Genomic DNA, 57,671 nt, shown 5'->3' with positions numbered 1-57,671 from the left:
GTGTTGTAGGACCAGATAAAGGTGAGGGTGGCAAATACCTTATTTTGCCTCCGAACTATGAAGGTCCAGTGCCAGAGGGTTATCACGTTTCTCAATCAACAAGTTATGTGAACTGGTTTATTGCTCGTGGCTTTTTGAAAGACGGTAAAACAGACGCGGCGGTGAATTCATACCATAGTGGTTTAAAGATTTATCCATTATCTAAGAAAGGCGAGCCGCCGAAGATGGAATTCATCTCTGGTAGTGGTAAATCGTTTAATACCATTCATGCAAATGATGACCATTTTTACGATGAAATCAAAACGGTGATCGACAAAGAACCGATTGAGTTTATCGACCCAGAAATGCGTGGACTGATAGCGACCATCGGCATACAAAAAGGTAAGCCGTTTGCCCCAGATGCACGAATGCAGAGCATATTGGAAGATGGTGCAGCAATAGGTAATGCAACCGCACGAGCGTTGATGTTTAATCCTCGTACCCAGAACGCTTACATTTGGGATGATCGTAATTGGAAGACAGCGTTCATTGGTAATGATTACCAATGGCTGATTGAAGAAGGCAACGGTGGTCGCAACCTAGATGCGCGCACTTATTTCTTCTATATGGCGACGGTTAATACGCCGGCAATGGCGCTCAAAATGGTTGGTAAAGGTTCTAAGTACGCAATCGTTGATAAATCTGCTCAGGGAGAGTTCTTTGATGGCAGCAAAAACTACAAGCTGACCATTCCTGCGAATGTTCCGGCGAAGAACTTCTGGTCAGTTGTGGCTTACGATACACAAACGCGTTCAGAATTACAGACCAGTCAACCTTTCCCGAGTAAGAATGACAAACGCGATGACATGATGACAAATGCAGATGGCTCGATTGATTTGTATTTTGGTCCGAAAGCACCAAAAGGCAAAGAAGCAAACTGGATTGAGACTGTGCCGAACAAAGGTTGGTTCACTATCTTGCGTGTCTACGGTCCATTAGAACCTTGGTATGACGGCTCGTGGAAGCCTAGTGATATCACGGAAGTGAAGTAAGATAATTGAAGAGGCAACCGGTCAATTGATAGACCGGTTGCTTGTTTTTGGCTTGTTCTTATGGCTCTGTTGCGGCTTTGTCTGGTCTTGTTTGAGGGATTGTCTATTTGCGACGACAAGTGATAGTCGTTCTAATTTGTTTCTTGCAGTGCTTGTTTAATAAAGGCTTCTACCTGAGCAATGATCGGGTGCTGGTAGAATGCTCGGTGATATTGAACGCCTACATCAAACATCATTGGTTTAGCATTCAGCCTTAACGGCAATCGGAGAACGTCCTCTGGTAGGGCATCATCGTTAATGTGCATCCCGACAAATACATACGGGCTGACTTTTACGCAATCAAGCGCTGCCGCCATAGAAGAGACCGTTAGTTTCTGTTCCAAATTTACCCCAGTGAGTTTTCGCATTCGTTCATAGTACGCACTGACATCAAGAGAGCCCATAGACACGCGCACCGTCTCGAGGTTTTCAATGTCACTTAGCTCTAGCTCGTTATGTTGGCTAAGTGGGTGTTGATCATTCACGTACGCAAAGATGGGAACAGAAGCAACTTTGCGCTCAACCATTCTCTCATTGAGCTCATTTGGAAAACCGCCAATTCCAATGACGACGGCACCTCGTTTTGGGTTTTCGATACTTTCTATCGACCAATCAATAAATGAAATCTTCGGCTTTTGATCTTCCGTTGTAAGGGCGGAGACTAAGGGGGTCGTCAACATGCCAGATAACGGATTAATGATGCTGAATATGTACTCATTGGCTTGCTGATTAGCATTGAAGCTTTGTGCCAGCTGGGGGATTTGTTCTAGGCGTTCTAATGGTTCGCAGATGACTTCACACAGCTGCTGGCAAAGCAGGGTTGGGGTATAAATGCCTTTTTCTGCATTGAAGAGTTCGTTATCAAATCTTTGACGACATTCAGCCAATTGTCGTGTGAATGTCGCTTTGCTAATGTCGAGGGTATGACACACTTTCGCCTGCGATTTTTGCTGGCTGAGTAGATAAAGAAAGCGATACAAATTCAAATCAATAGTATTTTTCACGAGCTCAGTACCTGAGGTTATTGAGCTTTAAGTATCGGTGTCTCTCATCCTCTGTTCCAATAAAATTTAAAACAATTTTTCCTTTTGTGACATGGGGTTAGCTTGTAAGAGTATGATGTGCTCAATCGGAAGGCGAAACTAAGATTGCGTAAAAGGTGAAAAACAGTGCTAGGTAAGCCCTTGAACTCATCCTATAATTAGGTTGCATATGGAGGATGTTTGATGGTCAAACATCCTCTATTTTTTGAAACCTACAACAAGGATCCGGCATAAGTTGTTTTTGCTGGTGTTGTTTACATTTACCAAGAAGGTGATTTAACACTAATAATTGAGGTTCTTACGATGACTCTTAACAAGTACTTTGTTTTCATTCCGACTGATATGGATCAGGAAACGCACAAGGAACAGAAAGTGATATCTGAAACGGAAACTCAACGTCAGGCTTTAGTAAAACAGGCGCAGCAAGAAGGCGGACTGTAAGGCTAGGTTTCAAAATAAGAAGAGCACCCGAAGCGGTGCTCTTTTTTTATCTCTGAACATCTATCACTTTAGCATCCCAAGGCTTTTAAGCTTGCGATAAATGGTATTGCGGCTTAATCCCAACATGCGTGAGGTTTTGCTGATATTACCTTGGTTCGCTTGATAAGTTTTTACCAGCTTATCTTCGACAGTCGAACGCATATCTTTGGTTTTCGGCACGCTAACGTCTTCAATCATACTGGTATGACTAAGCTTATTAGCAAGATGATTTGGCACATGGCTAAGTTCTAGTTGCGGCTCTCCTTGCGCCATCAATGAAGAGACTTTGATTAAGCTATCGAGTTCTCGCAGATTGCCAGGCCACACGTAAGTCATCATCAATGAAAGAAGGTGGGGACAAATGGTCTGTTCCGAGTCAGAGTGGCGTCGATGAATGTTCTCAATCAGTGCTTGCTTATCATTGCGCTCTTCAAAGCGAGGTAGTTCGACGATAAGTCCGTTGAGGCGGTAGTAAAGATCCTGACGAAATGCGCCTTGTTCAATCAACAACTCTAAGTCTTTGTGTGTTGCGGCGATGATTTGCGTATCAACTTGGATGCTTTGGTTTGAACCAACAGGAAGTACGGTTTTGTCTTGTAGTACGTGGAGTAGGCGGCTTTGCGCTTCTAGAGGCAAATCTGCAATCTCATCTAAGAACAAGATGCCGTTGTGCGCTTGGCGGATTTTACCTTGGTATCCTTTGCTGTTTGCACCAGTAAATGCGCCTGCAACATAACCAAACAGTTCAGATTCAACTAAGTCTTTAGGTAATGCCCCACAGTTAACTGATACCAAAGGACCACTCTTACGTTGGCTGTTTTTGTGTAACGCTTTGACGAATTCGTTTTTCCCTACACCGGTTTCTCCAAGAATAAGTAAGCTAATGTCTTTGTCGATAACGCGATTTGCTTGTTGCCAACAATGCTCGACCGTGGTGTCGCCATAATGAAGATCGTTGGATGCAGAAAGAGAGCGGGAAGACGTTTTACTCTCTGACAGAGGTTGAGTTTTAAACACCAGTGATTGACGGCTTAGCGAATTATCGAGTATCGAATCCAGAGATTGTCCAATCACATTCGGTTGATCAAGCAATTGCGAGGCAACTTGGTTATGCGCAAGGATTTGCCCTTCCTCATTGGCGATGATAATGCCTTGCCACCCACTGCTGAGTAACCCTTTTTCGCATGCTAAATCGACTCGAATATGTCCTTGAGGGATTTGATTGAGGAGTTGGTTTTCGACTTGCTGAACCATATTCTGGACCAGTACTTGCGTTGAGAAATCGTGCTTTTTCTCTTCGCTGGTAATGTCCAACACGCCCATTAAGTTACCCAAATGATCAAAGATTGGACTTGCTGAGCAACTGATAAAGCGATGATGTTGAATAAAGTGCTGATCACCAATAACAGACACCGGTTTGGCTTCTACTAACGCAGTGCCAATGGCGTTGGTGCCTTTCAGTTTTTCTTGCCAGCACGCGCCAGAACTGAGCGCAATTTCGGTCAGTTTTTCTCGGAATTTAGGTTGCCCCCAGCTACCGATGATCACGCCATCCGCATCGGTCAGTATTAACCGACTGTCGCTGTGCGCAAACAACTGATTAAACAAAGGCAGGGCAAACCGCTTCACGGCATCGATTAAGAAGTTAAGCTGGTGGCGCCTGTCCTGCAGAAACGCAGAAGTGACGCGAATATCGTCAGGTCGACGTCGCTGTTTTAAACCCGCTTGTTCACTTCTGTCCCATGAAGTAGAAAGCCAGTTGTTGTTGGTAATGTGTTGAAGTTCCATGACTGTACCATTTTGTCACAGTGAGGGTGTGCCATTTTGGAACACTTGAACACTGGTGTTCACACCATACATCCGCTCAAACGTCACTCACTTAGTTTGTTATCGCTTGGCAATCATAGTTTTACATTTAATTAACAACAAGACGTGTGTTGTTGGCATGTGACTTGAGTAATGAAGTGACAACATCGCTGAGTTGAACACTCGGTTGTTTAAAACAAAAAACTGAACGAGAACAAAAGGAAGAGTTATGATCTATGCACAGCCAGGTAGTGAAAATACCGTCGTGAATTTTAAATCACATTACGACAACTACATCGGTGGCGAATGGGTGAAACCGAGGGGTGGGGAGTACTTCGATAATACGTCACCAATCAATGGTCAAGCGTATTGTAAGGTTGCTCGTTCTAGCGAGGCAGACATCAACCTTGCATTGGATGCAGCGCACAATGTAAGAGCAAAATGGGCCAAAACCAGCGTTACTGAGCGTGCCAACATTCTACTGAAAATAGCAGACCGCATTGAACAAAACCTTGAAGAACTTGCGGTAGCAGAGACATGGGAAAATGGTAAACCTGTGCGCGAAACACTGGCGGCGGATCTTCCTTTAGTGGTCGACCATTTCCGTTACTTCGCAGGCTGTATCCGTGCTCAAGAAGGCAGTGCGGCTGAGCTTGATGAACACACTGCAAGCTACCATTTCCCTGAACCAATTGGCGTTGTAGGACAGATCATTCCTTGGAATTTTCCAATGTTGATGGCGGCGTGGAAGCTTGCTCCTGCGTTGGCTGCTGGCTGTTGTGTGGTGCTCAAACCTGCCGAACAAACGCCAACTTCGATTCTCGTTCTGATGGAAAAGATTGGTGATCTCTTGCCAGCAGGCGTGGTGAACGTGGTCAACGGTTTTGGCTCAGAAGCAGGGCAAGCACTAGCAACCAGTAACCGAATTGCAAAGCTGGCATTCACGGGCTCAACCGAAGTAGGTAACCATATCTTAAAATGCGCAGCAGAGAATCTCATTCCATCAACCGTTGAGCTTGGTGGTAAGTCTCCAAATATCTACTTCCCAGATGTGTTTGATCATGAAGATGAATACCTAGATAAGTGTATTGAAGGCACGCTGCTTGCGTTCTTTAACCAAGGAGAGGTGTGTACCTGTCCATCACGTGTCTTGGTACATGAATCTGTGTACGACAAGTTTATTGCGAAGGTTGCGGAGCGCGCGAAGACCATTAAACAAGGTAACCCATTAGATACTGACACTCAGGTGGGGGCACAGGCATCGCAAGAACAATTCGATAAGATCCTGAGCTACCTAGAAATCGGACGCCAAGAAGGGGCCAAAGTCGTGTTTGGTGGTGATGTGGCGAAACAGGAAAACGACTTGGAGCAAGGCTACTACATTCAACCGACTTTGTTACAAGGTCACAATAAGATGCGCGTATTCCAAGAAGAGATCTTTGGTCCGGTCATTGCTGTGACTACTTTTAAAGACGAAGCAGAGGCGCTAGCGATTGCCAATGACACGGAATATGGTTTGGGTGCTGGTGTGTGGACGCGCGACCAAAACCTTGCTTACCGCATGGGGCGTAATATCGAAGCAGGGCGCATTTGGATTAACTGCTATCACGCGTATCCTGCACATGCTGCGTTCGGAGGCTACAAAAAATCAGGCATTGGTCGAGAAACCCATAAGATGATGCTCGATCACTACCAGAACACGAAGAACCTATTAATCAGCTACGACGTCAATCCGCTAGGCTTTTTCTAAAGCGAAGGTATCGCAGTAAAATGTAATATACCCAAGTAACCTCGAGATGCTAGGTTCAGCGAGAATGACTTGGTTTGTAGACGTGGCGGCGATTTAAAGATCTAGTTATTACACTGCGTCGTTTTCCTTACTCTCGAATCAATGACAACGCTCTGAATCCTGCATCTTGAAGTCACTTGGGTATACCTATATAAGAAGAGCCCCCTAAGTCATTCAACTTAGGGGGCTCTTAATTAAAGTGAACTTCACGTTTCTAACTTGGATTAGGCTTTTACTGCATCAAAATCATCTGATTGAGAAGACGGTTTGAAGAACAGTTTTGTCTCTTCCAACACCACGTGGCGCAGAGCAATTAAACCAATTAGGTTAGGGATTGCCATTAGACCGTTTACGATATCAGCCAGTAGCCAAATCATATCTAGGTGAAGGAAAGCACCTGAAGCCACCAAACCAACAAAAATCAGTTTGTACGGAAGTACTGCTTTTGTACCGAATAGGAATACAACACAGCGCTCACCGTAGTAGTTCCAGCCAAGAATGGTGGTAAATGCGAAGAACATAAGACCGATAGATACCAGCATTGGACCTAATGTCTCTGCGTTAAGACCAACCGCAAATGCGTGTGTTGTCATCGCTGCACCTGCAAGGTCACTTTGCCATGCACCCGTAAGGATCAAAGCAAGACCAGTCATCGTACAAATGATGATGGTATCGAAGAAGGTACCCGTCATAGAAATCAGACCTTGTTTAACACAAGAATCCGTTTTCGCAGCCGCCGCAGCCATAGGCGCACTACCCAAACCAGATTCGTTTGAGAATACGCCACGAGCGATACCAGATTGGATTGCCAGCATAATACTTGCACCCAAGAAACCACCAGTTGCCGCTGTCGAAGTAAATGCAGACACCAATACAAGCTCAACTGCATTTAGCAATTGGTCTGCATTCATGATGATCACACTCAAACACGCTAGCACATAAAACAGCGCCATTGCTGGCACGACTTTACCTGCAACGCTAGCGATCGACTTAATACCACCCAAGGTTACGAATGCCACTAATAGCGTCAGGATGAAGGCAGACAGCTCGCGGTTTACACCAAGAGAAATCTCACTTGCATCAAGAATTGCATTCACTTGAGGGAAGGTACCGATACCAAAACAGGCTACGCCCAGTGCAAATACCGCGAACATGATAGCTAGCGCTTTCGAGCCAACACCATATTGCAGGTAGTACATAGGACCACCAATCATTTGGCCTTTGTCGTCAACACGACGGTATTTCACAGCAAGAAGACACTCAGCGTATTTGGTTGCCATTCCAAATAGGGCAGCTAGCCACATCCAGAATAGGGCACCAGGACCACCAAGTTTGATTGCTGTTGCAACACCAACAATGTTACCTGTACCAATAGTTGCAGACAGCGCAGTACATAGCGCTGCAAAGCTAGAAACGTCACCCTGTTTATCAGATGACTTATCTTTACTGAATACCATCGCTAACGCAGTTGGTAGGTGTTTAAATTGGATCAAGCCTAGGCTAAAAGTGAAGTAAACACCGGTTCCCACAAGCAAAAGCAGCAGTGGCGGACCCCAGACAAAGTTATCAATGGTTTGAAGTAAAGATTGTAGGTCGTTCATGATTTCCCCTTAATAAAACAACTAATAAGGAGAAGAGGGAAAGGACGAGATCAAGGATCTCTAATAGCTATGCTATTCAAAACAAAATAAGGCGGGAACGCCAAATAGTTAGGTTGTTACTTTCCACTCCTCTGTCCTTTTGCCTGAGAGTTTCACCCCGCACACATGTGCGGGACTTGCTCCTTCGGCGACCGATTTAACGGTTCTCTCCAGAGGTTCCTCCAACTACAGTCCCCGCTACCAAGGTAGCACCTGAAATAGTTAATTCTTCGGCGAGTTACCCTAACTAAATGTTAAAATTTAGTTAATAACCACTCTCCTGCAGTCTTCATCGGAACATTTACTCAATTAAATGAGTAAAGGTTAGTTAATGATGCTGGTCACCATTAACGTGTGAACTCTATCATGTTTTGTTACCATTTCAACACCAAATGACGATTTATTTTCAACACATTATGCGGACTTTGTGGGCTTAATTTCATAGGTTTGTCGATTAATTGAACAAATGAGTCAATCTTTTGTTCATTGTTTACTTGTATGGATGGTCGAAATCTAATTCGATTGAACGATGGGCGAGTAGAGCTGTGTCGATAAGTTATTCAGTTTAGAATAGAAAATTGATCAAAACGGGAGCAATCGCTTCAAAATCTACGCTAAGTTGACCGTAAGCGACGTAGAAATAGGTTACAATGTTTCTTTGCGAAACTGTCTATGGAATCAGATAAGTTCACATTATTGGACAAGGAGGCGGTATGACTAGATTGTTAGCCATTGCGGTATTGATTGGATTAGCGTTTGTGCTATTTCGTTATCGTACCAATGAAAAAGTCCAAAAAGCGACGGTCATTACGCTGATCAGCGCATTTTTAATTTATACCGCGTCAATCATGATTGCGGAACTCACTCGCTAGCAAACCGGTAGAGTCCTTGGAGTAAGATACGGTGACTTCTCAGAATAATATTGAAGATCAAGACGAAGTAGTTGTCATTGAGGAGCGCGATAAGCGTACCCACATTTATATTGCCATTGCGGCAGTACTGGGTTTGGCATTTGGTGGTTTGGCTGGGTCGGCAATGACAGCAAGTAAGTGGGAGTCCACTTACCAAGTGTTGGAAGAAAAGTACCAAGCACTAGCACAAGACAAGACGGATTTGGTTTCTCAAGTGAAAACACGCGAAGCGAGCTTGGATAAAGAAATCGATGCAAAAGTCGCTACGTTATTGGCAGAAAAAGAAGAAGCTCATAAAGCGGAACTAAAAGCGCTTCAAGCGCAGTTAACTGAAGTAGAAAAAGTGAATATTTCACTTGAGTCACAAGTGAAAGAACAGAAAGCGACGCTAAGTACCACTAAGAGTGAAAACGATAAGCTTAATCGCCAAGCCGATATGCAAGCGACCATCTTTGAGCGTTCACGTGAAGTGTTCCGTAAGGAGCTGCAAATCTCGCAAGAGTTGGAGTCTCTAGAGAAGGAGCGTGAATCGCTATTGCCTAAGATCGAAACGTTGAAAAAAGAGTGTGACGTTTTCCTAGAGGGCAAGTCTTGGGACGTGAAATCAGACGCGTGTGACCGACACGATGAAGCAAATTCTCGTTTAAGCCAAGTTGACCAACTTATTGAAGTTCACAAGATGGACCTAAAACAGATCAAAGACATTACGGCAGAGATGGGACTGTAGAGCAAGCGCTTTTCACTCCCCAGCTTGGTCGATTCAGAAATACAAAAGGAGCTCTCAATGAGCTCCTTTTTTGTGTCTATCCGTCAGAACGGATTAACTCTAATTCGATGTCGATTAGATGCGAGAAGCGTCATAACCTGAAGCTAATAGCAATTCACGTTCATGTTTAATCAATTGTGCTCGGTCTTCAATCAGTTCATTCAACGCTTGAGACGGTTTACCAGCCAGTGATTTAAAGGCATCGAAAGACTCTGCGCTGTCGATTTGGTCAATCATACCACTGATAACATTACGTGCTTCGCAAGGGTTATCGTCAGTGGTGAAGTATTCAACTTGCTTTGCTGCAGACTTCATTTCGGTGAGCAGTTCTAGTGGACTACTTTCTTTTGCTACTGCCATGTAATTATCAAGTACACGTTTCGCATACAACAATTCTTTTAGTGGGATATCTCGGCCACTTACAATCAGCGATTCATTAAGGATCATACTTGAGCTCATGGGCATTCCTTTTTATCAATAATTCAAACTTCTTGGGCATTGATTTGAGTCTAATTTATTGCTGACTGAATGGGAATGCCTAAAATGCACATTTTTAACCGATCTTTCTGATTACTTACGTCTTTTTAGTGAGTAAATACGCAAACGGCGTATCTGGTAGAATCTTCAGATGATAAGGATGTCAAGTACTCGGAGTATCGACCGTTCGAACTCTGCATCAAATACGGGCTTTATTCGTCCTCAATATCAATTGATGAAGAAGCGGCCCGGTGTCACCCCAAAGCTTTGTTTGAATAGATGATTAAAAGCACTTACGCTCGTAAAGCCGCACTCAAATGCAACGGTAGTGACAGGGTGAGATTGCGCCAACAAAGTCAGAGAGTGGAATAATCTTGCTTGTTGACGATACTCGATGAAAGACATGCCAACTTCATTACGAAACAAGCGGCTCAAAGTACGGCTGCTGACGTTAATTTCTTCTGCCCATTGCTTTAGTGAACGATTGTCCGCAGGGGTCTCCAACAGTGAGTTACAAACTTGTTCGAGTTTAGCGTTGTTGGGAAGAGGGATTTGAATGGACGCTTGTGGCGCGACTTTCAACTGATCCAACAAAACCTGAACAATACGCCAATACGGTTCCGTGGTTGCTTGATCGGCAGGTTGCTCAGAAAGATGAATGATCATCTCACGCAGCATTGGTGACACATTGAGAACATCACTCTGATTTGGCAGCTCAATATCGATGCTTGGCAACAAGTAAACGTTTTTCATCGCCGCATCCCCATATATGTACACCTTGTGTTTCTCATACGCTGGGATCCACACAGCCCTTTGAGGCGGAACGACCCATAACTTCAATTCTGTCTCGACCGCCATCACTCCACTGCTGGCGTACACCAATTGGTTATGTTGGTGGCAATGCCAGTCAATGATGTGCCCGTTAGGGTAGTGTTTGGGAATGACCACCGCCTCTAAGCGATTGATACTGGCGTCCAAACTGATGGCTTTGACGTTTTGGCTCATTTGAGCAATAACCTGTCTCGATGGAATCTATACGCCAAATGCTAGCCAGATAAACTGAGCTTGTCATTAATTAGCTTTCCGTTATTTTGTTTGGAGTCGAGATGAACCGCTCAATTCACGCGGGTGTCCTTAATGTGGGGCACTCACTTAATCATTATTTCTTGCTCATTTTTCCTTCTGTCGTACTAACGCTGCATAAAGAATGGAACATGAGTTACGCCACACTACTTCAAGTAGGAAGTGCAGCCATGCTGGTTTATGGCGTGATGTCGCTACCGGCTGGTTGGCTAGCGGATCGTTGGAGCCGAAAAGGCATGATGATCGTTTTCTACTTTGGGATGGGCATCTCTGCGTTACTTACCACTCTCGCGCAAACGCCATGGCAAATGGGATTGGGGCTTTGTGCCATTGCCTTGTTTGCCGCGATTTATCATCCTGTTGGTATTGCACTTATCTTCAGCTCTGCAAACAAAACAGGCAGGGCTATCGCGGTAAATGGGCTGGCAGGCAACTTAGGTTTGGCATTTGCGGCAATGGGGACCGCTTTGTTATGCCAATGGTTCTCTTGGCAAGCCGCATTTTATATTCCAGGTATCGTATGTTTGTTAACTGGCGTCATGTACTGGTTTGCATCGAAAGACGTTACCGGTATCGAACATGTGAAAAATATACGTGACGGCGTAACGATACCTTTGCGACAACTCAAAGTGCTGTTCGCTTGTGTGGCGGTGATTGTCTTCTTCGGTGGTTTGGTCTTTCAATCTACTACGACCTCGTTACCAAAAATCATGGACGTACAGTTTAGCCAATCATTGAGCCTTTCAAGCACGTTGACCACCTCTATTTTTGTCTGTGCTGCGTTTATTCAGCTTGTTGTGGGTGAGTTGATAGATCGTGTTGATATCAAGAAGCTGCTCGCCTGCATTACTGGTGGGCAGCTGTTATTCCTGCTATTGGCGACGATTACTCATGAATGGTCTTTGGTTCTGGTGTTTGTTGGTTTGATGTTGTGTACGTACGCGCAAATACCGGTGAACGATTGGCTTATTGGCCGTTATTCCGATGCGAAATGGCGCTCTAGGACCTACGCCGTTAAGTACACATTAAGCTTTAGTACCGGACCTATCGCGTATTGGCTTATTGCTTCTACTTATGCTCATACACAAGAGTTTGTGTTGATGTATTTCATCCTTGCCGGTGGGATGGGGATCGCACTGTTGAGTGCTACGTTAATGCCTTCGTCAAGCAAAAGAAAACCGGCTAGCACCACACTAGTGAAACAGTGAAACAAAAAGGAGCGCGTCGGGCGCTCCTTATCACGCTCCGTGCTTACACAAAGAGTAAGATCGAAAACACAGTTTGAAAGAATGAACTCACTCTAGATTGGTTGGTTCTTACTGGTTCTGGTTTTGGTGTATTTCGATGGCGCTCGGCACTTAATGTATAGTAAGAGTAGTAAATGGTATTCATATTGACCTCCTGTATGACTTTAGAGATAGTATGAAAGTCTAATTGGGAACAAATAACGAACACATGAATATGGATAGTTCATCTTTTAAATCTACCTCGCATTTGAGCCGCTTACGTCAATTGAGTCGGCACTATCAAACTCAGGAGAGAAAGCCGGTCACCATCGCATCACTAGCAGAACAACTGCAATGTAGCGATCGAAATGTCAGTAAATTAATGGTGGCAATGGAATCATATGGTTGGGTGACTTGGGCTCCGGGTAAGGGGCGGGGAAACGTGTCCACGCTCACACTACTTGTGACGTTTGAAGAGGCGTTAAAGCAGGCATTAGAAGAGTGGGTTAAAGCGGGAAAAATCAACCAAGCACATCAACTTGCAGAGCAGTTTGATGGCGAATTGGTGTTTCAAGAGAACTTGCCTCTGTGGTTGGGTGATGCGCAAACCGAACTGAACAAGCAAAATACCCTTGTTTATATCGCACCTTATCAATTACCAGAGTGGCGACCACATCAAGCTCACTCTGTGCGTTCGGTGATGCTAATAGATAGCATTTACAATACATTGCTGCGTTTTGACCCTCACTCTCAAAGCATCTTGCCCGAACTTGCGCACGCATTTGAAAATAAGGGTGATCACGTTCGAATTCGCTTGCGTAGTGATGTGACTTTCCACAATGGCAAGCGATTGAGCGGCACTGATATTAAAGCGAACTTTGAGCGAAGATTAAACGAGGCTCATCCGTTTTCGGTCTTGTTTCGCCACCTTGATTCTATCAATGTCGAAGGGCAATGGGTGACGTTTTATCTACGTCAAAATGACCCTGTATTCCTCAATTTATTGTGTGACAAACACACGGCAATTATGGATTGTGAACAGCCACATAAGCCTATTGGAACAGGTCCCTATTATGCGGAACGATTGGAGAGTCACCATTGGACACTCAAAAGAAATCCTCGGTATTTTGGCATTGGAGGGTTGATTGATATGGCTGAATTTTGGTCATTGTCACCCTGTAGTAAAGTGGGTCATGCGCACATTCAGCAAATGCAGCGCGCGATTCATCTTGATAATGTCGGAGATGATCACAGTAAGCAAAATGGTTGTTCTGTCCTTCATTTTTTCTACCACAAAAACCAATTGAGCAAGCAAGAGCGTGCTTGGATTGTTCATCACTTTAGAAAGCATGCTGATCATCGCGTAGAGTTAGCAAATAGTCTGATGAACGAGCACCAAGACAAAGGTTTTCACTTGTTTGAAAGCCAAATGACAAAGCCAAAGCGTCCAGTGGTGATCGAAATTCGTGAGAACTTAAAAGCAGAGCTTGCTCCACTCATTGAGATACTTTCCGAGCTTGGTGTTGAGTGGACGATTCAAAGTCCAGACGACGAGAAACGTGCGATCGCTGATGTCGGTTATGGTTGTTACGTATTTGGCGATGACCGAGCTTATCAGTATTACGAGTGGATGCTTGCCAGTGACGCGTTTACTCGATGTTTGAGCGAGAAAGAGAAAAACAGTTTAGTGCAGTTCGTTGATGGATTGATGCGTGAAAGTGAAGACAGTCATGGATTGCTAGAGAAGCTATTCCGAGCGGAGGATTGGTTGATACAGAACTACCATTATGCGCCGCTTTGGAGAGAGCACATTGTCTACTCTCAATCTGAAGAACTGCATGGAGCAGAAACTGACCGAATGGGTGTGATGTCTTTGAAAAACATGTGGCTTGAATAGGGACTGCAGACACTAAGAATACAACAATGTGAGAAAACAAAAAGGAGCGCATTGGGCGCTCCTTTTATTCATTTATAGCTCAATGAATGTTTGGTATGACTACTGAACCGCTTTGGATGCATACCAGTTGTTTTGGTACGCCTTAGAGGCAAATAGTGCATTGGCTTTCGCGCGTTCAATAACGGCTGGATCAACGTTCATCGGCTCCATGGTTTGTTTATCAAAATCGTATTGCATTGTTGATACTTTCTCACCCGGAGAGAATACAACGAGGTTATCTCGGGTTAGGTAACCAAAGTTCTTGTCATATTGCATCATTGCACGTTCATCTTCACGAGCCAAAGGCTTAGTCAGGTCACGACCGATCATCGGTGTTTTTGCATCGATACCAATCAAAGACAGCAGTGTTGGTGGCATGTCGATGTTGTTTGCAATGCGGTCATCTTTGCGCGGTTTGATGTCTTTACCAATGATTAAAGCAGGAATGTGGAAGTGCTTCACTGGCACCAAGTTCGCACCGAATACACGAGCATCATGGTCAGCAATGACGATGAAGATAGTATCGTCCCAGTAAGAAGATTTTTTCGCTTTATCAAAGAACGTACCAATCGCATAGTCTGAGTATTTAACGGCATTGTTGCGCGTCATATGCTCAGCATCGTAAGGTTCAATCTTACCTTCTGGGTATTCGTATGGGCTGTGGTTACTCGAACTGAATACTAAGCTAAAGAAAGGCTTGTCAGTTTTTGATAAGCGCTCAAACTCTTGGTCCGCTTTAGTGTAAAGATCTTCATCACTTACACCCCAAGAGCCAACAAACTCAGGGTTCTCATAGTCTTTTTCTTCCACAATCTGGTCGAAGCCGTTACCGAAGAAGAAGGTTTTCATGTTATCGAAGTTTGCTTCACCACCATAAATAAACTCAGTGTGGTAACCGCGGTTTTTCAGTAAGTCAGCAATAGTAAAGAAACCTGTTTGGCTTTTGCTTAGTTTTACCACTGCGCGCGATGGTGACGGTGGGAAACCTGTTGTCACCGCTTCGATACCACGAACAGAACGCGTACCCGTTGCGTACATCTGAGTGAACTGCCAACCTTCATTCATCAACTTGTCGAAGTTAGGTGTAAGAGGAAGACCACCCAAGGAACCAACGAATTGAGCGCCCAAACTTTCTTGAAGCAAGATAACCAAGTTCTTTGGCTTTCCTTGATATGTTGCTTGGTTGCTGTTCATAGTTGGAAGTAAAGATGGATCAAAATCAGACTTAGCAGAAGAGGCGCGAACGATGTCGAGCATCTTCTGATCATCCATTTTTCCGTAAAACTGCTCTGCGCTCTTTTCTGACTTCATGTTGTTGACAGCAAACAACAGTGAATAGGAAGAGTTGAGTGCCAGATCGTTCATTAGAGGATCATTCGAAAATGCCACCATTGCAGGGTTAAGAGGGCGGTGACCCAAAGATGAACGAGCGCCAGCGACACCAATCAGAACCACTAAAATTGCAAGAACAGGACGCCATTTCCAGTTTACTTGCTGAGCGTTATCCGTCAGTTTCTTACTCCATTTCCAACCTAAGAAAAGCGTAATAACCGTACCAAGCGTGCCGATGAACAGTTCTAACTTGTAGCCAGTCCAAAGCATGCTGAATACTTCTTTCGGATAAATGAGGTATTCCACGAACAAACGGTTCGGACGAAGATCGTATTCTTGTATAAATGGAGCGGTAGCAAGCTCCATGTATACCAAGATCCATAGACCAGCGACCATCCAACAACGGAGTAACCATTTCCAGCACTCACCAATCTTACCGGTCACCGGTAACAGCGCAGATAGTAAGCCTGGCAGGATAAACAACCAACAAATCGTTGCAAAATCGACGCGTAAACCCTGACCAAGAATGTAAATAAGGTCGTTAAAAGATTCGATCCGGTCAGAGAGCCAAAAGGCTAATAAAATCCGCGAAGTGGACAAAAAGACAAGCGAAAATAGCGCAAATACAGCAACAGGCTGTAAAGGCCCAAAGGTGGGCTTTTTCATAAATATTCCCTAATTTACTGATGTGTTTGGTTTTTATGATGCGTCTTGTATCAAAGAAAACGTGAAACAAACGTGAAATATAAGGCTTATCTATAAATTTAATTGTAATGATTGGTACAGCTTTGTAAGGAGGCGTAATGCGATACTCAACTATACGAGTAGTGATTTTTTGAAACTCAACATTTGGAAGTAAAAATCAGCAGAGAAGAGAATAATTTGCGTTAGTTATTATTTAACGTTAATCACAAAAGGAGATGCATTAAGCTTCTTTCATTCGTGTTTTAATGCATCTTTGTTAATATCACCGATTTATAAAATATAAATATAACGAGTGAGTTAGAAATATCTTTCGAGCTTATGACTGAAATGCAATGTGACGCAGTCGGATCAACGTACGTTTTGGCTTTGAATTAAAATATGGATTTAAAAATGCAAGAAACCAGCAGTATGCCTTGCGAAGAAGTGTTAGATAAATCGTCTTCTGATGACGCGCCTATTCAAAAAATGAAAGTGGCGTATCCAAGAAAACCAATTTTTGATTGGTTTTTAGCTTTCAGTACTCTCGGCTTTTACACAAACTTTTGGCTCTATCGCCGTATTAAAGAAATAGACCAACTATCCGCTAGAAACTTCAAACCGTTTTTATGGTTTTTTGTTCCTTGGTTGGCGATTTTCCAATACTTCGCATTTCGCAGCTTGGATAGCACGCTTTGTGAACTCGAAGAGGATAATAAGAACCTCAATGTTCGTACCGTTTATTACTTAGGTGCATTAGGGTTCTTGTTATCAACGATTTACTTCTCCCTAACTTCGCAGTGGGCAACACCCTTATGGCTAGACTTTGTTGCATATTTACTTACTGCTACTTCATTTACTGCTTTTTCTTATCGAGTAAACAATTTCAAACGTCAGCGAAGCGATATTGAGTTTACAGGCAAAAAAGGTGGTTACCATCCTCTGGAATGGTTAGTCGTAATCATTATGACACCGGGTGTGCTGTTGATGTATGGCGTGATGTACAACAATTCCGTAATGAAAGACAGTTTAGAAGCGTACCCAGATCAATCTACTTACATTGAACAGGGACAGGATTTTCAGCTCACTTTCCATGGTGCTAATTGGCATCGTTTAGAGCTTGGTACGTACAGTGATGGCTCAGCGTTAGCAGAGTTTGCGAGTGAAGAGTTTGGTTCTTACCTAATCGTGTTTAATAACCGAGAGCTCCAGGATATTAACGAGCACATGCATGATCGTCGTCAATGGATTGATGAGGAGATTGGTGCGTCTCGTTGTGTAGAGTCACGCAGCTTTGTCGGTAACGATTTTGCGCTCAAGGTAGAGTTAGTCTGCACCAAGGAAAGTGGCTCAATGTTAGCTTCGGGTTACGTGACTTTGCTTCACTCTGGTGATAATAGCTATGAGCTAATGGGAATCCTAGATCAACCCGCTAAAACTTACTCTCATAGAAAACCAGAGTTTGCAGCGATGGCAAAGGAGTTCACATTACAATGAATTTAACTCAGTTATTTAGCCTAGTCGCTATTGCTGGGTCGTTAGGTGTGCATGCTAACGAGTATCCCCAAATCGACTGGAAGTTATCACAAGACGGTCTACGGGACGCGTTAGCTCTCATCCCTAAAGATAAATCACATTCTGCAATGGCTCAGCTTTTACGTGAAACTAAGTTTAATGTTCGAGCCGACGTTGTTAGAAAAGAGCAAACATTAGTCAACTACTTTCCAAGGTTTGTCGACGTTGAATCGCATGGGACGATGGGGCTGTACTTTGACCCTAATTATGAAAAAGTGATAATCAAAGCGGCTGCATCAGTTTCACCAAACGGAGTGATAAAGCAGATTGACCCATCTCAAATTCAGGTGCTAGGTACAGGCGTTTATAACACCTTTTCCAGTCAAAAAGAGATCGCTTTAGCAATCCCAGGCTTGGAAGAAGGTGGTATTGCTGTCTTGAAGTATGAAATCATTACTCAACGTTCAATGATGGAACATGATTGGGCTGAAGAGCTACATACACAACGTAGCTACCCAATGGATAGTTTCCGACTCGACGTCGTGTGGGATGAGGCTTCGCCAGTTTATTGGGCAAATGACAGCGAAGATGTGAATTGTAAACAGACCAATTCAACTCTCTCATGTTTGGGGCACAATATCGCTGCTTTTGATGGTGATTATCAGGTTAAGTGGCGTGATGCTATTAGTCGCATTGCTTTGGGGTCTATGAGAACATGGCAAGATGTCGCGGATCGCGCGTCAACCACCATGAACACAGCGTTTAGAGATCAATCGGGCTTAGAGCCGCTGTTTCAAACATTGACTCATGGCGCAATCGACACTGATGAGAAAATCAAACGCATTTTGAGCTTTGTGTCTCGTGATATTCGTTACGTTTCGCGTTCAAAGTTCGGTCATGCGATGACACCGCATGACCTTGCCGAGACGATTGAAAACCGCTTGGGTGACTGTAAAGATAAATCTGTTTTGCTACTCGGATTATTGAATAAACTGGGCTTGGACGCTGAGTTAGTTTTGGTCGCAACAAAGCAAATCAAAACAGAAGGGGTATTGCTGCCAACAATGACGGCATTTAACCATGTAGTTGTTTGTTTTGAGTATGGTGAACAACGTTATTGTGTAGACCCAACTGATACACAAACCAATTGGCAGTACACACCTGAGTGGATTCAAAGCAAAGTGTCTCTTCCATTGACGCAAGACGCTCAACTTGGACAAATGCAACAAAGCCGTTACCGATGGCAAATGAATACTGACACCGTGATTTTATTTGATGATTTGGGTGGACAAAAAGAAGTTCAAGAAAGGGTTTACGTCGGTGAATATGCTGGGTTAGTGCGCGCCAATTTGTATGAACTGGGTGAAGCTGAACGTATCGAAAAATTAACGGATGAATATTCCGAAGTGGTAACAAGCATCGGTAACCCCGAATTTCAGGTCAAAAATCTCGACACTATGTCGACTCGAACCGTTGTCCGGTCTGAGTCGGTCATCGAGCCGTTTCTAGGCGTTGAAGAAGAGCTTCAATATGAAGAGCATGATGCATGGATCAAGAAGGAATTGGCTGACCTGAAAATGTACAATGAGAAGTATCCTGCACTTTTCCATGGAGTGAGAGTTGTGTCTGATGTGTATTACGATACCAACAATTTATGGGAAATTACGGATATTCCTCCGACTCTTGAATTGACCCATTCTTTGGGCTCGTTAACACGCAGCGCAGAACTGATTTCGCCGACTGAATTGTCCGTAAGAACAATACTTGAAGTGAGGTCTACAATGGTCGAAGTGTCTGAGAGAGAGCGCTTCAATAAGATGCTTAATACATTTGCAGAGCAGTCTCTAATTAAGTTCTATGGCAAAGTGTTAAAGCAGCCCTAACTAAAAATGAACAAAGGAGCTCAAGTGAGCTCCTTTGTTCATCAGTTCAATACAAGTTCTTTAGCATCAAGTTCATTCGTAGTTTGATTGTACTTCTTAATCACTAGCGCCAAGCGAATCAGCATTGAAATTGCAGCGGTAGTTAATCCTGTCACGATACCAATCCAGAAGCCTTCTTCGCCCATGGCAGGAACGATTTCATCGGTGATACCCAGCAACATACCCAATGGAAGTGCCAAGCCCCAGTAAGCAAGAATTGCCAGAATCATTGGGATCTTAGTATCTTTGTAGCCACGCAGAGCGCCGTTTGCAGAGGTCTGCAGTGCATCACTGAATTGGTACATCGCAGTAAACATCAGCAGTGTAGCCGCTGTTGCTGAAACCACAGGATCTATGGTGTACAAACGAATGATCCACTCTGGGAACAGCAAGAAGAAGCCGACTGAAATCAACGACAGTAGCGCGGCAGTAATAATGCCTACCAAACTGCGGTGAGAGGCCGTTTCAAGCTTTTGTTCACCCAATGCATGACCAACGCGAATCGTGATACCAAATGAAAGACTCATTGGGATCATGTACGTCATGCTAGAGATATTCAGTGCTATTTGCGCCGCTGCAACGTTCTCCGCACCAATACGACCAATCAATAGGGCAATCACCGCGAAGATACTGCCACAAACCGCAATGTTTAAGCCAATCGGCATCCCGAGTTTGAACAGCTGTTTGATCTCTTGCCATACTGGTTTTAATTCTGCGAAGTGAAGAATGTTTTTATAGTGGTGATGGCTCTTGATGTAGCTAAACAGTAGGGCAGACATCAGCCAGTAAACCAAGCTAGTAGCCCAGCCACAACCAACCGCCCCCAGAGCCGGCATGCCGAATTTGCCGTAAATCAGAATGTAGTTAACAGGGATGTTTACCAACAAACCAATCACAGAAATCAACATCGGTGCGCGAGTGTTGTTCATCCCTTCGCAGAAGCCATTCAAAGTGTAGAAAAGCGCAATGCCTGGAACACCAAACGCCAACGCGACAACGTAATCACTCGCGATAGGGATGATCTCAGGCGCAACACCTAAGCCAACGAGAATGGTTTCCCCAAGTAGTAAGTAAACAATCAGAATCGCACTGACAAACGCAGACAACCAAAGCATCTGAATAAACGCGATACGCACGTTATTTAAACTTTGTGCGCCGCGGTGGTAAGCCACAACAGGTGTTAATGCCATGATGATGCCGCGAAGCAATAGCGAAACGGGTAGCCATAAACTGGTGCCAAGTGCGATCGCAGCAAGGTCGGCAGCACTCACTTGTCCTGCCATTGTGGTATCGATAAAGCCCATCGACTGAGTGGCAAGTTGCATCAGAATGATAGGGATCGATAGGTATAACAAAGCGCCCGATTCTTTAAAAAAGCGAGAAAAAGAGGAAGGTTTGTTTTGCATGGAAGTAATTAAACACCAATATCAATGCACCAGTGGAAGCAGGATAGCGTTGTGCATTGTAGGGTGTGCCGCGTAGGCACGCGCAATATACGGATTTTTGTTCTTGCGTTCAATATGTAATTTAGATCACAAGAAAACGATTGCGAGAGCTATTAAAGTAAATATTTATCGCGTGAATGCATTGTGTTTTTTACTGCTGATTTTTAGATGAAAACAAGCAATTTTAGACACACTCGTTTCAATAATCATCAGTCATTATTCCGCTTTTCGACGGTTGCACAGCTTTTTATCTGACGTCTCAATTTATTTATTGTCTGATTATTTTCTTGGTGATATTTATCGCCTTAGTTTAGGCAATGTATGGAATAAAGAATGGAAGCCGAGCAATTAGAAGTACTCAATTTCATTAGCCAATACCCACCTTTTGATGATTTACCGGAAGAGCACCTAAGAAACATCGCAATGAATGCCGAAGTCGCCTATTACCGCGCAGGGACGGACATTCTCAAGAAAGGCGATGACATTCGTGATTTATACATGATCCGCAGTGGTGTGGTGGAAATCTTCCGCCGTAAAGGGGAGTTGTACAACCGTATCGATGCTGGTGGCTTGTTTGGACAAATGGGGTTGTTGATGAACAACCGTGTCCGTATGCCAGCCAAAGCGATTGAAGACACCTTGGTTTACTGCATTCCAGAGAATATCTTTACGGAGCTATGTGACGAGTTTGAGAACTTCGCCGATTTCATGGAGTTGGAAGACAGCGCAAGGCTGCGTACCGCTGTATCAAACCACTCAGATGGGAATGACTTTACGACTGCGAAAGCGCGCAAGATCTTAAGTCGTGAGCCAGTGACGCTAGAAGCCAGTGCAACGGTTCGTGAAGCGGCGATCTTAATGGCAGAAGAGGGCGTCACTGCGCTTTTGATTGTCCGCGCGCAAGAAGACATTACTGAAGACGACGATGACCAACTGCTTGGTATCTTGACCGAGAAAGATCTGTGCGTTCGCGTTTTAGCTGAAGGTCGAGACAGCGATATTCCTGTAAGTGAAGTGATGAGCTACGACGTTGTGTCGCTCGATTACAGTGCTTACGTGTTTGAAGCTATGCTGACAATGCTGCGTTACAACGTCCATCATCTGCCAATCCTAAAAGATAAAAAGCCGATTGGCGTAATCAGCATGACGGATATCGTCCGTTATGAGTCGCAAAACAGCTTGTTGCTTGTGAGTTCTATCTTCCAGCAAAACTCGGTAGAAGATCTCAAAGCGGTATCTAAACAAGTGAAAGACTGCTTTGTCCGAATGGTGAGCGAAGACGCAAATGCGCACATGGTTGGACGAGCGATGTCGGTTATTGGCAGCAGTTTTAAGCAAAGATTGGCAGAGCTAGCAGAGCAAGAAATAGGTCCTGCGCCCATCCCGTATTGTTTGTTGGCGATGGGCTCCATGGCGCGTGATGAACAGCTTATCGTCACAGACCAAGACAACGCGCTGATTCTAGACAACAGCTACGACCCAACATTGCATGGTGAGTATTTTGCTCAGTTCGCGAAATTCGTTTGTGATGGATTAGCCGAGTGCGGTTACACCTACTGTACTGGCGACATTATGGCAACTAACCCACAATGGCGTAAAACGCGCTCAGAATGGGAAGAGTGCTTTGCGAACTGGATTGATAATCCAACGCCAGAACGACTTCTGCATAGCAGTATTTTCTTCGATTTACTTGGTGTACATGGACGCGTGAAATGGGCTGAGCAACTGAGCGGGTTCATTGTCCGTCGTGCTAAGAAGAACAATCGTTTCTTGGCTTGTATGGCTTATAACGCAATCCGTCGTACACCACCACTAGGCTTCTTCAAAGACTTTGTGATGGAGAAAGACGGACGTCATCGCAATTCCATCAACTTGAAGCGTCGTGGTACCGCACCAATGGCGGATCTGATTCGGGTGCACGCTTTGGCGATTGGCTCTCGTTCGCAAAACTCGTTTGAGCGTTTGGATGACATCAACAATGCGGGCATCTTACCGAAAGGTCGCGGCATGGATTTAAAAGACGCTATGGAGTTGATCTACATGGTGCGAATCCGACATCAAGCGCTGGATATTGAAAATGGGGAAGAGCCCGATAACAACATCGAGCCAGAAGAAATGTCGGAGTTTGAGCGTCGCAACTTAAAAGCTGCATTCCAAATCCTAAGCAACGCACAGAACTACATTAAGTTCCGTTACCAGAGAAGTGGCAAATGATGTGGTTTTCTAAACAGAAGCAAGATAGTCGAGATTTGCTTGATACCAGCCAGACCCCCGATTGGGCGGTTTTCTTCGAGCAACTTTCCGAACAAGCGAAAGATACTCGATTAAAACGTTATTACTCTACGCCTATTGTGAATGGTGATACGCCACTAAAAGAGGTACCGTTTGTCTCCGTCGATTTTGAGACTACTGGCTTAAACGCAGAGGAAGACGCCATTCTCACCATAGGCTTGGTACCATTTACCCAAGGCCGCGTACAGTGCAGTGGCTCTCGTCATTGGGTTGTGAATCCAAATCGAGAACTGAATGAAGAGTCGGTGGTGATTCACGGCATTACCGATTCTGAAGTGAAGAATGCACCTCAACTTGAACAAATTCTTGATGCCATTCTTGATGCGTTGGCAGGTAAGATTGTGGTCGTGCACTACAAAAACATTGAGCGACAATTCTTCAATAATGCCTTGTTAAACAGTATAGGTGAGGGGATTCAATTTCCAGTCGTTGACACCTTGGATATCGAATACGCAATTCAGCGTCGACAATGTGAAGGTTGGTTAAATAAACTCAAAGGTAAAAAGCCTGGGTCTGTGCGACTCGGACATGCGCGTGAGCGTTACCATTTACCTGTTTATCAGCCTCATCATGCCCTTACGGATGCACTTGCAACCGCCGAGTTGTTGCAGGCACAACTGCAGTATCACTTTGACGGTGACATGCCATTGTCCGTGGTTTGGCAATAGTGGTTCGGTAAATTGACAACAAAAATAATTAGTCGTCCTGATAACAAAATGCAATGCGATATCATGGCGGTTGAGGGTAAAATTATAAGGTAGAGCAACCCTTCTAAAAGCGACACAACGATCGCACATAAGCTTTGCAGCAAGTGACACAAGAAAGTCATCACTCAGCTTCCTACACAAGCTTAATTTGAATTTAATCTAGCCACGTTTTTAAGGAGATAAATCGTGAGCACCGACAATAATGGCGGTATACAGCGCCCCGACGGTAAGGTGAACCCGATCGATACTGATTACCAGATTGGTCAGGACAACGTCGCGTTAAAAGTAGGTCCTTTCGGACTTGATATTCACAACCGTGTGTTTGCTATTTCAGGCATGTCGATCATCCTGTTCGTAGTGTTAACACTGACTTTCCGACAACAAGTAGAACCGTTTTTTGCTGGTTTGCGTGGTTGGCTTGTATCTAACCTTGATTGGTTCTTCCTATCTGCGGGCAACGTGTTTGTCGTGGTGTGTTTGATTCTGATCGTAACGCCACTTGGTCGCGTTCGTATCGGTGGTACAGAAGCAACACCAGATTACACTTACGCAGGCTGGTTAGCGATGCTATTCGCGGCTGGTATGGGTATCGGTCTGGTATTCTTCGGCGTATCTGAGCCTATGTCTCACTTCAGTGCTGCACTTGGCGGCGTGAACGTTGAGAATGGTATCCGTACTGACTGGGCTCCATTAGGCGCAGCAGAGGGGGATACCGCGGCGGCATCTGCACTAGGCATGGCAGCGACGATTTACCACTGGGCACTTCACCCTTGGTCAATCTACGCACTGTTGGCTCTTGGTTTAGCGATCTTCTCGTTCAACAAGGGCTTGCCTCTAACGATGCGTTCTATTTTCTATCCTCTTTTCGGCGAGCGAGTTTGGGGTTGGGTTGGTCACGTTATTGATATCCTAGCCGTTGTTGCAACTGTGTTTGGTCTTGCGACTTCTCTTGGCTACGGTGCATCACAAGCAGCAACAGGTCTAAACTTCTTGTTCGGCATCCCGATGACAGAGACAACGCAAGTCGTGCTTATCGTGATCATTACGGCGTTAGCGTTAATCTCGGTAGTTGCGGGTTTAGATAGTGGTGTAAAACGTCTGTCTGAAATCAACATGGGTTTAGCAGCACTATTGCTATTGTTCGTGATCATCGTGGGTCCAACGCTCGCAATCATGACGGGCTTCTTTGAGAACATCATGTCATACCTTGCGAATGTTCCAGCACTATCGATGCCATTCGGTCGTGAAGACGTGAATTACTCTCAAGGCTGGACGGCGTTCTACTGGGCATGGTGGATTTCATGGTCACCATTCGTAGGTATGTTTATCGCGCGTGTTTCTCGTGGTCGTTCCGTTCGTGAGTTTATCGTGTGTGTAATCCTGATCCCATCAACCGTGTGTGTATTATGGATGACGGCATTCGGTGGTACGGCGATCAGCCAATACGTGAACGATGGTTACCAAGCGGTATTTGATGCAGAGCTTCCACTTAAACTGTTCGCGATGCTAGATGTGATGCCTCTGTCTCAAATAACCTCTATCGTGGGTATTATTCTGGTTGTGGTGTTCTTCATCACATCAGCGGACTCTGGTTCTCTTGTAATCGATACGATTGCAGCGGGTGGTAAAGTGGACGCACCAACACCTCAACGTGTGTTCTGGTGTACATTCGAAGGTTTAGTTGCAATCGCGCTAATGCTTGGCGGTGGTCTAGCGGCTGCACAAGCAATGGCGGTAACAACTGGTTTACCATTCACAATCGTATTGTTGGTTGCAACGGTATCTCTAGTGAAAGGTTTAATGGATGAACCTCGCCCAACATCAAAATCAATGAAGAAAGCGAAAGCGTAGTTTGAGCGTCCTTCATAACAACTAAAAAACGGCACGTCTCAACGTGCCGTTTTCTTTTCTGAATTCTTCATATCTAGCCGGAAATTGGCTACGACTTTCTTCCTGTTCAAAGCTTTTTTTATGCCACAATATCGATAATGTGCAGCGCATCTGTCTAAAAATATTTTTAACCCCATAAATACATTAGAGCTCAAACTATTTTTAAAATCATCTGCACTTTGTCTTAGTGCGATCTGGATCAAATAAACGGGTATTTAGAGCCGGTTGGTTTGATTTTTATGCACAATCAGTGTGCATAATAAAAAAGAAATTTAATTAGTGTACGAAGGATATGTATCTACATATGATTACCTCAGCACCTTGGGTGATGTATCCAGAAATTGGAGAAGACCCAAGCAAAAAATGGATTTTTCGTGAACCTGTCGTGTCTGATGGCGACGATATTTATGGTTTAATCGCAGATTGTCCGCCGCTCGATATGAACTCTTCATATTGTAACTTCCTCCAATCTAGCCATTTCAGCAAAACCTGTGTTCTCGTCGAGCACAAAGGTGAGATCGCTGGTTTCATCTCTGGTTATCAGAAACCGGATGAGCTCAATGTATTGTTCATTTGGCAAGTCGCCGTCGCACCGCGATTTAGAGGCAATGGATTGGCTTTCAAAATGCTCAAAAACATTCTTGACCGAGAAGGTCTCGAAAATGTTAATGCCATTGAAACCACGATCACCAAGGCAAATGATGCATCTTGGGCATTATTCAAAAAGCTTGATGCGCAAAATGGCAATGACGGTGAAGTGACCACCTTCTTGGATGAAGATAAACACTTTAAAGGCAAGCACGATACTGAATATTTGTATCGTATCCCCCTCAAATAAACCCACTAATAGGAATCAAATAACGGTCTTATCATGGATATTTTTAAAAAGCAGGAATCCAACGTACGTTCATACTCAAACAGTTTTCCGGTTGTTTTTCGTAGTGCGAAAGGTTGCTGGTTAGAAACAGAGCAAGGTGAACGTTACCTCGACTTTCTTGCTGGAGCGGGATCTCTCAATTACGGTCATAACAATCCAGTACTTAAGCAAGCGTTGCTTGAATACATTGAAATGGATGGCATTACACACGGCTTGGACATGCATTCAGAAGCAAAAGCCGCCTTTCTTGAAGCGTTAAACCAATACATTCTTCAACCAAGAGCGCTGGACTACAAAGTTCAATTTACAGGTCCAACGGGAACTAACGCTGTTGAAGCTGCCATTAAACTCGCCAAAAAAGTAACGAGTCGTAGCAGCATTGTGGCCTTTACTAATGGTTTTCATGGCTGTACGGCAGGTGCGCTTGCAGCGACGGGTAATCAACACCACCGTCAAGGAGCGGGATCAAGTTTAAACAACGTCACGCGAATTCCATTCGAAGGCTATGCGGGTATTGATGGTCTGAAATTATTTGAAACCATGCTGACTGACAATTCGGCAGGCATGGACAAGCCAGCGGCAGTTCTACTGGAAACCGTGCAAGGTGAGGGCGGTTTGAATGTTGCCTCCAACGAGTGGCTGCAACGACTTAGTAAGTTGTGCAAAGCTCACGATATTTTACTGATTGTTGATGACATCCAAGCTGGGTGTGGTCGCACAGGTACTTTCTTTAGCTTTGAGCCATCAGCTATCAAGCCGGACATGGTGACGCTTTCAAAATCTATTGGCGGTTATGGTCTGCCAATGGCGATTGTTTTGCTCAAACCTGAATTAGATAAATGGAAACCAGGCGAGCACAACGGAACGTTTCGCGGTAACAATCATGCTTTCATAACGGCAACCAAAGCGCTAGAAACCTATTGGTCGACGAGTAACTTTGAAGCTCATATCAAATCTTGTTCCAGCAAAGTCGAGAGCGTGATCCAACGTTGCGTACAGCGTTATCCTGAGCTGTTCGTACAGCGTAAAGGTCGCGGCATGATGATTGGTATTGAATGTAAGAGTGGTGACATCGCGGGTAACATTGCAAAAACCTGTTTTGACAATGGTATGGTCATTGAAACCGCAGGTCCAAATGATGAAGTGGTGAAGTTTTTCTGCCCATTGACCATTTCTGAAGCTGAACTTACCCAAGGGCTTAATATCTTCGAGGGCTCGGTTGAAGCCATCGCAAACAAACACTTCAAACAAGCATCATAAATAAGGAACAGATCATGATCGTTAGAACACTCGACGAGTGTCGCAATAGCGAAAGGCGCGTGGTATCGGATAACTGGGAAAGTGTCCGTATGCTCTTGAAAGATGACAACATGGGCTTTTCATTTCACATCACGACCATCTATGAGGGTACGGAAACGCACATTCATTATCAAAACCATTTGGAATCTGTATTTTGTATGAGTGGAGAAGGTGAGATCGAAGTAGTCGGCGGTGAAACGTACCCAATTAAACCGGGTACGCTATATATTCTAGACAAGCATGACGAGCACTATCTACGAGCTTATAAAAACAAAGAAATGACCATGGCTTGTGTGTTCAACCCGCCCATCACAGGCGCAGAAGTTCACGATGAAAACGGCGTTTATCCTCTCGTTGATTAACCCATTAAGGTTTTAAAGGGGCGAGGCTTCGCCCCTTTTTCTTATCCATTCTTTCAAATTACCAACCATTAAGGCCCATCATGACACTTACCGTAGAAAAGATCGGCGGTACATCGATGACAGCATTTGATGCTGTGCTCGACAATATTCTCCTTCGTCCACAAAATCCATATAACCGTATTTTTGTTGTCTCTGCTTATGGCGGAATGACCGATGCACTATTGGAATGTAAAAAGACCAGTAAACCGGATGTCTACCAATTGATAGCCAAACGAGATGAAGCGTGGCAAGACGCGTTAGCGTATGTTGAAAGCCGTATGCTCCTGACCAACGAGCACATTTTTGCTGACCCGATGAATCGCATGAGAGCTGATAAGTTCATTAGGTCTCGCATTTCAGAAGCAAAAACTTGCGTGACTAACATCCTAGAAACTTGTCAGTACGGGCAGTTCTCTCTGCGTCATTACTTACCTCAAATCCGTGAGTTTCTCTCTTCAATTGGCGAAGCACACAGTGCCTACAATACGGCATTAAAGCTCAAGAACATGGGGATTAATTCGACTTTTGTTGATCTGTCCGGTTGGGATAATCAGCAACCTCTAAGCTTGGATGACACAATACATGAAGCCTTTGAAGGGATTGATGTTACCCAAGAACTTCCAATCGTGACAGGTTACGCATACTGCAAAGAAGGGTTGATGCATACGTATGACCGTGGTTACAGCGAGATGACTTTCAGCCGAATTGCAGCAACAGTCAAAGCCGATTTAGCCATTATTCATAAGGAATACCATTTAAGTTCTGCCGATCCAAAAGTGGTCGGTGTCGACAGTGTCAATCCGATTGGATTTACGAATTATGATGTGGCTGATCAATTGGCGAACCTTGGTATGGAAGCTATTCACCCTAATGCCGCCGCAGGTCTTCGCGAAAGTGGTATTGAATTGCAGATCAAAAATACCTTTGAACCTGAGCACAAGGGCACTCTAATCTCTGCGGATTACCGTCCGGAAAGTGACCGCATTGAAATTATTGCGGGTAAGCAGAAAGTATTTGCGCTTCACCTGTTCGACCAAACCATGGTTGGAAAAGTGGATAATGTCAGTTACGAACTGATGGAAATCATTGCTGATGCCCGAGTCAATCTTATCGGTAAAGAGATGAATGCGAATTCAATAACGTATTACCTAGGTGGCAGTATCGATAGCTTAAATAAAGTGCTCTATAAGGCGGAAAAGCGCCATCCAAGAGCTTCTATTACTGGTAAAATGGTTGCGCTGATTTCTGCGATTGGCTCTCAAATTGATACTAACAAAACACTGGCGAAAGGCGTGTTAGCCCTGATGAATCGTGGAGTCACACCGATAGCACTCCATTCATCAATGAGAAACGTGAATGTGCAGTTTGTCGTCAGTGATGATGAATACCAACAAGCGATTTGCGCATTACATGGCGAGTTTTTTGAACAAGACCGCGGAGCGAAAAAATCGGTGAATGTTGCTTAATCGACTTGCCTGATCATGTTGCAGTTTTAAATACGGGGGATCTCTATTTGAAACTGCTTAACTGAATACATACTTTAAACTTCGCATGATAGTAGAGAATACAAGTGTAAATAATGACTTTGAGCGTCGTTTATCAATCAGTTCTTCTATCACCACGGTGGCGTCTTTAGTTAACCTTGCTCGCCAAATTAAGCACCAAATGACCCTAACACGATAACATTGGTTGTTAATGGTCATTGGGGCATTTCTAAACGCAATAGCATAAAGCCGTTTTGAATAGAGGATCTCTTCGCCAATTCGCAAGGTAAATCTTGTCGACAGGCGGTGATATTCGGCAGTGACGAGTATGCCATCGACATAATGTGATTGTGTTTGAACGGTTTTGAATCCCATCTTGCTCTATCCTTAGACCTCGAACTTAATCCAACGAATCAACATATTATTGGAAGTTCGTACAAAAAGATTCAATTACATTGTATTTCTTAATAAAAGTAGGGTGAGCGCATGCGATGAGGTATGCAACGGTTAGGGGGCAGTATGAAGGTCAAGCTGAAAAAGCCTTATGTTTGCTAGATGAGACGGTTTGTTAAGTTTGATTTTTTAATAAAAAGAATGCCTAAAGGTTATTAAATAAGAACAAGCTCTATTTTTAATTGCTCAAAACTTTTAATTTGATAAATGTAATTTGTCAAATTAAAAACTTTTATTTTCTATCTGTAGGTGTATTGATGATATAGAATGCGCGCCCCTTTTTACTGTTTTAAAACAGTGAGCTTTTTAAGATTTTATGAAATTAACTATGAGTTTAAATAATAAGTCAGTTTGTGCGCTAATGTTAATGGCTTTGGCGGGTTGTGGTACTGAGTCAAAGAATAACGAAGTTGAGGCTGAACATAGAACGATAAATGGTCTAGCTTCTAATGGGGGTGCGATAAAAGGGCATGTGACCTTTAGTGGTTCTCCAAAAGCGCTATTTGGGCATGATGTTATCAATGTTGTTAAAGATGGCGTATTTTCGATACAGAATGCCGATGAGATTGAGTATCCAGTGTTGCTTAAGATAACAGGCTTTCATGGTATCGAGTCTAATGTCGAATACTCCTTATTGCTTGATAACAATGACTCACGAGTGAACCTATCTGCTTTAACAAGACTCATTGTAAGTAAAGTTACGGGTGTGGATGCCGATTTGGCATTTGATAACTTCGATACGTATAAAAACCTGTTTACGAAAGACGCAATAGAAAATGCACAAAGCGAGTTGGTTAAAGTTATTGAGCCGTTATTGATTGCTGCAGGAGTGGAAGTTAATGTGAACTTCTTGTCGGAACAGTATAAGGCAGACTTTACCAATTTAGACAGTGTGCTTTCTACACTAGATGTAGAATACAAAACTGATAGGGCGGTAATAACTTATATACCTAATAAGAACTATTCTGTTGAACTCTCTTATAAAGAATCTTGGTCTAATTATTCACTAATTCCTTCCGGTAGTGATATTGAACAGTTAAGTCGCGATTTGAAAGTCATTCATAGAGCTAGTGAAATATTAGAAGAAATGATTCTGTTGAGAGAGGATAAGGTTGCTTTTGAATCTCTTCTTTCTCCTAATGCCCATTGGTTCGGAAGCAATTATCAGTCATTACACGAGCGTTACTTCGATATTTTACCAGCAGAGAATAATCCAAACCTACAGCGTTACCGTGACCTAATTATCCTTGAAAGTCGACCTGAAACACAGCAGTACCTGCTTGGCTATACTACTGCCTTTGAAGCAAGCACTGCATCTAGCATTTCTAGAGATCAAGCATGGTTTGAGTTTGTCGATGGTGAGTTGAAATTCCTAGGTGATGACAAGCCATTTCCGACTTCTTTCTATGCGCTATACAAGCTCAATGCAGCGCCAAGCGAATACAACTGGTATCCGCAAGACGAGTTTAGATGGGTTTTCGAAGCAACGGGTTTCCTTTCATCAAGCGATTGTACAATCAGTCTAGACAGAGGTCATTGGCAATGGGGTTCTGAAGAATTTATTGACAGTCTACCTTCATTAAATGAGGTATTTCCAGGGCTACAATATGTCACGGTTACCTCTCCGACGAATGCGGAGATTAAATTAGACAAAATATATCGTGAGCCTTCAGATAACACTTGTCACTTAGTTGATAGCCATAACAGAGTTAGTGGTCTTTTAGACGGATACCCAATTGAGTTAGGGAAGGATGATATTGCTCTGAATAAAGCGTACACCGTGACTTACGTATATTCTGATCATCAATTATCTAAAACCATTTATTTAACTCAACCGCCAGAGGGCAAAGAAGCTATGGGACCGTATCTAGCTAAGCTAGTCGATGTTAATGGCTCTAAGGCGTCGTTTTTATATGATTGGCAACGTGATGACAAATTTGTGGTTGAAGGTGATCTGTATGTATTTTTCCCCAACCATGTTGGCGTTGGTACGAGAATGAATATCGAGACCGGTAAGACAGAAGTTACTTCTTCGCCAAGTGATGATGTGGTTCGAATTTTTCACACTGCATTTGATCCATATGGACGAGTCATCAATAACTACTTAGTTTCTAGTGATAGCGTCACCCCTTTGAACTAAATTGATGAATAACAAACCGAGCAGTAGCTCGGTTTGTGTATTTAGAATGTCTATCTTTAGATATTCGGGCGAGCAGTCTCGTTAGTTGAAGGAGGTAGGTGAGGAAGAGTCACCTCTGGTTGATCACCGGTTAACGAACGTAAGAATTCAGTGATTTTAACCGATTCCTCTTTCGTCAGCTTCTGACCAAGCTGAAGGTCAGCCATCATTGCTACTGCTTCTTCTAGATCCCAAACAGAGCCGTCGTGGAAGTACGGGTAGGTGAGTTCGATGTTACGCAGTGTCGGTACTTTAAACACAAACTTATCGAAATCATTCCCCGTGATCGCTTTGCGCCCTATGTCTGGGTTGTCTGTTGCAAATGGCTTCACTAAGCCCATTTTTTGGTACATTTGCCCGCCAGCCAATGGACCACTATGACACGCTGTACAACCTTTTGCCTTGAATAAGTTATAACCCTCAACCTGCGCTGTTGTTAGTGCGTTGTCGTCGCCTTTCAACCAAAGATCGAACGGCGCATTTGGTGTACGCAACGTTTGCTCAAACGTCGCAATCGCATCGGTTACATTATCGATGGTGATTGTCTCACTGCCATAAGCTTCTTTAAACCACTCACGATATTGAGGAATCGATTTTAGCGTATCGATAGCCAATTGGTGAGTGAATGCCATTTCGAGTGGGTTCTCAATTGGACCTGCTGCTTGTTCCTGCAAATCTTTGGCGCGTCCGTTCCAAAACTGAACGAAGTTTAAGTCTGAGTTAAACACCGTTGGTGAGTTGATAGGACCAATCGCCCATTTATGACCAATGGAACTTGGTAGGTTATCGACGCCACCTTTTGCGATGTTATGGCAAGAGTTACAAGAAATGGTGTTGGAGGCGGATAATCGAGGTTCAAACCACAACGTTTTACCCAGTTTTACCTTTTTCGCATTAAGACCAGCAACCGGTTCGATCACCTTAATGGGTTCTGCGGATTGGCGCTCAGCATAAGCACCGAAAGATAGGACTGACAAGACGCTCACTGCTATAAGAGTTTTCATAATAACTTCCTTTTTAAGTGATTTTTTCACTCTCACTAGGGCGGCGTACTTCTTATTGGTACGCTCTGGAAGTCACGGTATAGCAATCGTTTTTTTCTATAAAATGCAAAAAATCGATGGTTTTTATGGCAAAAAACGATGTTAAAAGCGAACAAAGTTTGCACGATTTGATTTTGCTTGCTTTCAGCGGTGGTGGTTACTTTTTATTTACAAATATGTAAAGAATATAAACGAATGGTTCGTTGATTTAGGTCAATTATGCAATTAAGTGAGAACCATAGGAGGGAGTCCCTAGCAAAGTCCACGATTGAAGGTTTTATCTCGCTAGCTTAGGTTGGATAGAGGATATTTAACAACTAACAACTCCGATGTTTAGAGTTATTCCATTTTAGGGATTTTGCTCTAAATCTAGATGGGCTTTTACATTTCAATTTCAATAAAGCTTGGTCATTGATCATGTTTTTGAGTATGCGAATTATTATCAATTATGCATGTTGTTGCTTATTGTCTAATTTGATGGTGTAACGTCACTGCAGCACGTATTGAGCGTACTACGCTGATTGTCTGTCTTTTCGTGTTGACAGTTTGGTACTAGGTAAAAATCAACAAGACTATGATTTCAAGGAACATTCTATGTTAAAGAAACTACTAAGTTGTTGTATCACCTCGGCACTCTGTTTCCATTCTTCTCTCGCTTTTTCGCAATCGACAGAACTCCCAAATAATGCGGATTTAGCGCAGACACCTGCGTCACTGATGCTTGCGCCTAAAGACATCGCCATAGCTGATCGTTATATCGTTGTATTTCATCAACCTCAAATGATGATGAATAATTCACTTGAATTACAGCAGTTCACACAACAATCTGTGGACCGAATGTCTGGTTTGTACTCAATACAAGTGGAATCAGTATTCGACAATTCGATCAGCGGTTTCGTTGCGACGTTAGCTCCTGAACAGCTGAAAGCGTTACGTGCTGATCCACGTGTTGAATACATCGAGCAAGACAGAATTCTCACACTAGACCCAATAGTCTCGGCAGAAGTAAACCAAAGTAATGCAATTTGGGGGCTAGACCGAATTGATCAACGTAGCCTGCCTCTCAATAACAATTACAGCGCCAACTTTGATGGAACGGGCGTAACGGCTTACGTTATCGATACGGGTGTGAACAACTCGCACGTTGAATTTGCCGGACGCTCCATTTCGGGATATGACTTTGTCGACAATGATGCGGATGCCAGTGACTGTAATGGACACGGCACACACGTAGCGGGCACGATCGGCGGATCTTTGTATGGCGTGGCAAAGAACGTGAGCATTGTTGGTGTCAGAGTGCTTAGCTGTTCTGGCTCAGGTTCAACGTCCGGCGTTATTGCGGGTGTTGATTGGGTAGCTGCCAATGCTTCTGGTCCTTCGGTTGCCAACATGAGTTTAGGTGGTGGGCAATCTGTTGCTCTTGATAGCGCAGTGCAAAGCGCAGTTCAGTCCGGCGTTAGCTTTATGCTTGCAGCTGGTAACTCCAATGCTGATGCCTGTAACTACTCACCTGCGCGTGTTTCTTCTGGTGTTACTGTCGGCTCGACGACGAGCTCTGACGCACGTTCTAGTTTTTCAAACTGGGGTAGCTGTGTCGATGTTTTTGCTCCAGGATCACAAATCAAGTCTGCTTGGTATGATGGCGGTTATAAGACGATAAGTGGCACTTCAATGGCAACCCCACATGTTGCTGGTGTTGCTGCGCTTTATCTCCAAGAAAACAGTGCACTTTCACCAAACCAAGTGGAAGCGCTGATCGTTGAGCGCGCAACCAGTGGCAAAGTCACGGATACAAGAGGCAGTGTGAATAAATTGCTTTACAGTTTAACGGATGCCGATTGTGGTCAAGATTGTGGTGGTCCTGATCCAACGCCAGATCCAGAAGGTAAATTGACCTCAGGTGTGCCAGTGAGTGGCTTGAGCGGTTCAACAGGGCAGGTAGCTTATTACTACGTAGATGTAGAAGCAGGGCAACGTCTAACGGTACAAATGTATGGCGGCAGCGGTGATGCAGATTTGTATCTACGCTTTGGCTCTAAGCCAACGATTAATGCTTGGGATTGTCGACCTTTCAGATACGGCAACAGTGAGACATGTACAGTTAATGCCACTCAAAGCGGACGTTACCACGTAATGATTCAAGGCTATTCAAGCTACAACGGTGTAAGCATCCAAGCGAGTTACTAGTTACTGTTACGCATAGTAGAAAGTATCGATAGCAGTAAAATACAAAGCCCACTTGTCGGTGGGCTTTGCTTTATGGCGCTGTTTTGATGAGTCGTGATTGACGTTATTCAAACGCATGACTCTTTTGTTTTAAGAACTCGATCAGTGTGCGGACTCTTAGCGGCATTAGCGCTTTCTCTTGGTACACCGCATAAATCGGAATTTCTAAATCGTGCACATCAGGTAGGATACGTACGAGATCTCCTCGCGCTAACTCTTCCTTCATCATAAAGCTCGGCATGATGGCAAAACCAAGATGATTCAGAACGAACGCTTTGACTGTCGCAGCAGTTCTCACTTGTACCTTTGGGCTGTGAATCAAACGTGTCACCAGACCTTTGTTATTGGTCATCGTAAGCTGCTTATCACCGTGAACGATATGGTGGCTAATCCAATCCAGTGTTAAGAGATCTTCAGGTGTGGATACCGCCTTAACTTTGCTTAGATAGGTTGGGGTAGCGCAAAGCATATCTCGGAAATAACCAAGCTTGATTGCATATAAGCTCGAATCTTCAAGGGCGGAAGAGGCACGTAGTGCAATATCACAACGAGATTCAATCAGGTTGCTGTAACTGTCACTCTCAATAATATCGAGTTTGATTTCCGGGTAGAGGTGCATGAACTCACTCAGTATATCCACCATCGCTGAGCTAGGTGTGGATATCCGAATCGTACCGCTTGGAATCTGGTTAGCATCTTGCGTTTCTGCATTCGCTTCAGATGCAATATCGCCAATCAGTTTGCATTTCTCATAGTAACGCAACCCTGCGTCGGTCAATGAAAGAGAGCGAGTAGTGCGATGCAGTAAACGTGTATTTAGCGCTTGCTCAAGTTTAGAGACGATCTGCGATACACGCGCTTTACCGATATCAAGCTCATCCGCTGCTTGAGTAAAGGATTGTTTCTCTGCCACTTTAGCAAAGACCATCATGTCATCGAGTGAAATCATATAGCTTATTGTCCGGAAGTTCTTATTATTCACTATTGTTTAGTAGTAATTAACAATCAGTTTAATCAAAGGGTAATTATCTATCAATCATCAAACGATATAGTGTCTCCATCGACAGCGGGGAGCCACAGCAGCTTGGTCATCTCCGCGTTATTAAAAAGAAATTATTTAAGAATTGAATGGAGAAACCGTCATGTCAGATCGCAAAATTCTAGTAACAGGTGCATCAGGTAAACTAGGTTCACAAGTAGTAAAAGCACTGCTTGAAGAGCTAAATGTTCAACCAAGCCAATTGATTGTAACTACTCGCCATGCAGACAAACTGCAAGCGTTAGCAAGCCAAGGTGTGGATGTTCGCGAAGCAGACTTTTCTAGCTCAGAGTCACTAGAGAAAGCATTTCTCGGCGCAGACAGCATGCTGCTTATTAGCATCGACGCTTCTGGTCCTCGTACTCAAGCACACTTGAATGCTGTAGCGGCAGCGGAAAAAGTAGGGGTGAGCCATATCGCTTATACGTCGATGCCTTCTGCAGAGAGTTCGCCAGTGATGTTTGCTCATGAGCATGAAGCTACTGAAAATGCGATTAAACAAAGTCGCATCCCTCATGCCACCATCATGCGCAACAATTGGTATTTTGAAAACTTGGCAGAGTACTTCGCAAGCATTCTACAATCGGGTCATTGGTTGACGTCGGCAGCAGAAGGTCGCTCGGCTCAGTTATCACGTAAAGATTTGGCTTTTGCAGCGGCATCTGCATTAGTAAAACCAGCGCAAGGTAAAGTTATACTTCCAATGAACGGTGCACAATCTATGACACATGCGGAAATGGCGAAGGTGATAGATAAAGTGTTGGGTACATCGACCACCATGGTGAACTTGTCTGATGAGGATTACCAAGCACAGTTAGAGTCGTTTGAATTGCCTGCACCAATCGTAGAGTTATGTGTGACAATGGACAAACACAACCGTGGAAACTATTCAGACGGCACAAGTGAGGCATTTGAAAAGCTAACTGGTAAGCAGCCACAAAGCTTTGAAGCCTGGTTAGAAGCAAACAAAGCGGAGCTACAAAAACTAGCGAATGCTTAAGATGATTTGAAACTAAAAAGGGACTCATTTGAGTCCCTTTTTAAATGTCGTTGACGAGACCTTAACTATAAATTATTCATTGGTTTTAACGTATTAATAGCGAACAGGTCGAAGAGAAAATAAATGAATTTTCCCCTTCATAATGAGCTTTTGTTTAGTAATAATACCTTATTGAACGGTTACTTCATCACCACTCTTTATTCTAAGTGTCAAATTTATCATATTGTAACAAATTCTTACATTTGGTAATTAGGGCAAACTTAATGCGATATCAATCTCCTCCAAGTGACCACACCGAACAAGCACATCAATCCGTCCAAGAGCGCGCTGAACAACAGCGTATAGCTCGAAGGGAAGAACTAAAAGTTACGCAAGCAGACAATAAACGCTGGGCTGCTAACCGAGAAAGAGTCCTTGCTGAGCGCAACAACGAAAACACCGACGTCGCACTAACGCCATTAAAAGAAAAAAAGAAAAAGAGTGGTCTCAGTTCATTGTTGTGTGCAAAACCGAGTTTTTCCAAACTACCGACCAAGACAGTTGCTTATTGCTGGGTCAATACAAAAGCAGAAAGTGGCGAAGACAATGTTATTCCAAGTGTTGAAAAAGAACATGGTCTGCTGAATGTAATTAGTAATGCTAAAGTCACTCCAAAGGTGAAACACGTTATTTATGTCGATAGACGTACGAAAGGTAGAACTTGTTACGACTCACGTGTAGAGCTTCCTGAGAATGTTAAATTCGTTTCAGTTGATGAATTACTGACGAAGAAAAACATGACAACACCTGCCATTGCGAAGAAGATGACAGAGCTGTATGAGGCAAGCATCAACTACGGTAGTCCTGCCTTTGCAAAGAACATGGTCTCCTTACTCGCCCTAAATGCCGGAGATTACTTCTTCGATATCGGTGTCAGCATAAAGCCAGACGGCAATTTAGCTAAGCACCTTAATGGCGAGAGCAAATTTTCTGGCGGTGCAGTAGGTAACGGAAGCTATCTGATGGGTGGACACGACAAAGAAGCGATCGAAATGGTTGTCGAGTTCCTCTATGGATTGTACACCTGTGAAAGAGCGCCAACTGTGCATCCTAAAAAAGCAGTGGAGATCTTAGACAATCTCGATAAATCACTAACGCCAAATGAGGTGATAAGCAAGGTTGTAGATAATGCGAAATTAGACGAGCAAATCACGCCGGCTGAATTCGTTACTTATTCTCGTAAGATGGAGAAGGAATTTGCTGAACGTGGCGTTAAGACAACGATGTGTGAATATGCCCGCCACACTGACGCCGTTTTTGGTAACACCATTACAATACTGACAAATAGCGTGAAAAAGAAATTTGCGGATGGAACAGATTTCGTTAATACCCATAAGATGAGCCATATTCATAAAACAAAAGTGGAAGCGCACCACGTCCCAGTTTTGTAGAGCGCGCAGAAGAGTATTGAGCTCATCCAGTTACTCGGTACGGCGCTAAAATCAAAAACGCCCACACTTGTTCAGCAGTGTGGGCGTTTTATCTTTTTTGATTCACCAGCCAGTATTACTTAACCGTTAGTACTCAGATTGAGTGCTCCAACACTGGTAACAATGATATGAATGTTATCGCTGCTAGGCTGATATTGAACATACGCTGCTTTAATGTGGTATTGAGATAAACACGGATTTTTTGACCAACCCAGACCCAAGTCATATTGGCAAACAGTCCGAATGTCGTAAACACGAAAGTAATCAATGCGACAGATAACCAATAGCTAGAGGGGAGGCTATAACTTGTGACCAAAGCAAGTGATGCCATCCAAGCCTTCATATTACCTAGTTGAAACAACGTAGCCTGAGTTACGTTGATTGGTTTGCTTTTGGTGGCTTTACCCGCGAAAGAGTTGGTACACAACAGCTTTATTATCAACCAGAACATGTAAGCCAGACCGATGTATTTTATGGTGAGATACCAACTTGGATGAGTCTGGAGAGCAACGCCAGCACCACACGCGCAAAGCAGAATTAACCCGATAACACCAATACGGATACCAATTAGGTGTCGCCATGATTTCCGGACACCAAATTGTGCCCCTGAGTTGGCGAGCAATAAGTTATTTGGACCGGGCGTGATGGCGGTAACAAACGCAAATAAACTCATCGCTGGCATTAGGTCCCATAATGTTGTCATTTCCTTTCCTCTCAAATAAGTGCAGCTGAGCCAAGAGTAAAGGGGCAAAGTGAGAGAGACCTACATTTAATGCGTCATGGTGACAATTCTTTGATTTCATTTTCGTCAGGCCTTATTTATCCTGAATACAAGAATTAATTGTACCCCTTCGGAGAGAGACAATGTTAGTCCCTGATATATCGGGTCGTTCCGGACCTAAGTTTATGGCACTGGCTGATGCGATTGCTGAGGTGATAGAGAGTGGTGAACTCGAACCAGATACGAAATTACCCCCTCAGCGTATTTTGTCTTATCGCTTGGGTGTGACGGTTGGAACGGTGACAAGGGCGTATCAGGAGCTTGAGCAGAGGGGCTTAACAGAGCCAAAAGTAGGAAGTGGAACTTATGTTCGGAACAGAGAAACTGAACTGAACCATTTTTATCATCCGGTATTGGAAGAACAAGGCATTGATTTAGCGCGCTGCCGACCTTTGTTATTATCGCAGCCGAAATTTCTGGCGAATGCGTTGAAAGAGTTATCTCATGAGGAGATCGCGCAGGCAGCCGTGCTGGATTACTACTCCGCTGATGGCATTCAGGGTCATAACGAGACTCTTCGACAATGGCTGATGAGCAAGTTTAATATCGATATTGACGCACGGCGTCTAATGTGGACTCATGGAGGGCAACACGGGATCTCGCTGATTATTCAAGCATTAAGCCGTCCAAAAGATACTATTCTTGCCGAAGGGCTGTGTTATCCAGAGTTCATCTATGCATGTCAGCAATCCGAACGAAAGCTAGTGCCAGTAAAAGTCGATGAACATGGATTAGATCCAGAAGATCTGGCATTGCACTGTAAGAGGCATCGCCCAAAACTGCTTTATCTCACGCCGGGAATACAAAACCCGACCGGAGCTCAATTAACAGATAGCCGAAGACTAAAAATCATAGAAATATGCCGTCGTTACAATGTGTTGATTATTGAGGACGACGTTCTCTACTGCCCGCCATCTCATCGAAAGAGTCCTTTAGTCGCTATTGCTCCGGATATTACCTTATACGTGGGCAGTTTTTCTAAGTACTTCGCGGGTGGATTGCGACTGGGCTTTATCATTCTTCCATTGTCTTTCAAAGAGTTACTGCAACGAGCGCTACGAGCCAGCTGTATGTACGTTAGCCCTTTGATAATCGATCTGGTTTGTCGTTGGTTAACCAGCGAAGCGATGCAGGCGGTGGACGAAGAGATCGCGATGGAACTCAGTGCGCGTCATCGGATCTGGAAGGCTGTATTTCCCGAAATCCAGATTGGCGTCCCTGGCTACAATGTATGGTTACCTTTGCCTGAGCCATTAACAGGGTATCACTTTAACCAATCGTTGTTGAAACATGGGGTCAGAGTGAGAGAAGCAGAAATGTTTGCCGTGGGTCGGTATGAAGTGCCAGCAGCGGTGAGGATATCACTCGCCGGTCCACTAAGCCGCCCACAATTGCAGTCCGCTTTAGAGACCGTAAGAGAGCAAATCGTACGGCTCACTTAAAGGCTCTAGAGGTAATATTTAGTCATTGAAGTTTGTTTCTGTTGAAAGGCGTGTAGGAGCGAATGTTGGGAATACGTGTTTGTTCCATTCTCGTATAGAATAGACTTTCTTCACTAAATACGTAGGCTCATATCGACCAATATTTACCAATGTATTCAACTTCAGCTTGGGGAAGTGAAGTTCCGTACATCGCACCAAGCTGTTGGTATGGTTTAATATTACTCTATAGGCTTCTGTCCCTCATTGGTGTCATTCTTAAGCGCCTTTGAGTGGGGTAATTTGCCTTAATGTAGTTCGACACGGTCGTCATTCGCCAAGGAGAGGGGAGGTGTGTTTGCTTTGCTACCTGACGTAACATAGCGAAGTACTCATCCATGTCTTTATCCTCGCTCTTATTAAAACTGTCAGTCATTTTTTGAAGGTTAGCAAAGTCTTTATTTAAGTCCCCATCATTGTAATTCAAGCAACTAGCTATCCTTTCTAAGGTGTATTTTGTAGCTTGAGGGCTGTAACCTGCTTTCACCAAAATATCGACAGCAAGAATATCTGCTGCAACCTCATGTGGAACCTTCAGATTATTTGTCGTTAAGTGGAGCTTATTGTAGTTTTTTTTGAACTCATCCGCCTCTTGGGGAACTTTAATGTTCTTCAGGTATGTGTATGTTTCTTTAGCCTTTTGGGTGTGAAACTTATCCCTTTTTGACTCAATTAAACTAATTTGCTCACTATGAAGCAAAATTTTGTGGACTATTTCATGAGCCACAACAAAAAACACCTCATCTATGTACTTGGAGTCCGAGATTAAGCCATTACTAACTACAACCTTGTTTTGACTTATCACAGCTTCATACAATTTAGAGTCAGTGAGCTCGTACTCAATCGAAAGCTCGCAACCAAAAACACCATCAACTTTCCTAGCGATATCACTAACAATTTTTTCATTTTCCCTTACCCCAGAATTGTTCGTGATTTTGAAACCACTACCTGAAAACTTTTCACAAATAGGATCTTTGTTTAGCATATCAAATGGAAGGGTTTTGTATTTTAATGCTGGGGTCTCTATATCCTCAATGTTGCCACTATTAACAACCTGATCAACGTTGATTTCGAAATCCTGCAACTCAGCGAGATTTTCAATGTTAACCTTGTCACTATCAAGCACCATTGAGTCTATGGTTAGCACAGTATCCGGCTCACCCTTGATAGAACAGCCCACGAGAAAAATGATTGCAAAAAGAGTTAGTTTAATTTTCATGGCAGTCTTCCATAATTCCATGTGTCGCGTAAGTATTTTTTTCATAAGTTGAAGTGAAGGTTTTTTCCACGCAAGGCTCACTGACATCAGCCTTAATCTTCAGCTTGAGATCCATCTGATGGATGTACTTTATTGCGCCATTTAGCTTAAGTTTCACCATCCCATGTTTTGTCACCTCCAATACTTCAATCTGTTCCTCACTTGGATCTGGCAGTGTAGAAGCTTTAACAAAAGCACATGTTTCAAGTTCTGTCGGGCTAGTGCAAACTTCAATCTCACTCGAACTATATTTGACCACTGTGTTTACAGTCGCTCCAGACGGAACCGTGTAAAGTAACAAAATTGCCCAAAGTAATTTTCTCATATAGCTTCCTTTTAAATATTTTGTGAGCGTCCAAAGCTTAACTTGGATAGTTTTTTTTGAATCCACCTAATTAACATGGATAGTTTTATTTGAATCCACCTAATTAACATGGGTCTGATCAGCATACTGACACTTATCAAAGTTATACTTGTGAGCGCAATCCAGTTAGCTGGACCAGTCGCTTCTTGAATGTTCAAAACAACGGCACAAACAATTACCGAAAATAAAACAAAAGTGATAAAAGCCCCAATGGTTGGAGCATTAACCTCCGAGTCGTCACGGTACTGGTGATTTTTTAGATAAATAGAAACTCCGAGAATAACTGTCTGAAGGAGTGCCTGAAGCAGATCAAAATGCGAGAAATCACAATTTTTTGCGATGGGACAGTTTTCAATTGCATTCTGTGAACGCCAGTAATCGTCATCAAGGGAGACTAGATTTACAAAAGCCATTGCATGAAAAAACACACCATCAAGTTGACCATGAACAGGTGAGGTAACCAAGTCAGAAGAACCAGTCAGCTTGTATCCGATAAATACCGCTCTATCTCTAATAACATCACGTAAGGCTTGGTTGTCTGTGGCGTTTCCTTCCAGAAACTCACTTGCGCTAAGGGTTAGGATTGGTGGGCATTGAACTCTAAGTTCAGCCAAATCCTCCTTACTTTGAAAGGTGCTTACAATATGTTTCTCAAATGCCTCAATAAAAGTTCGCTGATTTGATTGGCACCCATCTTTAACATTTAGAAAATCTAGTTGTTTGTCGCTGTATTTATTGTTCCAGCGAACAACCATGGGTTCATCATGTGGTTCATTGCTTTTAAACAATTTACAGTCTGATGTTTTGCAAAATTCCTCGTAAACAGTCATGGCGACAGTTGGATAGATCTCCCCATTGTGATTGATTGTTAATGGGTAGCGATTGGGTTCTCCTCTCCATGAAACAGGAGTTAGGATGGCACTTTGACTCAGTTTGTGTCTAGCGTTATTCGGGTCATTCAGTCTCCAGCTTTTATCAAAGTCTAAGTCTTGAGCTAAAAATACAGGATGGTTTTTACCTACCCGTTTAAGAGTGTTCGCCCAGTAATCGAAATCTTTCGAATGTGGGTAACTCTGAAGTATGTCGATAAATATCGAATTAGGGTTGTATCCACTTATTGCTCTCAAAATCCTTGCAAGGCTATGATAATCCACAGGGTAGGTAAGGTTGCGACTCTCAATTGTGTATTCATCAATCAACACAACAACCGCTGAATCCAACCGTGCATCAAAACTGGAGGCTGTAACATCAAGGTATACCAGCTCACTCTGCTCTTGACTGGTGTTTTTAAGTCCCAGTGGGTTAAACAAGATGAAACACGAAATAAGGAAAGCTTGGAGCAATGAATAAAGACCCCAAAAAACCTGACGGCACCCACGCTTAAAGCCATCTGAAATGAATATTCCCCGAACTTTTTTAGACACGGTCTTAAATTGATTTATCAACACATTCAAACTCCCTACGCACCATCTTTATGAGGCAGCATGAAGTAGGATGAGTAGTAACATTGCTCGAATGCATCGCGCTCTGACGTCATAGCTTTTACCTCACCAATAGAAAATGGAACGGCTATTAGAGTTAGAAGCGCTATATCACCCTGTAGAAGAGTTGTTGAGTTAAGAACACCATCCGTGCTACCAATAAAGTGTGTATTAGGGGAAAAGACAAGCGAGTTCCTATCAAGCCCGACACCACTTCGACCAAAGAAAAAGCCAACTCTATGTACGGGGAAGCCGACATGGTTACCCTCAAATCTTTTTCCCTCCATATAGAACATTGAATAGGCGGTGTTTGGTGTTGGGTATTTGATTGTGTATTTGCTGTTGTACCAAGGACTACGAACAGAAGAGAATGGCACAGCTTCCGTTTTACTCGTGTTTAACTGGTAGTCAGCGTCAACGCCACCAACCACTCGCTTTTGAGGCTTTCCATTTTCATATCGCCACAATAGTCCGCAATTCTCGCCGGAGAATGAGCGGATCGCATGATAAAAGCCGTCTTCGTTAAGAATGCGATCTTTATCCAGCCACTCATTTTTAAACTTCATATCTTTGTAATAGAGCCACAAGATATTCTTGGCATCTTTGCTAACAGGGTAGACGTGCGAACGCTCTATTGCCTCGTGGTAAGCGAATGCGGCTGGAGCATCAGATAGCTTAGGGTATTCGTGACAGAAAACTGAAAAACTGAAGAATGATATAGACAGGTCGCACTCACTAAAGTGCCTCGCTAGTCCCATGGAACACCTCCTGTGTAACACCGTACTGCAATAACTTACATGTCGTGTTTCGATTGATGAAATAAACTCAATGAATAGCTAACCCCATGAGTGAACAACTCGATGAAAGTACATTTGCTAGCCCAGAATACCACTAGATAAGAAATCCTAAATAATAGTGAGGCAGATTTGTGATGCAGTATAATTAATATACAACTACCCGCATCGGCATTTTATTTGATTTGCTCCAGTTAAATTGGGTACATCACTAAGCAGCTTTGCTATACCAATAGTTAACCGTATTCTTGTAATTTAAGTAGTTACTCTAAATTGTTTCCCAAAAAACATGCCAAAAGAAAGAGCAGCTAAACATTTTGCGTTCTCAGTTCTACAAACACCCACACTTATATGAAGGTGTGTGCGTTTCTCTTTTCTAATTCATTATCTGTTATTGTTCCGCTGTTTTCACTTCTATCATGGGGGCATGAGTAGCGGATAAGTTTTGTTTTGCATAGCTCGTTAACTGTAACCATGAAAACAATCCAGCGAGTACATCGCTATTGTTGCCGCAATGACGATAGTAAAAATGTCACCCTGTAACGAGCCAATAGCAATCGCTGGGATGTACAGAACCAGCAATCTAACAAAGCAAACGAAAAGGGCGATTTTGGGTTTACCCAATGCGTTGAAGATTGAAGTGACAACCATACATAAGCCTAAAGGACCGTAGCTAAACGGAATCACCCAAAGGGCTAGCTTCAACCAATCTTGCATTGTGTTGTCCGCCGATAGTAGAGGAACAATGATTGGTAAACTTACCACTAACAAAGTCGCGATGACCAAGTGGAACAAGATCACAAAGCGAGAAGCTGATTGAACAAGCGCTTGGATTGAATCGAAACGTTCGGCACCGAGCTGACGGCCAATCATTGGTGGTAACGACATGGTGAGCGCCAATGTGAAGATTAGCAAGAAGCTCTCGACTCGGTTGAGCAAACTCCAAAACGCAATTTCATTGGCACCAAGATGAGCGATGAACATCACGGTCACGAACGCGCTGACTGACGGTAAGATTTGGTTCATCATGGTTGGAATCGTGGTTTTGATCAGTAGATTGAAATCCTCTTTGCTGGCTAAAGCACAAGAGAAAGGAGCGAACCAGTGGCGACCTTTGGCTCTTTGCATCATGTAAGCCGCGCTGATGGCAAAACCAAGCATAGATGCTAGCGCTGCACCTGCGATCCCCATGTTAAGAACGAACATAAAGATTGGATCAAGTACGAGGTTGATAAGGCTTGCGATGACAAAAACGGAGCCAGTGACTTTAGTGTCACCATTCGCACGATAAACACAGGTCATCAAATACAGCACAGCACTCGATAGTGCGCTCAACAACCATAAGCCCCAGAACTGACCAAATAACACTTCAAGTTGCTGATACTGGGTGCCGCCGTCTTCCACAGAGATAAATGCGGAAAACACACTTTGTTCCATCAACCACAACGTAACTCCAATAAGTGCGATAAAAGCGCTTCCAACAAGCAATGCAAGTGAAGCCGTATTGGTAGCTCGTCGTGTGTCATTTGCACCAAAAGCATGAGAAATGATCGATGTTGCCGCGACACCGATGCCGACTTGAATGCCGATAAATGCAGCTTGGAAAGGCATGGTAATACCTTGCACCGTAAGCTCGTTTACACCAAGCTTGCCGATAAACACTGCATCAATAAGTTGTACTGACATTATCGCAAAGAGACCGACCGTTAACGGCAGTGTTTTTTCGAGAACGGATTTTAAAGTCGAGGAAATCGCTAGCATCACAAGGCTCATGATTGGAAAGTTTGGGAACAATGCCAGTATAGAGTTGTGATTGTTAATGATAAGAGGGGTAATCCCTAAATCAGTTTTTAGATTTGGTTAATAATGAAGTCGCTGTGTGTTCCACCGTGCGGCTGAATAGTAATTGCAAACTTATATGCATATCGGTTTTTCGTTTTCTATGAAATAGAACTGCCATTGCTACGGTCTGTCTTAATCAACGTATTACCAGTTCGCTATTTACTAAAGTATGAACACATTCGGGGAAGATTATGTGGATTAAGAAGAATCATCGCTGGGCTTTATCTGAAAACGAAGCGACGCCAGAGTCCGTCTATAAAGAGCGTCGTGAAATATTGAAAAAGTTAGGCATTGCGGTTGTCGGTATGCCACTCGCTGCGAATGCACAAGCTGGTATTTTGGACATCTTCTCGTCAAAGGAAAAGCCAGTCTCAGATAATCGAATTGATCTTAGTGTGACTAAGCCACAGCAGTATCAAGCGGATCTTTCTCTTACTCCTGAGAGCAAGGTTTTGAAATACAATAACTTCTATGAGTTTGGTACCGATAAATCTGACCCAGCGAAAAACTCTTCTGAATTTGTGTCTGACCCATGGACGGTTGAGATCGACGGCTTGGTGAATAACCCGATTAAGCTCGACTACGATGACATCTTTAACAAGTTCACACTAGAAGAGCGAATCTATCGCTTACGTTGTGTCGAAGCATGGTCAATGAACATTCCGTGGATTGGTTTTCCTCTAGCAGACATCATCAAAATGGCGGATCCAAAAAGTAGCGCGAAATACGTTGCTTTTGAAACCCTCTACGACCCGAAACAGTTCCCAGCTCAAGGCTCGTTTAGCAGTATTGAATATCCTTACGTCGAAGGGCTTCGTCTCGATGAAGCAATGAACCCGCTCGCACTGATTTCTGTGGGTTTGTACGGTAAGACGCTTGCACCACAAAACGGTGCGCCACTTCGCTTAGTTGTACCGTGGAAGTATGGTTTCAAAAGCATTAAGTCTATTGTTCGAATTCGTTTAACTGACCGAGAGCCGCCAACAACGTGGAATCGTTTAGCACCAAATGAATACGGTTTTTACGCTAATGTGAACCCAAATGTTGACCACCCACGTTGGAGCCAAGCAAGCGAGCGTTTCATCGGTGAGGGCAGTGTGCTCAGTACTCGCAGACAGCCAACATTGATGTTCAACGGTTACGAGGAAGAGGTGGCGCATCTCTATAAGAATATGGACCTGAGGAAGTTCTATTGAGAAAGCTGACGCCAAAACACATCATTGCGCTTAAGGTCCTTATCCATCTTGTCTCTTTAGGCTTTTTAGGTCTGCTGGTTATTGCGATTAATACCGACAACTTAGGTGGCGACCCTGTTCAAGGCATTATCCATTACACGGGTATTAGCGCGCTGAATACGCTGTTTATTACCTTGTTAGTTTCTCCACTTGCGCGTTGGACCAAGCAGGGTTTGTTAGTTCGAGTTAGGAGACTACTTGGGTTATACAGCTTTTTCTGGGCAGTGCTTCATTTGGTTGCGTTTGCTGTTCTTGATTTAGGGTTAGATTGGAGTTTGCTTGCCTCTGAAATCGTCAAACGCCCTTATTTGACCGTTGGTGCGGCAGTGTGGGTGATCTTGTTACTTCTGGCGGTGACTTCGACTCAATCCATGCAACGCAAGATGGGTTCCAAATGGCAAAAGCTGCATAACTGGGTTTACTTAGCTGCGATATTGGCACCGATTCATTTTTATTGGTCGGTGAAGTCAGAGGTAGCAGAGCCGACGATCTATATTTTAATCGCTATTGGTTTGCTTTTTGCTCGATGGAAGACATTAAAACAGCGAGTGTTTCGAAAACTATTATCCAGTTGATGCGCTGTTAGACTAATTGCGACACATGAATCGATAAATTAAAAGGGGCTACGTGAGCCCCTTTCTTCATTGGATAAAAAGCCGCTAACCCAGGCTTTCTGTTGCTGTTGGCTCACCAGGCTTCCACACCTTTCGTTCGCTTTCACCAAAGACCTTGAGCTAGGTCTATCAGATCCCATCATAACGCTCATACCGTTAGCCCGAACCCTACGACTAATGTCTAACCATCTGAGACTATTTGTACTTTTTCGTTTGGTATAAGGTACTAGCAACTTAATTTAAAGGGTTCATAAACGTCAGTTATCGAGTTCTTGTCGCAGAGAATATAGAGACAACGACTTGCTTAATCTTCGTTTATTGAGCAAACAACGTTGGTTGGAAAAACACACCTTAGAGTGTGAACGAAAGGAATCACAATGAGCAGCACTTTAGAGTCCGTACATATACGAACAGATAAGCCTAAAGCCAGTGAGGATGAACTCACTTATGAACAACAACATAAACCTAGCTCGGAGTTTGAGTCCCGAGAACAATATTTAGAGCACGAGTTACAGATCATGGCGCCTAAACGTTGGCGTCCTAATTTGCCGTTTAAAGATTATCGATTCGAGGTAGAAGACACCATTCCGGCGATGGCCGCGACCATTGGTAAAGTTGTTATGGTGGGAGCCATTGCAGCAACCTTTGCCGGAGCGCTAGGGTTGAATGAAGGCTTTGTTTTAGAAAATGTACGTTATGAACTACTCATCGCCTCTGTTTTCATTATTCTTTTCTCAGGCTTTCTGTTGCCGACCGCAAACCTCGCGGGTACACACGGCCCGCTCATCCCATTGATTCCTATCGTCGTTGCAGCAGGCGGGCACCCAATGGCCTTTGGTCTGCTGATTGGCGCTTTTGGCATACTGTTAGCCATCAGTAAAGGTGGCAGCATGTTGGCAAATCTCACCAGTAAAGGCGTGTGTGGTGGTTTATTGCTCTACCTTGGCTTTGTTGGAACCGTCTCTCAAGTCAAAAAGCTGTTCGCGTGGGCAGAGGGAATAGGGATGAGCCACATTGCTTTTGTTGTGATCTTTTGCACCATTATTTTATATGCATTACTGGAACACTTTCGTAAGCGTTGGCTAGCGGTTCCTCTTAGTTGCTTGCTAGGCGGTACTTTAGCTTTTGCTATGGGCGCTCCGTTTTCTTTTCAAACCGAGCCCGGCTTACCCAATATGAACCCTATGTATTGGTGGGGGGAAGATACGGGTTGGATGCTAGGTTTACCTACGATTGAGCATTTCATGGTGGTATTGCCTTTTGCTATTTTAGCCGTAGCCATGTGGTCGCCTGATTTTTTAGGGCATCAAGTGTTTCAAAAAATCAGCTATCCAGAACGTACAGAAAAAGTACATATGAACATCGACGATACCATGACCACCGCTTCCATTCGTCAGACGTTCGGTTCTCTGCTCGGTGGTACTAACTTTACGTCTTCTTGGGGAACTTACATCGTTCCGGCGGCGATCGCTAAACGTCCTATTCCTGCAGGCGCTTTGCTAACGGCGCTGTTTTGTATCATCGCCGCTGTTTGGGGCTACCCAATGGACTTAGCGATCTGGCAACCTGTACTTTGTGTTGCGCTTATTGTTGGGGTATTTGTTCCTTTGCTAGAAGCAGGAATGGAAATGACGCGTGAAGGTAAAACCACTCAATCGGCAGCGATTGTTGTATTTTCTTCAGCGTTAGTTAACCCTGCATTTGGCTGGTCTCTCACCATGTTGCTAGATAACTTAGGCTTAGTCGGCTGTAAAGAACGTAGTGGGGAACTCAGTAAAATGAGCCGTTGGGTGTTGCCTGGCATTATGTTTGTTGTGCTAACAAGCGTAATGGCATTGGTGGGCTTACTTCCGGGGATTCCAGCAATTATCCCAAGCTTTCGTTAAATAGGCTCATAGTACGATTTATGGTTTGAAGAACCTTTTTCTAACCTGATAGAAACGGTTTAGTTCTGTTGATCTAAATCGTTTTTATGCCTTAGTGTGTTTGGAGCGATTAACCTCTCATTTCACTAAGCTGTAACTCAGCAGTTGATTGCTTGTATGCAGATCACTGAGTTAGTAATCGTACTATATGATACTTAGCGCAATAAAAAATTAGTGACCTACTTTTTGCCTTAATTGATGTAAAAGTCACAAAAACTAAATAGTTTCAGATGAGATTATTTTTCTAGCCTATGCTAATAGTTGAGGGTGCAATTGTTTGCTTAGTGTGGGTAGTGCGTAGTTAGATAGCTTCAATCAAATGAAAACAATTATAGATTTAAGTATTTTTAATAGCAGCTTTGTAGCGTAGGCTTTTTAAGCCTTTTTGGACCATTTGTATTATTTGTGACTAGATACTAAATGATGAACCGTTGGATAGGAATTGCAAGCATACTCTACTCAGTCGTCGTTGCAGGATGTGCTGTTAGTTACATTGATGACGAAGGGCGTCATAACGTGATTGGTTTTGCTCATGTTTCCTTTAAAGGTGCAGAGGACAACTCCCGTACAGCTGGAGACAAAGTAGAGGTAACCAATGTTGGAGTCTTGTTTATGCAGGGCAAGATACACTCAGGCGTTAGTTTTGGCTTCAATAATGAAGTAAGTATGGTCATCAAGAATGATGTACTGATTCTAGAGGAAGGCGTTAGAAATGAAAAAAATAATGATTAAATCAACCATTATCCTCTTAATGACATTGATTGTTGCAGCATGCACCTCTACAGACGAGGTCGTTTTTGTTACAAAGTCTTCGTTGAGCATAGTCGATATTGATTCGACTCCTGCGGAAATAACACTCGGTTATGATCGAGTTGAAGGTTATTTCGCTCCGGGCTACAGCAACGGGGCCCTACCACCAGTTATATCCTCTATACGTACAGATGGAGGCTTATTGGCTCCAGAAATCCAACAGTTATACGCTACAGGTGAGGCTGCAAATATAGTTACAGATTCGACGAACAAGAGAAGCGTTATAGAAAAGACCTTAGAGGGAGATAAAAAAGGTATGTTTTTTGGTACGAGCACGAACTTAGGTTTTAAAGTTGGTGTTACTCAAGATAAACCTTCACTAATTATAGGTTATAAGCGAATGGAAGCGTCTTACATTCCTTTAGGAACTGTTAATGGCGTAGATGCTTATCCATCCGTAATAGCAAGTATAGATACTACTATCAATACACCTACGAATTCCAACCCTGATGGTTTGCAAGTTGGACAGTTTTTCGCAACTGGGTTGGCCGCTGAACAATTAGCTTCTAAAAAATATATAAAGCAAGGCTTTGATGAAAAAGCCAAAGAGGCAATTGATAGATATAATGAAGAACTAGGAAAGCAACAAATTTCTGCTTTACATACTCTTAAGTGTGCTGCTTCACTAAATGATGAGCAGTGGGCACATGTGGTAGATGCCGCTTCAACTTCAAACCTTTTAAGCGGAGTAGGCAGTGAGGTTGAGAAAAGGTGGCAACGGTATATTGAGGATAAAACGGTAGAGAATAGACAATCAGCAACGAAGCTGTATTTTTCGGCAATTTCGAAGTTAGATGGTGCTTCTCCGACCTATGCGGCCGTTCTTGAATCACACAGAAGCTTAGTTTGCAAATTAGCAGGGGAAACAAACAATGCCTAAAATCATAGAAGTTCCATGTGAGAAATGTGAAGAGACAAAAAGGGAAATTGAAGAGGATAACCTATGGATCGTCTTAAGCTGTGAACCGATAGAGGATAAGCCCGGTTGGTGTAAGTTAGAGTACGACTTAAAGTAATTAACTTGTGCATGGCGAGACAAGTATGCGGGGGCCCTGTGACGTATTATTACATTTGAACAAGTACGATATTTAAAATTATCTTAAGTGTTTTAGAGCAATTTACTAGTACACTAATTGAGCGTGAAGCTACGTAATAATATTGAAGTGTTGTTTTGGTCAATTAAATTTGAAGGCTAAAAAGACTTTTTCATATATTTTCTTACTCAAAGTACGCCGATCTTAATTTAGTTCTCAGATAGTTTTTATCCAGAAACGAGCCAGCCACTCTTCAGCTCAACTTTCACACTAAAATATCCCAGCAAACAAAAAGGGGCTACGTGAGCCCCTTTCTTAATTGGATGAAAAGCCGTTAACCTAAGCTTTCTGTTACTACTGGTTTGGTATTGCGTTTGGCGATCCAGTAAGCAACGCCGCCCCAAAGAACTGTAAGCACCCAAAGAGCAGTCCAGTGCTTTGCGACTTGCTGCCATGTTGCGCCCATTTGGTTAAGTGCTAAAAAGCCTTTGATTGCCCACGTGCTCGGGCTCAAATCAGCAAACCAAAGCAGCGGGGCAGGAATCGATTCAACCGGCCAAATAAAGCCTGCTAAGAAGATTAATGGCATTGAGCTAACCAGCACGACCAATGTCACCAACTCGCGTCTTGGTAATAAGTAACCGAGCCATAAACCTAATCCACAACAGCCGAGCAAGAACGGCAACAGCAAGGTCAACAATTCACCGGCATTGGCAACATGATTGACGTTCAAGCGTTCAAAACTGAAGCCAAAATAGTAGGCGCTGAGCAAGTAGTAGATAGCAACGAAGACCAAGGTTCTGGCCAGCAACAGAGCGCCTGTTGGCACTTGTGACCAATACCCACGACCATGGCGCTGAGTACCGGTTTGCAACCCGACTGCCATGATCAACGTTTGTTGAAGGATCAATACAAACACTGCTGGCACCACGTATTCGATGTAGCCCATGGTTGGGTTGAAGGTTGGTTTCATGTTGAGTTTGATTGCAGAGTAGTCATGGCTCGCCATGCTCAGTGGCACACCATCGATTACCATCTTGCTTACTTTAACTTGAGCGCCAAGCGTACCACCAGCTTGTGCTAAACCTTCGACGACTGTGCCGTACACCAAGAAGTAAGAAGCGTCGGCGGCATAAGCCAGAGTAGGGCTGCTGCCAAGCATCAAATCTTTGTAGAAGTGTTCTGGAATCACCAAGAAGCCAGTGATCTCTCGGTTTAAGAATGCTTGTTTCGCATCGGCAATAGTATGTAAACGCGCCACTACCTTAACCTGAGGCGTGGCATCGACCATGCGCTCTAAGGTTAGACTGGTTTGGCTTCCATCGAGATTCACAATCGCTATTGGCTGTTCCCTCGGTGTCTGTTGTGCGTATGGAAGTGGGTATAAGAAGGAGTAAAATACCACGCCACCAAAGACCGTCAGTACCACGACAGGGTTGGTCATCACTGAACGAAGTTCTGTTTTAATCAGTTGCCATAGTGTCATACAACCTCCTGGCTGCTATCTGTTGAAGATGCGCTGTTTAGCAAAGCTGTGTTGCGATGTTTTGCTAATAAAGCTGCCGTCATCAGTAGCGGGATAATGTAACCAACCATCGGCCAGAGTGAGCCGATAGATTGTGCCGCACTTGCGCCGTAGCTTGCTTGGTCCACTTGAACTTCGATGTAATGCGTAATTGGCAGCAACCCTCTCCATGCATGGGCAAGAGCATTCATGTCTGAAACGGGGAAGGTAATACCCATAAACGCGAAGCTTGGCGCGGTAAATGCGCCAGCAAAGCTCATCGCGCGAGCTGGGTCCATCGATAGGAAGAAGAACAATGCTCCCATGATGATGCATGCGATAGTCGTTACGAACTGCGCTAATAGCATCACCAGATAACTGCCTTCCATCGGCCAATCAAACACCATGTAGAACCAGACTAAGAACAGCGCGCCTTGTGCCATAAAGACAGGAATGTACTGGCTTAGAATTTTGCTTAGTCGAGTGAAAGGGCGCTCGCCTAAGAAAGCAAAACTATTGTTGCCGTTACCATAAAGGCGAAAATGCGCTGCGAGGATCAAAATGGTGCTGACCACGACACAGATCTGCCAGATCGCCGGAACAATCGCTGTTACCAAAAACTGAGCGTAGTTGGTGTTGCGGTTAAACAAGGCTGTAATCTGGGTGGAAATCGGCACGGCTTGACCAATAGCTGCAAGTGTTGTGGTGTTGCCTTTTGCTAGGTTACCCATGGTTTCTAACTGCGCATCAAAATACCCTTGAGACTGCGCGACCGCTGAGTTAATCAACTTGGCAACCAAAATGTATTGGCTGTTAAAGAAGACCGATAGTTGAGGTTGTCGATGCAAAAGAATGTCTTGGTCGAATTGAGGGGGAATCACAGCATAAGCGTAGATATCACCCTCGATCATCGCGTTCTTCGCTTCTGTCGAACTGGTGTAGTGATAATTAACAGAAAGAGTGGAAGAGGCATCAAGAGATTGAATCATCTTGCGTGACAGCTGCGAGTGCTGCAAATCAACCACACCAATCGGGAGATCTCTTGCAATACCTGCAGAGAAAACACCCCAAATAGTGACGGCCAATAAGATCGGCACCCATGTCAGGCAAGATAATAACCACTTATCGCGCCGCAGGATTTGTCGTTGTGAGATTTGAATCGTCATAGTCTTAAGCCAACGTGATTACAGCTCAACCACAACACTCATGCCCATGCGTAGCTCAGGCTCTGGTTGGGTAGGGCGAGCTTCAACTTCGAATGTGCGAAGATCAAAACCTTTCGATGCGTCTGTCGCGCGCCATGTAGCAAAATCGCCCATTACAGCAACGTGAGTCACTTTAAATTCAACGTCTTTATCCAGCGCTGGTAGGTACGCTTTAAAGGTCGTGCCTTTGGTAAAGTGTTTGAGCAAGTCTTCGCGTACGTTCAGTGTTGCCCAAGAATCTTGGGTATCAATAACCGTCACAACCGGGAAGCCTTGAGGTGCAAGTTCGCCGCTTTGCAGTAGAACTTGAGAGACTTCACCATCAAACCAGCTGTAGATTTGCGTGTCTTTGGCATACGCTTCTACTTCCGCTACTGCGCCAGCCGCCATGCGTGCTTTTTCTGCTGCTGCGACTTTGGTTTCGCTACGCGCGCCTTCTTTCGCCATGTTGTACATTTGGAACGCTGCGCTTTCGGTGTATTTAGATGCTTGCCATTGCGTCATGGCTTCGTCGCGTTTTTGCTCCGCAACTACGCCATCTTTATAAAGGTTGTTTACACGTTGGTAGGTCTTTCCCATCAAATCTGCAGCCGCTTTCGCTTTCAACCATTGGTCTTTTGCGGCTTGAATTTGTTGCTCACGTGCACCTTTTTCTGCTTCTAGGGCCAATGCGCCAGCGGCTTTTTCACCTGCCTTGGCTTGCTCCAATTTTGCTTCGATTTCTGGGCTGTGAAGGGTAAAGATCAACTGACCTTTTTCGACATCATCGCCTTTGCGCACCATGACTTCATCAATACGACCAGGAACTTTAGAAGAGATGCTGTATTGCTGCGCTTCAATCAACCCCTGTAAACGTGCCGGTTCTGGTTGATACGCTTGGTAGAACTGATAACCAACCCAAGAAGCGACACCCAAAGCGCAAAGTGATAGTAGAGCGGGTTTTAGAGATTTTGCTGCCATGACTTATTTTGCCTCTTTGGATGCTGATGCTGGAACGTAAGCAGTATGTTGGTATTGAGCGAAGCTGTTCATTTCGCTGCTCAGTGCTAATAATTTGGTTAAAGAAATCAGATAACGGAAACGTGCCGCTGATTGCTGTGTTTCTACGCTGGCGACATACAGTTGCGCGTCAACGACATCCAAAGAGGACGATAAGCCCTGAGTGAATGCTTTTTCGCGCAAGCGTAGGTTCTCGTCCGCAAGGGCGATACTAGATTCTAGACCTTGCACTTCATCAATGGCTTGTTGTGCTTCTAGGTAGGTCTTTTGTACCAGAAGCGACAAGTCTTGCTTCGCTTGTGATTTCAGCGCATCCACTTGGGTGACCATGCTTTGTGCTGCTTTTACTTTCTCGCTACGACCAGTGGACTCAATCAGAGGGATGTTAACGCCAACACCCACTAGCCAATCCGGTTTCATTTGGCTGGCAAGGGAATCGTCTTCATATAGGCTGTAATCACCGTATAGGTAAACTTCCGGATAGTATTTGCCTTTCTCGGCTTTGATTAAGCTCGACGCTTGTTTGTGCTTGGCATCCAACAAATCTAAGCCGGGGTAGGTCAGTAGTGTTTGATCAACAAACGCACTCAACGGTGGAAGGTTGTTGTTGATAAACAGCGTTTCTGAAGGTTCTACTGAATCGTTCTGCGCTAAGATCTTGCCCAAAGCCGCTTGGGCAATACTCAGGTCACTGGCGGCTTTGCGCGTCTCGACCTTAGCTTTGTCTAATGACGCTTCCGCTTGAAGGCGCTCAACACGGGCGATTTGACCTTGCTCTTCCATTTTAATCGCAAAATCACGGTGCTTGGTTAAGCCTTTTTCTACGGCTTGACGTGTTGCTAATACTTCTTTGGCGAGCACGACCG

46 protein-coding genes, 1 pseudogene and 1 riboswitch (2 of these 48 cut by a window edge) are annotated in these 57,671 nt (G+C 43.9%); of the genes and pseudogenes, 26 read left to right on the top strand and 21 right to left on the bottom strand.

The annotated features are described in order from the left end of the window. Positions 1-1,031, top strand: the 3' portion of a protein-coding gene (locus VHA02S_RS07820; protein WP_038899689.1) for a DUF1254 domain-containing protein. It extends 490 nt beyond the left edge of the window; only the last 1,031 of its 1,521 coding nucleotides appear in the window; its start codon lies beyond the left edge, outside the window; its stop codon occupies positions 1,029-1,031. A 131-nt stretch (positions 1,032-1,162) separates the two neighbouring features. Here the strand turns inward: VHA02S_RS07820 and VHA02S_RS07815 are convergent, their stop codons facing one another. Then, positions 1,163-2,074: a LysR family transcriptional regulator gene (locus tag VHA02S_RS07815; RefSeq protein WP_038899690.1), complete on the bottom strand. Its 912-nt coding sequence runs from the start codon at positions 2,072-2,074 to the stop codon at positions 1,163-1,165. A gap of 342 nt (positions 2,075-2,416) precedes the next feature. Between VHA02S_RS07815 and VHA02S_RS26125 the strand changes: the two genes are divergently transcribed. After that, positions 2,417-2,554, top strand: coding sequence for a hypothetical protein (locus VHA02S_RS26125; RefSeq protein WP_005446090.1), 138 nt, complete (start codon positions 2,417-2,419; stop codon positions 2,552-2,554). A gap of 63 nt (positions 2,555-2,617) precedes the next feature. On the opposite strand, the gene VHA02S_RS07810 is transcribed toward VHA02S_RS26125, so the two are convergent. After that, entirely contained in the window at positions 2,618-4,381 is a 1,764-nt protein-coding gene (locus VHA02S_RS07810) for a sigma-54-dependent Fis family transcriptional regulator (RefSeq protein WP_038899691.1), read from the bottom strand. Positions 4,382-4,628: 247 nt separating this feature from the next. Between VHA02S_RS07810 and exaC the strand changes: the two genes are divergently transcribed. Next, positions 4,629-6,149 carry an acetaldehyde dehydrogenase ExaC gene (gene exaC, locus VHA02S_RS07805; protein ID WP_038899692.1) on the top strand — a complete coding sequence of 507 codons (1,521 nt, stop codon included), beginning with the start codon at positions 4,629-4,631 and terminating at the stop codon, positions 6,147-6,149. A gap of 263 nt (positions 6,150-6,412) precedes the next feature. Here the strand turns inward: exaC and VHA02S_RS07800 are convergent, their stop codons facing one another. Next, positions 6,413-7,789, bottom strand: a complete 1,377-nt coding sequence (locus VHA02S_RS07800; RefSeq protein ID WP_005446084.1) for an alanine/glycine:cation symporter family protein — start codon at positions 7,787-7,789, stop codon at positions 6,413-6,415. Between the two features lie 121 nt (positions 7,790-7,910). Next, positions 7,911-8,012: riboswitch (glycine riboswitch) on the bottom strand. A 529-nt stretch (positions 8,013-8,541) separates the two neighbouring features. Here VHA02S_RS07800 and VHA02S_RS26120 point away from each other — a divergent pair. Together VHA02S_RS26120 and VHA02S_RS07795 are read left to right on the top strand one after the other, a co-directional pair. Further along, positions 8,542-8,700 (top strand): hypothetical protein, encoded by a 159-nt coding sequence (locus VHA02S_RS26120; protein ID WP_005446082.1) that lies wholly within the window; start codon positions 8,542-8,544, stop codon positions 8,698-8,700. A 31-nt stretch (positions 8,701-8,731) separates the two neighbouring features. Further along, positions 8,732-9,466, top strand: coding sequence for a hypothetical protein (locus VHA02S_RS07795; RefSeq protein ID WP_009702107.1), 735 nt, complete (start codon positions 8,732-8,734; stop codon positions 9,464-9,466). A 114-nt stretch (positions 9,467-9,580) separates the two neighbouring features. Here the strand turns inward: VHA02S_RS07795 and VHA02S_RS07790 are convergent, their stop codons facing one another. Both VHA02S_RS07790 and VHA02S_RS07785 read right to left on the bottom strand, forming a co-directional pair. Continuing rightward, a complete protein-coding gene (locus VHA02S_RS07790) occupies positions 9,581-9,964 on the bottom strand; it encodes a hypothetical protein (RefSeq protein ID WP_005446079.1) in 384 nt (127 codons plus the stop codon). Positions 9,965-10,210: 246 nt separating this feature from the next. Further along, positions 10,211-10,987, bottom strand: a complete 777-nt coding sequence (locus tag VHA02S_RS07785) for an AraC family transcriptional regulator (RefSeq protein ID WP_038899693.1) — start codon at positions 10,985-10,987, stop codon at positions 10,211-10,213. Between the two features lie 101 nt (positions 10,988-11,088). On the opposite strand from VHA02S_RS07785, the gene VHA02S_RS07780 reads away from it, so the two are divergent. Next, positions 11,089-12,273 (top strand): MFS transporter, encoded by a 1,185-nt coding sequence (locus VHA02S_RS07780; protein ID WP_038899695.1) that lies wholly within the window; start codon positions 11,089-11,091, stop codon positions 12,271-12,273. A gap of 43 nt (positions 12,274-12,316) precedes the next feature. Here VHA02S_RS07780 and VHA02S_RS25755 read toward each other — a convergent pair whose 3' ends face one another. Continuing rightward, positions 12,317-12,457 carry a hypothetical protein gene (locus VHA02S_RS25755; protein WP_155484980.1) on the bottom strand — a complete coding sequence of 47 codons (141 nt, stop codon included), beginning with the start codon at positions 12,455-12,457 and terminating at the stop codon, positions 12,317-12,319. A 63-nt stretch (positions 12,458-12,520) separates the two neighbouring features. Here VHA02S_RS25755 and VHA02S_RS07775 point away from each other — a divergent pair, with 63 nt between their 5' ends. Next, complete coding sequence (locus VHA02S_RS07775) at positions 12,521-14,188, top strand: SgrR family transcriptional regulator (RefSeq protein WP_080640448.1); 1,668 nt, start codon at positions 12,521-12,523, stop codon at positions 14,186-14,188. Positions 14,189-14,287: 99 nt separating this feature from the next. On the opposite strand, the gene VHA02S_RS07770 is transcribed toward VHA02S_RS07775, so the two are convergent. Beyond that, a complete protein-coding gene (locus tag VHA02S_RS07770) occupies positions 14,288-16,225 on the bottom strand; it encodes an LTA synthase family protein (RefSeq protein WP_038899698.1) in 1,938 nt (645 codons plus the stop codon). Positions 16,226-16,654: 429 nt separating this feature from the next. On the opposite strand from VHA02S_RS07770, the gene VHA02S_RS07765 reads away from it, so the two are divergent. Beyond that, positions 16,655-17,737: a hypothetical protein gene (locus VHA02S_RS07765; RefSeq protein WP_038899699.1), complete on the top strand. Its 1,083-nt coding sequence runs from the start codon at positions 16,655-16,657 to the stop codon at positions 17,735-17,737. Then, positions 17,734-19,638: a DUF3857 domain-containing protein gene (locus tag VHA02S_RS07760; RefSeq protein WP_058649090.1), complete on the top strand. Its 1,905-nt coding sequence runs from the start codon at positions 17,734-17,736 to the stop codon at positions 19,636-19,638. The genes VHA02S_RS07765 and VHA02S_RS07760 overlap by 4 nt, the downstream gene beginning before the upstream one ends. Positions 19,639-19,679: 41 nt before the next feature. Here the strand turns inward: VHA02S_RS07760 and VHA02S_RS07755 are convergent, their stop codons facing one another. Further along, positions 19,680-21,083 carry an MATE family efflux transporter gene (locus VHA02S_RS07755; RefSeq protein WP_038897879.1) on the bottom strand — a complete coding sequence of 468 codons (1,404 nt, stop codon included), beginning with the start codon at positions 21,081-21,083 and terminating at the stop codon, positions 19,680-19,682. Between the two features lie 372 nt (positions 21,084-21,455). On the opposite strand from VHA02S_RS07755, the gene VHA02S_RS07750 reads away from it, so the two are divergent. The 7 genes from VHA02S_RS07750 to VHA02S_RS07720 all read left to right on the top strand — a co-directional run bounded on the left by VHA02S_RS07750 (position 21,456) and on the right by VHA02S_RS07720 (position 30,054). Beyond that, positions 21,456-23,336 carry a DUF294 nucleotidyltransferase-like domain-containing protein gene (locus tag VHA02S_RS07750; protein ID WP_005446064.1) on the top strand — a complete coding sequence of 627 codons (1,881 nt, stop codon included), beginning with the start codon at positions 21,456-21,458 and terminating at the stop codon, positions 23,334-23,336. Next, entirely contained in the window at positions 23,333-24,082 is a 750-nt protein-coding gene (locus tag VHA02S_RS07745) for a 3'-5' exonuclease (RefSeq protein WP_038897880.1), read from the top strand. The genes VHA02S_RS07750 and VHA02S_RS07745 overlap by 4 nt, the downstream gene beginning before the upstream one ends. Before the next feature lie 225 nt (positions 24,083-24,307). Continuing rightward, entirely contained in the window at positions 24,308-25,972 is a 1,665-nt protein-coding gene (locus VHA02S_RS07740; RefSeq protein ID WP_005446060.1) for a BCCT family transporter, read from the top strand. Between the two features lie 343 nt (positions 25,973-26,315). Then, positions 26,316-26,849, top strand: coding sequence for a diaminobutyrate acetyltransferase (ectA, locus tag VHA02S_RS07735; RefSeq protein ID WP_038897882.1), 534 nt, complete (start codon positions 26,316-26,318; stop codon positions 26,847-26,849). Positions 26,850-26,882: 33 nt separating this feature from the next. Then, the gene (ectB, locus tag VHA02S_RS07730; protein ID WP_009697465.1) at positions 26,883-28,148 is read left to right on the top strand and encodes a diaminobutyrate--2-oxoglutarate transaminase; all 1,266 of its coding nucleotides are present in this window, start codon (positions 26,883-26,885) and stop codon (positions 28,146-28,148) included. A 14-nt stretch (positions 28,149-28,162) separates the two neighbouring features. Then, positions 28,163-28,549 (top strand): ectoine synthase, encoded by a 387-nt coding sequence (locus VHA02S_RS07725; RefSeq protein WP_005446054.1) that lies wholly within the window; start codon positions 28,163-28,165, stop codon positions 28,547-28,549. An 80-nt stretch (positions 28,550-28,629) separates the two neighbouring features. Further along, a complete protein-coding gene (locus VHA02S_RS07720) occupies positions 28,630-30,054 on the top strand; it encodes an aspartate kinase (protein WP_038897883.1) in 1,425 nt (474 codons plus the stop codon). Positions 30,055-30,111: 57 nt separating this feature from the next. Here the strand turns inward: VHA02S_RS07720 and VHA02S_RS07715 are convergent, their stop codons facing one another. After that, on the bottom strand, positions 30,112-30,447 hold the full coding sequence (locus VHA02S_RS07715) for a hypothetical protein (RefSeq protein ID WP_005446050.1): 336 nt from the start codon (positions 30,445-30,447) through the stop codon (positions 30,112-30,114). A 394-nt stretch (positions 30,448-30,841) separates the two neighbouring features. Between VHA02S_RS07715 and VHA02S_RS07710 the strand changes: the two genes are divergently transcribed. Continuing rightward, a complete protein-coding gene (locus VHA02S_RS07710; RefSeq protein WP_227740419.1) occupies positions 30,842-32,665 on the top strand; it encodes a hypothetical protein in 1,824 nt (607 codons plus the stop codon). Between the two features lie 56 nt (positions 32,666-32,721). Here VHA02S_RS07710 and VHA02S_RS07705 read toward each other — a convergent pair whose 3' ends face one another. Next, a complete protein-coding gene (locus VHA02S_RS07705) occupies positions 32,722-33,708 on the bottom strand; it encodes a cytochrome-c peroxidase (protein WP_038897885.1) in 987 nt (328 codons plus the stop codon). A 633-nt stretch (positions 33,709-34,341) separates the two neighbouring features. On the opposite strand from VHA02S_RS07705, the gene VHA02S_RS07700 reads away from it, so the two are divergent. Further along, complete coding sequence (locus tag VHA02S_RS07700; protein ID WP_038897886.1) at positions 34,342-35,934, top strand: S8 family peptidase; 1,593 nt, start codon at positions 34,342-34,344, stop codon at positions 35,932-35,934. 103 nt (positions 35,935-36,037) lie between these two features. Here VHA02S_RS07700 and VHA02S_RS07695 read toward each other — a convergent pair whose 3' ends face one another. Further along, positions 36,038-36,922, bottom strand: a complete 885-nt coding sequence (locus tag VHA02S_RS07695; RefSeq protein ID WP_038897887.1) for a LysR family transcriptional regulator — start codon at positions 36,920-36,922, stop codon at positions 36,038-36,040. A gap of 193 nt (positions 36,923-37,115) precedes the next feature. On the opposite strand from VHA02S_RS07695, the gene VHA02S_RS07690 reads away from it, so the two are divergent. Then, positions 37,116-38,012, top strand: a complete 897-nt coding sequence (locus VHA02S_RS07690) for an SDR family oxidoreductase (protein WP_038897889.1) — start codon at positions 37,116-37,118, stop codon at positions 38,010-38,012. Between the two features lie 263 nt (positions 38,013-38,275). Further along, positions 38,276-39,442 (top strand): hypothetical protein, encoded by a 1,167-nt coding sequence (locus tag VHA02S_RS07685; protein ID WP_038897890.1) that lies wholly within the window; start codon positions 38,276-38,278, stop codon positions 39,440-39,442. 133 nt (positions 39,443-39,575) lie between these two features. Here VHA02S_RS07685 and VHA02S_RS07680 read toward each other — a convergent pair whose 3' ends face one another. Further along, positions 39,576-40,184, bottom strand: a complete 609-nt coding sequence (locus tag VHA02S_RS07680; RefSeq protein WP_009697473.1) for a LysE family translocator — start codon at positions 40,182-40,184, stop codon at positions 39,576-39,578. Between the two features lie 161 nt (positions 40,185-40,345). Here VHA02S_RS07680 and VHA02S_RS07675 point away from each other — a divergent pair, with 161 nt between their 5' ends. Continuing rightward, a complete protein-coding gene (locus VHA02S_RS07675) occupies positions 40,346-41,704 on the top strand; it encodes an aminotransferase-like domain-containing protein (RefSeq protein WP_038897891.1) in 1,359 nt (452 codons plus the stop codon). 223 nt (positions 41,705-41,927) lie between these two features. Here the strand turns inward: VHA02S_RS07675 and VHA02S_RS07670 are convergent, their stop codons facing one another. The 5 genes and pseudogenes from VHA02S_RS07670 to VHA02S_RS07650 all read right to left on the bottom strand — a co-directional run bounded on the left by VHA02S_RS07670 (position 41,928) and on the right by VHA02S_RS07650 (position 47,398). Further along, positions 41,928-42,959 (bottom strand): M48 family metalloprotease, encoded by a 1,032-nt coding sequence (locus VHA02S_RS07670; RefSeq protein WP_038897892.1) that lies wholly within the window; start codon positions 42,957-42,959, stop codon positions 41,928-41,930. Next, positions 42,949-43,323: a hypothetical protein gene (locus VHA02S_RS07665; RefSeq protein WP_017190236.1), complete on the bottom strand. Its 375-nt coding sequence runs from the start codon at positions 43,321-43,323 to the stop codon at positions 42,949-42,951. Before VHA02S_RS07665 ends, VHA02S_RS07670 begins: the two co-directional genes overlap by 11 nt. 11 nt (positions 43,324-43,334) lie before the next feature. Continuing rightward, positions 43,335-44,810: a CHASE2 domain-containing protein gene (locus VHA02S_RS07660; RefSeq protein WP_038897893.1), complete on the bottom strand. Its 1,476-nt coding sequence runs from the start codon at positions 44,808-44,810 to the stop codon at positions 43,335-43,337. A gap of 11 nt (positions 44,811-44,821) precedes the next feature. After that, positions 44,822-45,601 (bottom strand): hypothetical protein, encoded by a 780-nt coding sequence (locus tag VHA02S_RS07655; RefSeq protein WP_038897894.1) that lies wholly within the window; start codon positions 45,599-45,601, stop codon positions 44,822-44,824. Positions 45,602-46,028: 427 nt separating this feature from the next. After that, positions 46,029-47,398: pseudogene (locus VHA02S_RS07650) on the bottom strand (MATE family efflux transporter). A 272-nt stretch (positions 47,399-47,670) separates the two neighbouring features. Between VHA02S_RS07650 and msrP the strand changes: the two are divergent. From msrP to VHA02S_RS07625, 5 genes are all read left to right on the top strand, one after another. Further along, positions 47,671-48,675 (top strand): protein-methionine-sulfoxide reductase catalytic subunit MsrP, encoded by a 1,005-nt coding sequence (gene msrP, locus VHA02S_RS07645; protein ID WP_005446028.1) that lies wholly within the window; start codon positions 47,671-47,673, stop codon positions 48,673-48,675. After that, a complete protein-coding gene (msrQ, locus tag VHA02S_RS07640; RefSeq protein WP_038897895.1) occupies positions 48,672-49,289 on the top strand; it encodes a protein-methionine-sulfoxide reductase heme-binding subunit MsrQ in 618 nt (205 codons plus the stop codon). Before msrP ends, msrQ begins: the two co-directional genes overlap by 4 nt. Positions 49,290-49,705: 416 nt before the next feature. Beyond that, entirely contained in the window at positions 49,706-51,214 is a 1,509-nt protein-coding gene (locus tag VHA02S_RS07635; RefSeq protein ID WP_038897896.1) for a DUF3360 domain-containing protein, read from the top strand. A 459-nt stretch (positions 51,215-51,673) separates the two neighbouring features. Continuing rightward, positions 51,674-51,985: a hypothetical protein gene (locus VHA02S_RS07630; protein WP_038897897.1), complete on the top strand. Its 312-nt coding sequence runs from the start codon at positions 51,674-51,676 to the stop codon at positions 51,983-51,985. After that, positions 51,966-52,943 (top strand): hypothetical protein, encoded by a 978-nt coding sequence (locus VHA02S_RS07625; RefSeq protein ID WP_038897898.1) that lies wholly within the window; start codon positions 51,966-51,968, stop codon positions 52,941-52,943. Before VHA02S_RS07630 ends, VHA02S_RS07625 begins: the two co-directional genes overlap by 20 nt. A gap of 488 nt (positions 52,944-53,431) precedes the next feature. Here the strand turns inward: VHA02S_RS07625 and VHA02S_RS07620 are convergent, their stop codons facing one another. The 4 genes in view from VHA02S_RS07620 to VHA02S_RS07605 are tightly spaced (at most 18 nt apart) and all read right to left on the bottom strand, a layout consistent with a single transcriptional unit that may run on beyond the window. Continuing rightward, the gene (locus VHA02S_RS07620; RefSeq protein WP_009697489.1) at positions 53,432-54,583 is read right to left on the bottom strand and encodes an ABC transporter permease; all 1,152 of its coding nucleotides are present in this window, start codon (positions 54,581-54,583) and stop codon (positions 53,432-53,434) included. Continuing rightward, positions 54,580-55,767 carry an ABC transporter permease gene (locus tag VHA02S_RS07615; RefSeq protein ID WP_038897899.1) on the bottom strand — a complete coding sequence of 396 codons (1,188 nt, stop codon included), beginning with the start codon at positions 55,765-55,767 and terminating at the stop codon, positions 54,580-54,582. Before VHA02S_RS07615 ends, VHA02S_RS07620 begins: the two co-directional genes overlap by 4 nt. Before the next feature lie 18 nt (positions 55,768-55,785). Continuing rightward, positions 55,786-56,766: an HlyD family secretion protein gene (locus VHA02S_RS07610; protein WP_038897900.1), complete on the bottom strand. Its 981-nt coding sequence runs from the start codon at positions 56,764-56,766 to the stop codon at positions 55,786-55,788. A 3-nt stretch (positions 56,767-56,769) separates the two neighbouring features. Beyond that, positions 56,770-57,671, bottom strand: the 3' portion of a protein-coding gene (locus VHA02S_RS07605; RefSeq protein ID WP_009697491.1) for a TolC family protein. It continues 514 nt past the right edge of the window; the window shows 902 of its 1,416 coding nt (coding positions 515-1,416); the start codon falls outside the window, past its right edge; it ends in the stop codon at positions 56,770-56,772.

This window comes from Vibrio harveyi NBRC 15634 = ATCC 14126 = KCTC 12724, assembly GCF_001591145.1.
GTDB lineage: Bacteria > Pseudomonadota > Gammaproteobacteria > Enterobacterales > Vibrionaceae > Vibrio > Vibrio harveyi.
This window is presented reverse-complemented; position numbering and strand designations above follow the sequence as displayed.

Coding starts and splice junctions, on each gene's coding strand:
- VHA02S_RS26125 (WP_005446090.1), top strand. CDS start 2,417: ATGACTCTTAACAAGTACTTTGTTTTCATTCCGACTGATATGGATCAG.
- VHA02S_RS07810 (WP_038899691.1), bottom strand. CDS start 4,381: ATGGAACTTCAACACATTACCAACAACAACTGGCTTTCTACTTCATGG.
- exaC (WP_038899692.1), top strand. CDS start 4,629: ATGATCTATGCACAGCCAGGTAGTGAAAATACCGTCGTGAATTTTAAA.
- VHA02S_RS07800 (WP_005446084.1), bottom strand. CDS start 7,789: ATGAACGACCTACAATCTTTACTTCAAACCATTGATAACTTTGTCTGG.
- VHA02S_RS26120 (WP_005446082.1), top strand. CDS start 8,542: ATGACTAGATTGTTAGCCATTGCGGTATTGATTGGATTAGCGTTTGTG.
- VHA02S_RS07790 (WP_005446079.1), bottom strand. CDS start 9,964: ATGAGCTCAAGTATGATCCTTAATGAATCGCTGATTGTAAGTGGCCGA.
- VHA02S_RS07785 (WP_038899693.1), bottom strand. CDS start 10,987: ATGAGCCAAAACGTCAAAGCCATCAGTTTGGACGCCAGTATCAATCGC.
- VHA02S_RS07780 (WP_038899695.1), top strand. CDS start 11,089: ATGAACCGCTCAATTCACGCGGGTGTCCTTAATGTGGGGCACTCACTT.
- VHA02S_RS25755 (WP_155484980.1), bottom strand. CDS start 12,457: ATGAATACCATTTACTACTCTTACTATACATTAAGTGCCGAGCGCCAT.
- VHA02S_RS07775 (WP_080640448.1), top strand. CDS start 12,521: ATGAATATGGATAGTTCATCTTTTAAATCTACCTCGCATTTGAGCCGC.
- VHA02S_RS07770 (WP_038899698.1), bottom strand. CDS start 16,225: ATGAAAAAGCCCACCTTTGGGCCTTTACAGCCTGTTGCTGTATTTGCG.
- VHA02S_RS07765 (WP_038899699.1), top strand. CDS start 16,655: ATGCAAGAAACCAGCAGTATGCCTTGCGAAGAAGTGTTAGATAAATCG.
- VHA02S_RS07760 (WP_058649090.1), top strand. CDS start 17,734: ATGAATTTAACTCAGTTATTTAGCCTAGTCGCTATTGCTGGGTCGTTA.
- VHA02S_RS07755 (WP_038897879.1), bottom strand. CDS start 21,083: ATGCAAAACAAACCTTCCTCTTTTTCTCGCTTTTTTAAAGAATCGGGC.
- VHA02S_RS07750 (WP_005446064.1), top strand. CDS start 21,456: ATGGAAGCCGAGCAATTAGAAGTACTCAATTTCATTAGCCAATACCCA.
- VHA02S_RS07745 (WP_038897880.1), top strand. CDS start 23,333: ATGATGTGGTTTTCTAAACAGAAGCAAGATAGTCGAGATTTGCTTGAT.
- ectA (WP_038897882.1), top strand. CDS start 26,316: ATGATTACCTCAGCACCTTGGGTGATGTATCCAGAAATTGGAGAAGAC.
- ectB (WP_009697465.1), top strand. CDS start 26,883: ATGGATATTTTTAAAAAGCAGGAATCCAACGTACGTTCATACTCAAAC.
- VHA02S_RS07725 (WP_005446054.1), top strand. CDS start 28,163: ATGATCGTTAGAACACTCGACGAGTGTCGCAATAGCGAAAGGCGCGTG.
- VHA02S_RS07720 (WP_038897883.1), top strand. CDS start 28,630: ATGACACTTACCGTAGAAAAGATCGGCGGTACATCGATGACAGCATTT.
- VHA02S_RS07715 (WP_005446050.1), bottom strand. CDS start 30,447: ATGGGATTCAAAACCGTTCAAACACAATCACATTATGTCGATGGCATA.
- VHA02S_RS07710 (WP_227740419.1), top strand. CDS start 30,842: ATGAAATTAACTATGAGTTTAAATAATAAGTCAGTTTGTGCGCTAATG.
- VHA02S_RS07705 (WP_038897885.1), bottom strand. CDS start 33,708: ATGAAAACTCTTATAGCAGTGAGCGTCTTGTCAGTCCTATCTTTCGGT.
- VHA02S_RS07700 (WP_038897886.1), top strand. CDS start 34,342: ATGTTAAAGAAACTACTAAGTTGTTGTATCACCTCGGCACTCTGTTTC.
- VHA02S_RS07695 (WP_038897887.1), bottom strand. CDS start 36,922: ATGATTTCACTCGATGACATGATGGTCTTTGCTAAAGTGGCAGAGAAA.
- VHA02S_RS07690 (WP_038897889.1), top strand. CDS start 37,116: ATGTCAGATCGCAAAATTCTAGTAACAGGTGCATCAGGTAAACTAGGT.
- VHA02S_RS07685 (WP_038897890.1), top strand. CDS start 38,276: ATGCGATATCAATCTCCTCCAAGTGACCACACCGAACAAGCACATCAA.
- VHA02S_RS07680 (WP_009697473.1), bottom strand. CDS start 40,184: ATGACAACATTATGGGACCTAATGCCAGCGATGAGTTTATTTGCGTTT.
- VHA02S_RS07675 (WP_038897891.1), top strand. CDS start 40,346: ATGTTAGTCCCTGATATATCGGGTCGTTCCGGACCTAAGTTTATGGCA.
- VHA02S_RS07670 (WP_038897892.1), bottom strand. CDS start 42,959: ATGAAAATTAAACTAACTCTTTTTGCAATCATTTTTCTCGTGGGCTGT.
- VHA02S_RS07665 (WP_017190236.1), bottom strand. CDS start 43,323: ATGAGAAAATTACTTTGGGCAATTTTGTTACTTTACACGGTTCCGTCT.
- VHA02S_RS07655 (WP_038897894.1), bottom strand. CDS start 45,601: ATGGGACTAGCGAGGCACTTTAGTGAGTGCGACCTGTCTATATCATTC.
- msrP (WP_005446028.1), top strand. CDS start 47,671: ATGTGGATTAAGAAGAATCATCGCTGGGCTTTATCTGAAAACGAAGCG.
- VHA02S_RS07635 (WP_038897896.1), top strand. CDS start 49,706: ATGAGCAGCACTTTAGAGTCCGTACATATACGAACAGATAAGCCTAAA.
- VHA02S_RS07630 (WP_038897897.1), top strand. CDS start 51,674: ATGATGAACCGTTGGATAGGAATTGCAAGCATACTCTACTCAGTCGTC.
- VHA02S_RS07625 (WP_038897898.1), top strand. CDS start 51,966: ATGAAAAAAATAATGATTAAATCAACCATTATCCTCTTAATGACATTG.
- VHA02S_RS07620 (WP_009697489.1), bottom strand. CDS start 54,583: ATGACACTATGGCAACTGATTAAAACAGAACTTCGTTCAGTGATGACC.
- VHA02S_RS07615 (WP_038897899.1), bottom strand. CDS start 55,767: ATGACGATTCAAATCTCACAACGACAAATCCTGCGGCGCGATAAGTGG.
- VHA02S_RS07610 (WP_038897900.1), bottom strand. CDS start 56,766: ATGGCAGCAAAATCTCTAAAACCCGCTCTACTATCACTTTGCGCTTTG.